Source organism: Pseudarthrobacter sp. NPDC080039 (assembly GCF_040702335.1).
Classification (GTDB): domain Bacteria; phylum Actinomycetota; class Actinomycetes; order Actinomycetales; family Micrococcaceae; genus Arthrobacter; species Arthrobacter enclensis_A.
This window is the reverse complement of the sequence record NZ_JBFBKY010000003.1, coordinates 1-56677: the sequence shown is the minus strand read 5'-3', so window position 1 is coordinate 56677 and position 56677 is coordinate 1. Positions and strand designations below refer to the sequence as shown.

Sequence of the window (56677 nt, the reverse complement as noted above, 5' to 3'; positions counted from 1 at the left end):
CCGTTCCTGAAGCTGGTCCTGCTCGCCCTCGGCGGCGTGGTGCCGTTCCTGTCCTTCATCGTCGAAAAGAAGTTCCATGCCGAGGTGGAGGCGGAACTGGCCGCCAACCCGCAGGCGCCGCAGCGCTACTAAGCCGCTCCAGCCGTCTGCCGGCACCCGCTTAGCTGGCCGCCATCGAACGTTTGCTCCGTCACAGCGAGGCCTCCCAAGATGCGCCGGTGCAAGGGCGCCAAGTAGGCTATTACGGTGACTACTCCCACTGCATCCCAGACTTCCCAGAAGCCGGTGCTGGTTGTTGATTACGGTGCCCAGTACGCGCAGCTGATTGCCCGCCGCGTCAGGGAAGCGAACGTGTATTCGGAAGTAGTTCCGCATACCTGGTCCACCGAGCAGCTCCTGGCCAAGAACCCCTCCGCCATCATCCTCTCCGGCGGACCCTCCAGCGTTTACGCCGACGGCGCCCCGGGCGTGGGTGCCGACCTCTTCGAAGCAGGCGTCCCCGTCTTCGGGATCTGCTACGGCTTCCAGGCGATGGCCAACGCACTGGGCGGCAAAGTGGACAAGACGGGCCTTCGCGAGTACGGCTCCACGGAGACCACCATCCTGGGCGAAGGGCGCTCCGTACTGGAAGGCATGCCCCAGCACCAGAAGACCTGGATGAGCCACGGCGACTCCGTCCACCAGGCGCCGGAGGGCTTTGAAGTCCTGGCGACGACGGCGGGCGCTGAAGTGGCAGCCTTCGCCAACGAAGCAAAGGGCCTCTTCGGGGTGCAGTGGCACCCTGAGGTCAAGCACTCGGCTTACGGCCAGCAGGTGCTCGAGAACTTCCTCTTCAACTGCGCCAAGATCGAACCCAACTGGACCACGGGCAACATCCTGGAAGAGCAGGTGGAGCGCATCCGCCAGCAGATCGGGGATGCGCGCGTCATCTGCGGCCTTTCCGGTGGAGTGGATTCGGCCGTCGCTGCAGCCCTGGTCCAGCGCGCGGTGGGCGACCAGCTCACCTGCGTCTTCGTGGACCACGGACTGCTGCGCGAGGGCGAAGCCGAACAGGTGGAACGCGACTTCGTGGCCGCCACCGGCGTGAAGCTGTACGTGGCCAACGAGCAGGAACGCTTCCTCTCCGCACTGGCCGGCGTCAGCGACCCCGAAACCAAGCGCAAGATCATCGGCCGCGAGTTCATCCGCGCCTTTGAAGAAGCCGAACTGGCCATCATCACCGAGGCCGCGGCCCACGGAGAGAAGATCAAGTTCCTGGTCCAGGGCACCCTGTACCCCGACGTCGTCGAATCCGGCGGCGGCGAAGGTGCCGCGAACATCAAGAGCCACCACAACGTGGGCGGCCTCCCCGAGGACCTGCAGTTCGAACTCGTCGAGCCGCTGCGCGCCCTGTTCAAGGACGAAGTCCGCGCCGTGGGCGCCCAGCTGGGGTTGCCGCAGGAGATCGTCGGCCGCCAGCCGTTCCCCGGCCCCGGCCTGGGCATCCGGATCGTGGGCGAGGTCACCAAGGAGCGGCTGGACCTGCTCCGCAAGGCGGACGCCATCGCGCGCGCCGAGCTGACCGCAGCGGGCCTGGACAACGAAGTATGGCAAATGCCCGTCGTCCTGCTGGCAGACGTCCGCAGCGTCGGTGTCATGGGCGACGGACGCACCTACGGCCACCCCATCGTGCTGCGTCCCGTGTCCTCGGAGGACGCCATGACGGCCGACTGGTCGCGCCTGCCGTACGACCTCCTGGCCAGGATCTCGAACCGGATCACCAACGAAGTGGACGGCGTCAACCGGGTGGTGCTGGACGTCACCAGCAAGCCGCCGGGAACCATCGAGTGGGAATAGCATCCTAAGTGGCCGGCCTCCGAGAGCGGGGGCCGGCCACTGCTTTTCCCGGCGAAATCCTCCGCAATTTCCCTGCCCCAGTGTTGCGGTCTCTCAAGTCCGGCATCGAAGCGGCTACTCTCGAACCTATGCCGGTATGGTCCAGGGCGTCACGTGCAAACGCAGAAAAGAAGGCAGAAGTGTCAGTTGGTCAAGGCCACCCGGAAGGCTCGGAAGAGCTTCGCAAATGGCTGTCCGGGCTCAAACCTGTTACTGGTGCGGACACAATGCTGCGCTTCACCAAGACGCCCGAAGGCTCCATCGACCTCACCTCGGCGCACCCCTCGGGACTGGCCCAGCTCATGGCCGGGCGCCGCACACGACTGTCCACACTGATCCGGGACCGCCAGCAGTATGTGGTGGCCGCCAGGGCCTCACGGAACATCCGCTCCAAGATCTTCGAACTCGCCAACGACCGCGGCATCGATGCCGGCTACCTCTCCGCGGGTACCGTGGTGTGGACGTCCGCCGTTGGGGGTAAACCCCAGCGTGTGTCCGCCCCGGTCATGCTGACCGCGATTTCCCTTACGGTCCGGCCGGGGGAGGATGACTTCGAACTGCAGCTCACCGAGCAGGCGCACATCAATCCTGCACTGGTGCGGCACCTGAAAAACATCCACGGCATTGTCTTCGACGTGAACGCCGTAACACGGCTGGCCTACAGCACCGCCCGGTTCGACCCCCAGCCCGTCCTGGACCGGCTGGCCACCCTGATCAGGCCCATTCACGGCGCGGAAACCCAGCACAACCTGTTGGTCTCCACTTTCGCGGACCTCTCCGGCAACCTCGATGACCCCTGGATCAACGACAACCACCCCATCGTCTCCGCGCTGGCCACCGCTGCCGGCGGGGAAGTGGTGGACGTCGAGGAGCCGGATCCGTCCCGCTTCCCGCACCTGGACAGGAGGCACCCCGAGGACGAACTGCTCCTGCTTGACGCGGACGCGGACCAGCAGTACGTGATCGATGCGGCCCGGGCCGGTGACTCCCTTGTTGTCAGCAGCCCACCGGGCACCGGCCAGACCCAGACCGCAATCAACACGATCGGTGCCTTGGTGGACGCCGGCAAGACCGTGCTGGTGGTGGGCGACCGCCGCGCCAGCCTCAACCAGGTAACCGGACACCTGGAGTCATTGGGCCTGGAGTCCATCCTGTTCCAGCTTTCGGGAAACGTCAGCGCGCAGCAGCTGAAGGGCCAGCTGGTCCGGGCGATTGTCCGAAACGAAAAGTCGCTGGAACCGCAGCTCGGGAACCTCCACACCACGCTCACCGAGCACCGGCATGCCCTCATGGACCATGTGGCATCCCTCCACAACGTCCGGGAGCGGTGGGGCTGCTCGCCCTACCAGGCCATGCAGTCGCTCGCCGAGCTCACCTCCATCCATCCCGCCCCCGCCACCACGGTCAGGCTCAAGCGCAGCGTCCTGGACAACATCCGGGACCGCGAGGAGCTTGCCGGCAGGCTTCGGCGTGCCGCAGAACTGGGCAGCTTCAGCAAGGCGGCCACCACCAGCCCATGGCACGGCGCCCGGCTCCTGACGCGCAAGGAGACCGAGGAAGCCCAGGACCTGGTGGGCTCCATTGCCAAGAGCCTTCCCCTCCTGCGCGACCGGATGGACGCCGTGGCTGAGCATGCCGAAATCCGTTTGGGCGAATCCTTCGCTGAATGGGGCGAGCAGCTTGAACTGCTGGTGGCCGTACGCGGCAGCCTGGACAAGTTCACTCCGGACATCTTCGACCGGCCGGTGACGGACCTGATTTCCGCCACGGCACCGTCCGCCTGGCGGCGCGAACGCGGCATCGAGATGACGTCCATGCAACGCTCCAGGCTTCGCCGGGTGGCCAAAGAGTACGTACGCCCCGGCGTGCACATCGCCGACCTGCACTCATCACTGCTGCTGGTCCAGGAGCAGCGCGCCCTGTGGGCCGGTTACGCCACCACCCAGCGGCACCCCGCGGTTCCGTCCGGCCTGGCCGAGATGAACTCCATGTACCGCTCCCTGGCGCAGGAACTGGCGCAGCTGGGTGAGGCGCTCCGGCATACCGAAGACGGCGGCTCGCTGACCACCGTTCCCTACGCACAGCTGATGCAACGCCTGGAACGCCTGGTGGCAGACACGGAGACCCTGCAGACACTGCCCGAACGCACGCTCCTGATCGAGAACATGCGCGAACACGGCCTCGGCGAGCTCCTGGCCGACCTCGCTGAACGGGAAGTACCGGAATCATCGGTAACCGCCGAGCTGGAACTGGCATGGTGGCAGTCCGCGCTCGAGGCAATGATCAGCGGCGACGACTACCTTGCCATGTCCGACGGCGACGCCCTGCGCCAGCTGGAGGCAGAGTACCGGCTGGCGGACAACGCCCACATCGCCAGCGGTGCCGCACGCCTGCGGTGGGACCTGGCGGAGCGGTGGCGGAGCGCTATCGCGGCCCAGCCCCGGCAGGCGGACCTCCTGCGGAGCCTGCTCAAGGACGGCCGCGTCTCCTTGGCGGCGCTGACGGCACAGGCTCCGGACCTGATCGGGACGCTGGTTCCCGTCTGGTCGGTCAGCCCCTACCTGATGACAGGCCTCCTTCCGGCGGAACAGCACTTCGACGCAGTCGTGATCCTCGATGCCGAGGCCACGTCGCTGCAGGCTGTGCTGCCCTCGATCGCCCGGGCACGGCAGGTGATTGCCTTCGGTGACTCCCGCATTGCCACGCCCAGGACTTTCACCGTCGGTGTGGAGCGGCTGGCACCGGGAGAGTCCGCCCATCATCGTGTGGAGAGCGCCTTCACCGCGCTCTCTGCAGTCCTGCCCGTCTGGCGCCTCAACCAGGTATACCGGGCGGTGGACGAGGACCTGGTTCTGCAGCTGAGCAAGAGCTTCTACGACGGCGGCCTGCGCCGGTTGCCTGAAGGACAGTCAGCAACCGGACTGGACCGCTCCCTTCTCGTGGAGTACCTTCCCGACGGCACCGGCCTTCCCAGTGCCGATCACGAGGGCGTGGAATCTGTGGTCGCCGAGGTCAACCGGGTGGTGGAATTGGTCTTCGAACACGCACGCCTGCGTCCGCGGACTTCCCTCGCCGTCGTAACAGCCAGCCTGCGGCACGCTGCCAGGATCGGCGAATCCATCAGGCTCCAGCTGTCCAACCAGCCCGCACTGTCCGGCTTCTTTGGTGCCGGTCCCGAATCCTTCCGGGTGGTCGACCTGGAACGGGCCCAGGGCCTGGTCCGCGACCACGTGATCTTCTCGCCGGGATTCGGGCGCACCCCCCACGGCCGGGCACTCCACAACTTCGGGCCGCTGTCCGCGGAGGGCGGCCGGGAAAAGTTCGCCCTGGCCATGACCCGGGCCCGGCGTTCCATGCACGTGCTGACGTGCTTCCGTCCCGAGGACCTGGACCACACCCGGCTCACCCACGGAGCGGTGGACCTCTACGCGCTGCTGGACCGGGAGATTTCCGGCAATACGGACCTTGGTACCCCTGCGTCCCGTGCCGCCGCCAGCGAACAGTCCCTGGGAGCGGACCCCCTCGTGGCGGACCTGGGGGACCGGCTGCGTGCCCGGGGCGCCCGGGTCTGGCACCAGTATGACGGTGCCATCGACGTTGTGGCCGCGGCTGACCCACTGAACACCATGGGCCAGGACGACCCGGACCTTCCGCGGCCCGTGGCCATCGAATCGGACGGCACCGCCCAGTACCGCAGCATGAGCGTTCGCGAACGGAGCCGGCTGCGCCCGCAGCTGCTGGAACGCCTGGGGTGGCGCTACATGCCGCTGTGGACCATCGAGGTGTTCACCGACCCCTCTTCCTGCGCAGACCGGATTGCCGGCTACCTGGGCCTTGAGACAATGGTCTTGCCGGCAAGGACAACGCAGCCGGGCGGCTTCCTCGATGACGACTTTGACCAGACGTTCCACGGGCTGGACGCCGGGCGGTCCGCCTCCACCGGGTACCGGGCGCGTGAAGCGGCCGCAACCAGGAACAGGGATGGCGGGGACGGCCGGGGGGACGCCGCCGGCAAGGAGGACGGCCACGTGGCCGAAGAGAGCAGCCCTGAGGAAGACAGGCACGACGAAGCTATGCGCCAGAACGAAAATACGAACGACAGCACTGCGGAGGGAACCGACGGGCCCGAGCCCACGGCACCTGCACCGGCGGCGCGGACCGCAACCGGAGGGACCGAAGAGATCCTCCCGAGCAAAGCCGCGGAAGACGATGCCCGCAGCTGGGGTGACCGGGAAGAGGACCACGATACCTGGCTGAAGGAGCAAAGGCCGCCGCACTGGGGCTGACCGCTTCCGCCCGTTCCGTGCAGGCGCTGCCCCGCTTACTGCGGGCTGACCAGGACGAAGAAAAGCCTGCCCTGGGTGGAGGCTCCGGCCAGGCGGGATGATTGTTCCGTTGTTGCTGCCACCACGATCAGTCCGTCCGTTTCGCCCGTACCAAGCCATTGTCCGCCCTGGCCGCCATTGTTTGACGTCCACAGCACGGGGACCGCGGATGCCAGCACCTCGGAGGGGCCCTGCTGGTCGAACCCGTTGGCGGACGTCAGCACCACGTTAACCAGCTGGCCAGGCGAAACAAGTTGGATGGACGCGGCGTCAGCCATGCGCAGCGGAACGGCGGCTGAACCGGGTGGAGTACCTGCCAGCAGTCCGGGACCAAGGAATTGGGTGTCCGTGAGGAGCTGGCCCTTGCGGACCGGCGCGGCGAGTTGCTTGCCGGCCGCCGCGGCGCCGTCCTGGAGGACGCCATCGGCCACCATTCCCGGCGGAACCTGGACCCGGGCCAGGTCGGCGGCCGTTACCGCGCTTCCGGCGGGAAGATCCCGCGCCGCGGCCAACGCCGGGACAGTGGAAAGCGGGGCAGGAGTGAGCTGCTGGACGGCGACAGCTGCGGCAGCACAGAACAACAAAGCTGCGGCGAGGCGGCGGTTGCGGTTCAGCCAGGCGCCGAGCCGGACGCGCACGGGGCGGCTTTTCGACCGGGCCTGGAGGCTGTGCGGGGGTGTGGAGAGCCGGAAACCGTCGCGGCGACGGCGGGGAAGTCTGGGCATGCGCCCACGCTAGCGCCGAAGGGTGTGGCGGGGGAGCGGGGACTAAGGCTATGTGGACAAAGGCGGCCGGCGCTGGAGCGCACCGGCCGCCGTCGTACTAAAAGTGAAGGCGCTCAGCTGGCCGCTGCTGCGGGCGCCGGAGCGGCGGGGGCTGCAGCGGGTGCAGCCGGAGCGGCGGCCGGTGCGGGGGAGACAGAGCTGCCCTTGGAATCGCGGGAATCGGTGCGGTAGAAACCGGAGCCCTTGAAGACGACGCCGACGCTGTTGAATTTCTTGCGCAGCGTCCCCTGGCATTCAGGGCAGGACGTCAGGCTGCTGTCCGAGAACGACTGGACGATGTCGAAGGCGTGGCCGCAATCCTTGCAGGCGTAAGCATATGTTGGCACTGGTGCTCCTCCTCTTGGGCAAACGAGAGGTCCCGTGCTGCCACCTGGTAAACCATTAGCAGTCGCAGGGCCTGAGTGCTAATTCTATCACTGCGCCCGGTGGGGCCGGGCTCAGGCCCCGCCCGGCAGTTTCCGGTATCCCGACGGCATCAGCACGGCAGGAACCGGCCGGTCGAATTCTTCGGCGGGAATCCGGCCTGCAGGCAGCAATTCATCGTCATAGATAACCGCGGCAAGGGGTATTTCCTTCCCAGCCGTCGCGAGGTGCCCCAGGAATTTGTCGTAGTACCCGCCACCCTGGCCGATCCTGTTGCCTGCGAGATCCACTGCGGTGGCAGGGATGAACAGCATCGCTGCGCCGCCCGCTGTTTCGGGCCCGTGCCTCTCGCCTGCCGGTTCCAGGATGGGTGCGTATTTGCTGCGCTCAAACCTGGTATCCGGGGTCCAGAACACCCAGCCCAATTCCCGCCCGGGTTCACACACCGGAAGCAGGACTTTGTGTCCGCCCCGGTGCAAAGCTGCAATCAGGGGCAACGTTGGGGGTTCCTGCCCAACGCCGAGGTAGACGCACGCCGTTCCTGGGCTGCGGCCTGTCACCGTGCCGGCCCAGGCTTCCCCGTGGACGGCCAGGGCCACGCCTGCAGCTTCGAGTTGCTCCGGCAGCAGGCTTGCCCGCCGCCGCCGGTGGGCGGCCCGGATATCATCCTTGACCGTATTCGTTTCCTGAAGCATTGTGTCCTTCCTGCCTGCCCTGTAAGTACGCGTCGGGTCACCGCTTAACTGCCCCGGCACCCGTCTGACGCGCCGGTAGTTACCGAAAGACGGGACTGACGCTAGATTAGACCGGTGAACACCAGTAACCCCAGAGTCCGCAAAGCCGTCATTCCCGCAGCGGGCCTGGGTACCAGGTTCCTGCCCGCCACCAAGGCGATGCCCAAGGAAATGCTCCCCGTCGTAGACAAGCCTGCCATCCAGTACGTGGTGGAGGAAGCTGTCCACGTGGGCCTTAATGACATCCTGATGATCACCGGCCGCAACAAGCGGGCTCTGGAGGACCACTTCGACAGGGTGCCGTCACTGGAATCAACCCTGAAGGACAAGGGGGACGAGGAGAAACTGGCATCCATCCAGGCCGCCAGCCAGCTGGGCGACATCCATTACGTCCGGCAGGGCGACCCCCACGGCCTGGGTCACGCAGTGCTCCGCGCCAAGCAACACGTCGGCAATGAAGCCTTCGCTGTCCTGCTGGGGGACGACCTGATAGATGCCCGCGATGAACTCCTCAGCACCATGATCGATGTCCAGGCGGAAACGGGAGGGTCCGTGGTGGCCCTCATTGAGGTGGAACCTTCGCAGATCAGCGCCTATGGTTGCGCGGACGTCCAGGAAATCGAGGGCGAGGACTACGTCCGGGTCAACCGGCTGGTGGAAAAGCCTTCCCCGGAGGAAGCGCCCTCCAACCTGGCGCTGATCGGGCGCTATGTCCTCCATCCCGCAGTGTTCGAAGTCCTTGAGCGCACTGAGCCGGGACGCGGCGGCGAAATCCAGTTGACCGATGCCTTGCAGGAGCTCGCGCAGGGCGACGGCGAGGGGCACGGCGTGTACGGCGTCGTGTTCCGCGGGCGCCGCTACGACACCGGCGACAAGCTGAGCTACCTCAAGGCATGCGTCCAGCTGGCCATCGACAGCGAGGACCTGGGGCCCGGCCTGAGGGAATGGCTGCCCGGGTTCACGGCCGGCCTCTCCCGGTAACGCGATGCGCACTGGTCCCATTTGGCCGGTCACCCTCGAATGCGGCGACCTGGTCCTGCGGCCCATCCGGTACCGCGATAAGAAAGAGTGGACCGCCGTACGGTCGCGCAACAGTGAGTGGCTGGCGCCGTGGGAGGCCTCCAACCCGGATCCTGCAGGCGGCCTGCCCGATTACCGGCACATGGTCCGCTCCCTCAATGTCCAGGCCGCCCAGGCCACAGCGCTGCCTTTCCTCATCACCGAGTGGATGCCGGGCCTGAGGAACCCCGCCATCGTGGGCCAGCTGACGGTATCGTCCATCGTCTGGGGTTCGGCCATGATGGCCACCCTGGGGTACTGGGTGGACCGGGAGCGTGCGGGGCGGGGGATTGCGCCCACCTCCGTGGCACTGGTGACGGACCACTGCTTCCGCGCCCTCGGCCTGCACCGGATGGAAATCAACATCCGGCCGGAGAACGGCCCCAGCCTGCGGGTAGTGGAGAAACTGGGTTTCAGGGACGAGGGGTACCGGCCCCGTTTCCTGCACATCAACGGCAAATGGGCCGACCACCGCTCGTTCGCGCTCACTGCGGAGGAAGTCCCGGACGGGCTTCTCGGCCCGTGGCTGGCCTCCCGCCGCTCTTAAATCCAACGGTTTGCCGGTGGGGGCACGACACACCGGTGGTAATGCGCCCTGAGCAGGCATGATGCTCATACGGTTTTGAGTGTGGACTTCCCCCTTAGCAGCTCAGTGATCCTTGTGGTTGCCGTCGCGCTCTGGATTGTATGGGTTGCCCCTTACGTCCTCAGGAACCGCCGGCGCCAGTTCCAGGTCGCCGCCGACTTCCTGGCGGACGCCCACGCCGATGAGAAGCCGGACCAGCTGCCCGGCGTGGTCCTGAACGTTGCCGTCCAGCAGGAGAAAGCCATGGAACCCAGGAAGAGTGCCGCACCCGGTGCCGGCACTGCAAGCACCCCGCAGCCGGCCCGGTTCCGCGTCCGCTACGGTCGGACCGCCCTGGCCGTTGTTGGGCTGCTGTCCCTGGTCACGGCCTTCATTTCGGGTGTACTGCTTCCGTTCGGTATCGGTACACCGGCCCTTCCACTCCTGGGCGCCCTGCTGGCCGCCGGGTCGGTGGCGTTGCTGCGCTCGCTTGCCGTCCGGGACCGCAAGGCCAAGGTCAACGCCGCTTTCCGCTCGGCGATGAGCGCTCCGGCGCGCCGTCCGGACGCCGCCATCGTCAATCCTGAAAAGCCTGCCTCCGCTCCTGCGCGGCCGGACAGCCCTCTCTTTGATGCCGAGGCGGGGCAGGCCAGGATCAAGCCATTGACTGCGGTGGAACTCCGTGAAGCAGCACTCGCCGTGGCTGTGGCGGCCGGTGACACTACTGCAGCCCCCGCTGCTGCAGCCGCGTCCGCCGGTACCCCTTGGGAGCCGGTGGAAGTTCCGAAGCCTGTCTACGTGGAGGCCGCAAAGGCCCAGCGCCCTGAGCCGAAGCCACTCGAACTCCCGGAAGCCCCCAAGGCAGTTGGCAAGCCTTCACTGAAGAAGGGCGCTGCCGCTACGGCGCCCGCCGACGGTGCGGAAGCGCAGCAGCTGTCCAAGGCACAGAGCGCACTCAGCAACCTCGACGACGTCCTTCAGCGCCGCCGCGCTTAGGGTCAGGTGGGGGCGCGCCGGGGTCCTTCCCGCACCCTGCCCGCGCCAATTGGCGTTGGGCCGGGAAAATTTGTAGCCTAGGGACACCGGTTCCGCACCGGCCGCGGTCTCCCGCAGGACGCGGAAAAGATCCGGGGCTATAGCTCAGTTGGTAGAGCGCTTCGTTCGCATCGAAGAGGTCAGGAGTTCGAATCTCCTTAGCTCCACAAATTGCAGGCCCTCGTCCGGGACCATGGACGGGAGGAGCATTTCTGGGCTCCGTACACGGGCGGGAGTGCTATCTTTTGCGGATGGACCTTGCTGTCACGCTTAAAAACGTTGCCGCCCACGCTGGCGTGTCCAGGACGACGGCCTCGAATGTGCTCACGGGCACGGGGCGTGTGTCCTCCGAGACGCGGGATCGAGTCCATCAGGCCATGCGCGAGCTCGGTTATGTTTACAACCGTGGCGCCGCATCGCTTCGAACGCGGCGGACGACCACCGTCGGCGTCGTGGTTACCGACATTGCCAACCCCTTCTTTGGCGAACTCCTCGTGGGTCTTGAGTCCGCCTTGGCTGAAGCAGGGTTCCGCTCCCTTGTTGTCGCGTCGTCAGACAACCCGGTGCGGCAGGACGAGCTCGTTAATGAGCTCCGTGAATACCAGGTAGCTGGGCTTGCCATCATGCCGGCCACCGGCTCCAGCCGTAGCTTTCTGGAGGGTCTCGAAGCCTCTCGGATGCCGCACGTCTTCGTAACGAAGTACCTGGAAGGCATGCCCGCGCCTTACGTGGGACCAGACGACAGGTTAGGTGGCCGCCTGGCGGCGCAACACCTCCTGGCCCACGGTTGCCAAACTTACGCATTCGTTGGGGGCTTTTCCGGCCACCTGTCCCGCCGCGACCGCATCGAGGGCGTGCGTTCAGCACTGAGGGAAGCTGGACTGGAACCTGACCGGTTCACGGAGATTGAAAGCGCGTCGAACGGGGCAGGTGGTCTGGAGGCAGGCAAACGCCTCCTCCAGGCACGCCAGCTTCCGGAAGCGATTATCTGCCAGAGCGACGGGGTTGCCTTTGGGGTTTATCGGGCGTTGCGTGAGGCGGGAAGAGCCAGCGAAGTGCGGGTCATTGGTTACGACGATGTCCGGACAGCGGCGCTCTGGGAACCTCCCCTGACATCCGTCGCTACCCACCCCGAAAGGCTCGGACGGGCGGTTGCTGAACTGCTTTTGGAGGAGATCGCAACCCCTTCGGGAGGCGTAACGGAAAAGATTTTCGCCCCGGAGCTCATGGTGCGGGAATCCTGCGGTTGTCATGGAGTGCCTTCATCCCTGTAACCCTTGACAGTGATCCACATCACCTGACACGATCGGCGAAGTGCTGAATCGATCCCTCAAAGCCTAGGGATCCCCGGCGCTAATCCTTTTCCTTCATGGTGGATCGATTCGGCAAAGTTGCTGAATCGATCCATCAAACCTGAGGTTTCCCGAGCTAGCGACTCCCAAGGAGCGATGTATGGACGCAACCATTTCTTCAAACCCGTCTTCCGGCGCAGGTACCGTCGGACGGCCTGGCCCGCTGCGACGCGGGAGGACCGCTGGCATCCTGGCGGCCGTTGGGGCCATAAGCCTGGTCCTAGGGGGGTGCGGGAGCGCGACCGCGCCGGCAGCAGGTCCCTCAGCTCCAGTCGTGGATCCAGCCTCGGCCAAGGGAGCCTCGGGGAATCTTTCAATTTGCGGCGGCCGCGACTCTGTGGGTCTCTACAAGGGCACCATCGACGCGTTCATGAAAGCGAACCCGGGAATTACTGCGAAATATACGGTCCTGGGCGCCACCACGGATGAGAGCCGCACCCAGGCCGTGCAAAGGCTTCAGGCCAAATCCAGCGAATGCGACATGTACCTCACTGACGTGACGTGGACGCCCGAGTTCGCTTCGCAGGGCTGGCTCCAGGACATGACCCAGGTGACCGACGCCGTCAAAGGCACCCTTATCCCTTCCACGGTCGCGACGACCCAATACAAGGGCAAATCATGGGCGACGCCGTTCTACACCAACGCAGGTCTGATCTACTACGCCAAGGACAAGGTGGGCAAGCCCGAAACGTGGCAGCAGCTCTACACCGAAGCGGCAAAGTCGCCCGGCAGCGGCCTGGTGTACCAGGCCAAGCAGTACGAGGGGCTGACAGTTAACTTCCTCGAACTCCTCTACAGTGCCGGCGGTGACGTCATCGATGAGCAGGGAAACGTCAAAATCGATTCGGCTGAGACCCGCAAAGTGCTCGACTTCATGGCACAGGGCATTAAGAACGGTTCGGCGGACCGTGCGGTGCTCACCTATGACGAGAACGCGACGCGCCTTGCCTACGAATCAGGCAAATTCGGATACGAACGCAATTGGCCGAACGTCTACGGCCAGCTAAACGCCACCCCGCTCAAGGGCACCTTCGGCGTCGCGCCGCTGCCGTCCTTTGACGGCAAGTCCCATGGCAGCGGCGTACTCGGCGGGTGGAACCTCGCAATCTCGGCCTTCGCCTCCAACCCCGGTGCAGCAGCGGCCTTTGTGAACTTCGAGTCCTCACCCGAGTGGCAGAAGCATGTGGCTATGGATTACTCCCAGGCGCCCGCGGGAGAGGCAGCGTACTCCGACCCGGCGGTCCTCGAGAAAATGCCGTTCGCCACGGAGCTCCTGGTCTCCGTCAAAGGCGCTAAGCCCCGGCCCGTTTCCCCGGTCTATTCTCAAATTTCGGCGGCCATCAACAAGAACGTCTACGCCGTGCTCTCGGGCACATCCACCACCGACGACGCGGTGAAGAACATGGCGGACCAGATCAAGACCGCGCAGGCGAGCTTCTGATGACGACAGCGCGGACTCTGCTGCCCGACCGACATCGCAGCACCCGGGATCGTGAGGAGCGGCGCCTGGCGGCCTTCATGACAGCGCCGTCGCTCATCCTTATGGCGCTCGTAGCGGCCGTACCGATCGGGTATGCGATCTGGCTGTCGCTCAACCAGTACAGCCTCATCCAGGCTGGGCTGTCCCGTTTTGTGGGGCTGGGCAACTACGCGGCCGCGCTCTCGGGTCCCGACTGGTGGAAAGCGTTTGGCCAGACCTTTCTTTTCGCCGCCACGTCAGTGACCCTGGAGATGGTTTTGGCGACGGGGATGGCGATGCTGCTCAATCTCACCTTCCGTGGCCGGGCCCTGCTCCGCACCGTCGTCCTGGTGCCCTATGCGATCATCACGGTCGTCAGCGCTATCACTTGGCAGACGATGTTCGATCCGACCACAGGTTTTGTGCCCCAGATCCTCGCAGCCCTTCACCTGCCCGGAGCAGGAGTTGTCTGGCTTGGTGAACAGGGCTACGCGATGTCCGTGATCGTGATGGCCGATGTGTGGAAGACGACCCCGTTCGCGGCGCTCATTATCCTTGCCGGCCTGCAGGCGATCTCGCAGGAGACCTATGAGGCCGCCGAACTTGACGGCGCAAGCCGGTGGAAAACGTTCGCGTACGTGACACTCCCGCTGCTTCGTCCCGCCATTGTCCTGGCAGCGATCTTCCGTACCCTGGACGCACTAAGGATCTTCGACCTGCCGTTCGTGCTCACGCATGGCGCCAACGGCACGCAATCAATGTCGATGCTGGCCTACACCCAGCTGAACGAAAACCGGCTCGTCGGGCAGGGCTCGGCACTCTCCATCCTCACATTCGTCACTGTCATGATCGTCTCCGCCGTGTACATCCGCTTTGGTGGCGGGAACATCCGCGACATTGCCCGGGAGGACCGCCAATGAGCACAATGACCGCTTCACGAGCCGCGGCCGGCAGCACCCGGTCCCTACGCACCACGGCGCCGCGCCGCAGTAGGGCACGGCTCCACCCCCTAGTGTGGGTATTCGCCATCCTTGCCATGGGTTTTTCGCTCGTGCCGTTCTACTGGCTGGTCAGCACTTCCCTGAAGAAAGGCGCGAGCCTGGGCCGGGGCGAGCTGTTCCCGAGCGAGCCGACCCTCGATAATTACGTGGCCGTGTTCGGCAACGGGGACTTCTTGCTGGCGCTGCGCAACTCGGTGATTATCGCCGTCGTAACGACCATAATCTCCCTGGTCTTCGCGTCATTCGCAGCCTATGCGCTCGCCCGTCTTAGGATGCGCCGGAAGGCTCTCCTCCTGACCTTGATCCTGTCGGTCACGACCTTCCCTGCCATCGCAATCGCCGCGCCCATGTTCGCGATTTGGCGCGACATCGGCCTGTACGACACCCTCGTCGGCCTGATCATTCCCAAACTCACCTTTGCGCTGCCCTTGGCGATCTACACGCTGACCTCGTTCTTCAGGGACATTCCCCGCGAGCTCGAAGAGTCGGCCTATGTGGACGGTGCCACGCCGTTTCAAGCGTTCAGGAGGGTCATCCTTCCGCTTGCTGTTCCGGGCTTGGCGACGACGGCAATCCTGGTCTTCATCTCGGTCTGGAACGAGTTTCTCCTGGCCGTCACCCTGACCAGCTCGCCCGCAGCTAGGCCCGTCCCGGTGGCGATCGCGTTCTTCAACGGTATGAGTGAATTCGACCTTCCGCTGGGCCGAATCAGTGCAGCGTCCGTCATCGTCACGATCCCCCTCGTCATCCTGGTGCTGATCTGCCAGAAGCGGATTGTCGCTGGCATGACGGCAGGCGCCGTGAAGGGCTGACCCGCGCCACGGTCAAATCAACACCTTCCAGACCGCATCCGCACAGGTGCGGCAAACCACAGATAAGGAACCAAATTTCGTGAACTCCGAGCAGCCACAAACTCCCACACTGAAGGTCGGTGTCGTCGGCATCGGCTGGGCAGGCCAACAGCATCTGAAGGCCTACAGCACTATTTCTGGTGTCGAGATCCACGCGGTTGCAGGGATGGAAGAGGACCTGCTCCTCTCGCTCCAGACTGAGTACGCCATCCCGAACGCGTTCCGGCGTTGGGAGGACATGCTGGAGCTCCAGGACCTGGACGCCATCAGCGTCGCGGTGCCTACGTTCCTGCACGCGCCGATCGCCGTGGCCGCCCTCGACCGCGGGCTGCACGTCCTGAGCGAAAAACCCCTCGCCCGTTCCGCTGAAGAGGGCCGCACCATGGTCGCCGCGGCTCGAAGAGCCGGCAGAGTTCTGGACGTTGCCTTCAACCACAGGCGACGCGGCGACATCCAAAAACTCAAATCGATCATCGAGCATGGGGAACTTGGGCGCCCCTACTATGCAAAGGCCTCGTGGTTACGCAGGACAGGCATTCCCCGCCTCGGTAGTTGGTTCACAAACCCGGAGCTCTCCGGGGGTGGCCCCATGGCCGACATTGGCGTCCATGTCCTGGACTACGCGCTTCACCTCTTGGGCGAGCCCAAGGTCGTGAGCGTCTCGGCGACCATCCATGCAGAGCTCGGCCCCAGGGGCCGAGGCGGAAGCTCACGCTTCTCACCGATGAGTGCCGAACACGCCTTCGAAGTCGAGGACTTTGCCTCCGCGTTCCTCCGGCTCGAAGGCGGCGCAACGCTTCTCATCGAGGCAGGCTGGGCCAGCTACCGAGAAAAGGACGACCTGCTGGGCTTCATGGTCTACGGCACCGATGGGGGCGCGGAACTGACAGCAAAAGGATCTCCGTCCGCCCCCGTCGGCCAGCTCACGATCTTTACGGACAAAGATGGGGAGAACGCCGACTACATGCCGGAAGCTCAGCCAGGGCTGGGCCATCAGGCCGTCGTCAGAGACTTCATCGAGAGCGTCCGCGGGGGCGAAACGGTATGGGGGCATCATGACGGCTCCCTGGCCTTGAACCGGGCCGAAATCATTGATGCATGCTATCGGTCTGCCCGCGAAAGCAAGGAGGTTCAGCTGTGAACAATGTCGAAAGACTGACCATCCTGGTGTGGAATGAGGGCGTCCACGAGGCCCTCAACGAACCGGCCCACATCGGGGATATGTACCCTGACGGCATCCATGGAGCCATCGCTGCAGGGCTTCGCTCCCACCTTCCGGACGCCGACATTTCGACGGCGGTCCTCGCCACCGATGACGAGCACGGACTGGATGAGGAGGTGCTCGCGGAGACGGATGTCCTGCTCTGGTGGGGCCACAAGGCGCATGCCGAGGTCAGTGACGCGGTTGTCGAGCGCGTCCACCGGCACGTGCTGGGCGGGATGGGGCTGATCGTGCTCCACTCCGGGCACTTTTCGAAGATCTTCACCAAACTGCTGGGCACCAGCTGCTCGCTTGCGTGGCGGAACGACGGCCAGCGGGAGCTGGTGTGGACCGTGAAACCCTCGCACCCCATCGCAGAAGGCGTGGACAGCCCCATCGTCATCCCGGAACAGGAGATGTACGGGGAGCTGTTCGACATTCCTGACCCTGACGACCTGATCTTTATCAGCTCCTTCGCCGGGGGCGAGGTGTTCCGGTCCGGTGTCACGTTCACCCGTGGCAAGGGCCGCATCTTCTACTTCAGCCCCGGCGACCAGGAGTACCCGGTGTACCACCATCCGCAGATCCAGCGGGTCCTGGCGAACGGGGTACGCTGGGCCGCGCAGCCCGGGCTCGACCGCGCAGCCCCGGAAGTCAGCCACCGGCCACGAGGATGGTACGAAACTCCGACCGACCTGCCGGCGCACCGTCAGTCCCCGCCAATCATGGATGAGGCGGTGCTCCGATGAGCCGTCTGGGTATCGCAGCAATTGGGTATGCGTTCATGGGCAAGGCACACTCACAGGCGTGGCGTAACGTGGCGGCCTACTTCGACGTTCCTGCCATTGAGCAGCGGGTCGTGGTTGGCCGGGACGCGGGCCAGGTCGCCGATGCGGCGGCCCGGTACGGGTGGGCGGAGTCGGCCACGGACTGGCGCGAGGTCATCGTGCGCGAGGATGTGGACGTCGTGGACATCTGTGCCCCCGGATGGCTCCACGCCGAGATCGCCATCGCCGCACTGGAGGCTGGTAAACATGTGCTGGTAGAGAAGCCGCTCTCCAACACCATCACCGAATCCGAGGCCATGGTCGCCGCGGCCCAGGCAGCCCGGGCCCACGGGGTGCAATCGATGCTGGGGTTTAACTACCGGCGTGTGCCCGCCCTCGCCTATGCCAAGCACCTCATCAGCACCGGGCGTCTGGGTACGGTCATACAAGCCCGCGTGTCGTACCTGCAGGACTGGCTGGCCGACGAGCACGCACCCATGAGTTGGCGGCTGCGGAAAGAGGCCGCAGGTTCGGGGGCACTGGGAGACATCGCCTCGCACGCCATTGACCAGGTTCAATACCTTCTGGGCGACACCGTCACAGAGGCCTCCGGACGTCTTCACACCTTCGTCAACCACCGCCCGGGCCACAGCGGGACGGAGCAGGTCACAGTCGACGACGCCGCTTGGGCAACGCTGGCCCTCGCCAGTGGAGCGATAGCTTCTGTTGAAGCTTCCCGGGTGGCGCGGGGTCGGAAAAACTCGCTGAGGATCGAGGTATATGGCTCCCTCGGTTCCCTGGCGTTCGACCTCGAGCGGCTGAATGAGCTTGAGTTCCTGGACGCGAAGAACCCCGTTGAGGAGCAGGGCTTTCGGCGGATCGTTGTCACAGAGCCGGAACACCCATACGTTGATGCATGGTGGCCCCAGGGCCACGTAATCGGGTGGGAGCATACGTTTACCCACCAGGTCAGTGATTTTCTTGCCGCTATCCGTGACGGAATCCCCCCGTCCCCATCGTTCGAGGAGGGGCTGCAGGTCCAGCGGGTCTTGGCCGCGATCGAGGAATCGGCAGCTGCGAAGTCGGTTGTCCTGCAGATCTGACAAACAAGCAGATTCGAGTCCCAGTCCGGGTGGGACAGGGGCAGCCGAGTGGATGGGGCCGCACCGGCAGCAAGGAGTGGGTTTGGAGTCGAGGACCGGTCCGCCGGCCGTGCCGGCGGACCGGTGCCGTCCAGGGTTTCATCGGACGACCATTCCGGGTCCCGGGGTGGGGCTGTTCGGCGGGAGATAGTCCTCAAGACGAGGCTGGGTTCCCAGCACGTTCCGCCAGGAAGCGCACCAGGTTGGGTGGCCGGTACGCGGGATCCTGATCATGCCGCTTCATGGCTGACTCCGCCACCGTTTCATGCGCGGGATCAGTCAGACCTATCGGCCGGACATACGCCGGAAGCATCTTCCAGAAACCGGTGCGCGACTCCTGGATCGGCGGAAACACATCTGATGCACCGTCCGCCGGCGTGCCCGGTACCGCAACCGGCACGGCGTCAGGACGGAACGCAAGGCCTGCGCTGCGGGTGCGTTCCATGATCCATCCCAGTGCAATGTCGGACAGGAGGCTGCTCCGGTTCCCGCCGCCAACGTCGCCGTGGGTTCCGGTGAACCAGACCTGTTCCAGACGCTGATTGCCGGCGTCGTCCTGTGGCTGCCAGAGGGCCGGGGCGAACGGTTTGCGTTTCTCGTCAATTGCGAGGGCTTGAAATGCGTTGTCGACCGTTGTGGACAGCCCGGTGTCGTGGAACGCAAACCTGCGGTTGAACCTGTCCACGAGAGGTAACCCCGTGAGGGGAATGCCGAGCGCACCCACGGTGTCCCAGACGGCAATGCAATGGATGCGGGTTTCGTGGGAGAAGGAGCGGCGGAAGAGTGTGGCTTCCACCGACCGGGGATTGGTGGTGGCCGTTCGGTCCCTGTAAAGGCTGTAGGCATCGCGGAGCCTGCCCCGGAAGCGGCGCCGGAGGATGCCCGCGTTCCTGATCAGTCCGGCGGTGCTGCGTGCTGTGTAGGCGCCCCGGCTGAAACCCAGGAGGAACAACTCATCCCCGGGCTGGAAGTTACCCATGATGAAACGGTACGCGGCGAGGATATCGAGGGAGAGACCCGCCCCGAAAGCGCCTCCTCCGAGCCGGTCCTGGCGTCCGGTGCCCACCCCGCGGTGGTAGAAGACCCTTTGCTCGATATCAGCGCCCATGCTGTCCTTGCCGGTGGCGGCGATGCCAAGTGCGAGTTTGGTGACGTTGGTGGGACATGGTTGCCCGTCTTCAGTCTGGTCCGGCGTTGCCCACGTTCCGTCGCAGCACACCACAATTCGCTTGGCCATGTTGTCTTCCCGGCAGATCAGACCCTCGACTCGGCCGCATTCGCGGCTCCGCGGGTTCCATCGGTATACACCCGCCACGCACACAGCGTCCACAGGTTCCGGCGAGACTGCGCGCCAAGGGCTGGGACTGTTGCGGGTGACACCCGGCAAAACGCGGGAGCGATGGGCCCACCGATCCAAACGGCGGGTCCTGGAGTGGGGGCCATGGGAATCATTATTGGACTTCTTGTCATCTGGCTCATCCTGTCGATCCTCGGCTTCGTCGTGAAGGGCCTTCTGTGGCTCGCCATCATCGGGCTGGTCCTGTTCGTCGCCACCGGCGTCTGGGGCTGGCTCAAGCGCAGAACCAACGCCTGACCCCGTCTTCCTGCTGCAGCAGGAAGACCTACTGCCGAAGGACTCTGGCTATCCGTGGGCAGGGGCTGCATGCTGGCGGCATGAGCCGCGTAAGGGAGTCCGCCCTCCCTGCACCATTGGAGCCGCCGGTCCGGCAGCACATGGAGGTGAACTCCGCCCTGCATCCCGACCGGCCATGGATTCGTGCCGTCCGGATCCTGGTGGGCCTGTTCGTGATCGCAGCAGTCATCCAGAAGACCCTTGATGCCACGCTGCCTGGCAACGACGTGGATGTTCCGCAGCTGTACTCGGAATTCACGGTGCAGGGAAACCTGGTGTTCGGGCTTGTCCTGGTTTACTCAGCGGCGCGGCACCGGTCAGGGCTGCCGGCGTGGTGGGACCACCTGTTCGGCGCACTGGTCCTGTACATGGTCATGACGGGGATCATCTACGTGGTGCTGGTAGCACCGCCGGGAGAGCCGTGGTGGACCTGGGACTTGTATTGGCCGCAGCTGGCCCACCACCGCCTGGCCCCGCTGGCGGCGGCTCTTGACTGGCTTCTTGTGACCCGGACAGTGCACGGCCGGTGGTTGCGGCCGCTGGCCTGGCTGGGGTACCCCGTGGCGTTCCTTGCGTTCTCCTGGATCCGGGGCGGGCTGGACGGATGGTATGTCTATGACTTCCTGGACCCCACCCTCGACGGCGGCTGGCCAAGGGTGCTGGTGGCAACCACCCAGGTCCTCTTCGCGTTCCTGGTCATGTCCCTGCTGGTGCACGCAGCGGGCAACGCGAGGGTTTCGCTGTCCCTCGGCCGGAGCCCAAGGCCGAAGACCGGCTAGATCCAGCCCTTCTTTTTGAAGATCCCGTACATAAGCGCGCCTGCCGCAACCATGAGGACCAAGGCATACGGATAACCGAAGGGCCAATGCAGTTCGGGCATGTTGTCAAAGTTCATCCCGTAGATCCCCGCGACAAAGGAGGGCGCGAACAGGATTGCTGCCCAGGAGGAGATCTTCTTGACCTGTTCGTTCTGTTCGGCGCTGGCTTCGTTTTGCCGGTTGGCGGTCAGCGTCCCATCGAGGGTCAAGGCGTTCTGCAGCAGGTCCCGGAAGGAGTCTGCCCGCGAAATCACCCGTTCGACGTGGTCTTCGACATCCCGCAGGCTGTGCCGCAGGTCTGTTTCCACCTGGTACTTCTCGAAGCCGCGCTTCAGCTGGTCCAGGATTTCCGGCAGGGGATGGATGGCACGCTGGAACTGGATCACTTCCCGTGCCAGTTCGTAGATGCGGCGGGACACGGAGGAGTCACCGCTGAACAGTTGGTCCTCGATCTCGTCGATGTCGTTTTCCAGTCCGGCGACCACCGGCGCGTAATCATCCACCACGCGGTCCAGCAGAGCATAGAGAACCGCCTCGGGGCCGTGCTGGAGGAGATCCGGCCTTGCCTCCAGGCGCCGGCGGACGGTGGCTACACCGGCTGTTTCGGCGTGCCGGACGGTCACCACGAAGTTCCTGCCCGTGAAGACGTGCAGTTCGCCAAACTCCACGGTTTCATCAGCGTCCAGGTAACGGGCCGGCCGCAGGACGGTGAAAAGGTTGTCATCGTAACGCTCCAGCTTCGGCCGCTGGTGCGCCGAGACAGCGTCCTCCACCGCAAGGGCGTGGAGGCCGAACTCGGCGGCTACGGCGGCCATCTCTTCCGCAGTGGGCCGGTAAAGCCCAATCCAGGCCATCCCGCCGTGGCGGGCCAGCGTCTCAAAGGTCTGCTCAAGGTTTTCCGGCTCAGCGTGGCGGACGCCGTTGACGTATACGGCGTTATCGATGATGGTCATTCAGGAAATCCTAGCCGCCGGAGCTGAAGCGTTGCTAAGGCCACTGATGAGTGGCTCCGTCCGGTAGGGGATGTGGGTGTGCAGGGCCAGCACTGTTTCTGTCCGTATGACCCCTTTGATCCTCAGGACCTGCCGCAGGGACGCCTGGAGGTTGTGCGTGTCTGTGGCCACCACCCGGCACCAGACATCGCCACGGCCTGAAATCTCGTGGACCTCCAGGACCTGTGGGATGAGCCTCAGCGCCGCCACGACGCCGTCGAGCTCGCGGTGGGAGACCTCGATGGTCACGAAGGCCACCACGTCATAGCCCACCGCTTCAAGATCCACCTCCCGGCCGCCCGGGCGCAAAACGCCGGCGCGGAGCAGGCGGCGCAGCCGCGACTGTGCCGTGTTGCGGGCGATTCCCAGGGACTCGCCCAGCTCGCCGATCTGGATCCGCGGATCCCGGATGAGGGCCAGGAGGATCTTCAGGTCGGTAGGGTCCAGCTTGTTCAAGATCGCCACTCTCCATCATTGCTGATTGGCAAATTTGATAATTCTGCTCAATTATCCTCCGGAAGACGGATGGAATCAGCAGTCGTGCCCCAATCTTGGAGCAACACAGTTATAACCGCGCCAGGCTCCCACAAGGACCCACCTGCCGCGGCGACCCTAAGGCGGCACATTGACGGTCTTCAGCGAACTGCGCATGCGCCCGGCGACGGCAGCGCCCAGCGGGTGGAATGCCTCCACCACGGCGCGGCTGGTCATTTCCGGGGCAGTCATCTTCATGCTCCTGGTGGGCGCCAACCTTGCTACGCCGCTCTACCCGCTGCTCCAGGCGAACCTGGGACTTTCCAGCCTCGAGGTGACCGCAGCATTTGCGAGCTACGTCCTGGCGCTGGTGGGTACCCTGCTGCTCGCCGGACACTGGTCCGACCACATCGGCCGACGGGCTGCCCTCCTGGTCGCTGTCCTGGCGGGGCTCGCCGGCGGCTGGATCTTTGCGGATGCGGCAACACTGGCCGCCCTCTGCGCCGGCCGGGCACTCCAGGGCATGGCTGTGGGGCTTGCAACCGGGGCCAGTGCGGCCGCCCTGCGCGAGCTTCTCCCGTCCCGTCCTGAGTGGGCGTCCCGCTTCACGCTGCTGGCCTCGTCCGGGGGAGTGGCGGCGGGACCGGTGATCGGCGGCCTGCTGTCGCTGCTTCCCGGCGCGACTACGGCCCCCTATGCGGTCCACTCGCTGTTGCTTGCGGCCCTTCTGGTGCCGCTGTACCTGATCCGGGCGCGGCCGGCCATCATGGTCCCCGCAGTGTCCCGCCCCCTGCACGTCCTTGCACCCCGCTGGCCCTCGGTATCCCGCCAGGCAAGGGGTGCCTTCTGGCTGGCGTCCGGCGTCGGCTTCCTGAGCTTCGCCGTGTTCGGATTCTCCCTGTCGCTGGCTCCCGGGTACTTCGCGCAGGTCCTTGGCACGGACTCCCGGCCGCTGATTGGCGTGCTGGCCGGCCTGCCGCTGGGAGCCTCTGCGCTGAGCCAGCTGGTCACCGTGCGCGGCCGCCTGACGGTACCCGCCGGGCTGGCGGTGCTCGGCGCCTCGGTCGTGCTGCTGGGAGCCGCGGGTACCTGGCACTTGCCGCTGTTGCTGGTCGGCGCCGCCGTAACGGCCGGATTGGGTCAGGGACTGGCGTTCAGGACAGTCTTCAACGAAGTGGCGGGGCGAGTGGAGCCTGCCCGGCACGCCCAGATCATCAGCACCGTCTACGTCATCACCTATCTGGGGAGCGCCGTGCCGGTGCTGGGCCTGGGCTGGGCCAGTGCCGCGTTCGGAATGACCACGGCAGTCCAGGGTTTCGTCCTGGTGTGCGGCGCGGCGGCGGTTGTCCTGTCTGCCGTGACACTGGCGGCCGCACTGCGCCGGCGGGCGTAGGTACAGCGGCCTGGACGGGCACTGCCGGGCTACTCCGGAAGCGGGCCGTGGTTGCCCTGGATGTGTTCGAACACGAGCGTTGTTTCGGTGTGGCCCACCACGGGGTCTGTGGCCAGGTTGTCCAGCACCCAGTCCCGCAGGTCTTCGGTGCTTCCGACGGCGATGTGCAGCAGGTAGTCCACCGAACCTGAGGTGTGGAAGGTTGAAAGTACTGCCGGCAGGTGGGGCACGCGAGCGGTGAAGCGGTCGATCTGGTCCCGGTCGTGCGCGCGGAGGCGCACGGCCACCAGGGCCTGCACGGACCGGCCGATGGCCGACAGGTTCAGCTTCGCCTCATAGCCTTGGACGATGCCCCGCTCCGATAACGCACGCGTGCGCATCAAGGCTGTTGAGGGCGCGATCCCCACCATTTCGGCAAGCTGCTTGTTGGAAATCCTGGCATCGGCAACGAGGGCTTCCAGCAGGCGCTCGTCAATGGCATCCAGCGGCTCGGAATGCACCCCTGCCCGGATGTTCCTGGGATTCGTCGTCACTGCGGTTCCTTCCAAACGGTCCTGCATTCATCCTAGACCGCAGAATCATCGCCATCCGCGCAGCCAGCACCGGTGCTGCCGAATATCCTTGGCACCGAGCCGCCGTTGGGCCCCGGTTAATTCGCAGGAGCTCCAGCCGCAGCGTCGGGGCGGGAATGAACGACGGCGACAGTCGCCGCCGTAAGGCAGGCCAGGACCATGACGGCTCCAGCGAGGGCGCTCCAGCCCCAGGACTGGAAGACCAGGCCGCCGGCCCAGCCGAGAAGGCTGGAGCCAAGGTAGTAGGCCAGGTTATAAAGCGACGCTGCCTGCGCCCGGCCGGTACTGGCGATGGCCCCGGTCCATCCGGAGCCGATGCTGTGGGCCGCGAAGAAGCCACCGGTGAACACCACCAGTCCGGACAGGATCAGCACAAGGGATGGGGTGAGGGTCAGGGCGAGGCCGCCCAAGGTGAGTGCCAGCCCGGCGAGAAGGACGTTCCGGCGGCCGAACCTCGTGGTCATTCCTGCGGCCCACCGGGAGGAGAACGTGCCGGACAGGTACGCCAGGAAGATCAGGCTGATCACGGTTGCGGGGAGCCCGAACGGCGCGCCGGCCAGCCGGAACCCCAGGTAGTTGTAGACGGCCACGAAGCCGCCCATCATCAGGAAGGCCTGGGCGTAGAGGGCCAGCAGCCGGACATTGCGCAGGTGGGCGCCCAGCCTCGCGACAGCGCTGCGGAGACCGGCAGCCTGGGCGGGGACAAATCCGCGCGCGCGGGGCACCAGGACCAGAAATGCGACGGCGGCACCCGTCGCCAGGAGGGACACGGCCAGGGCGGCCGCGCGCCAGCCCCAGAGCTCGCCGACCGGTCCGGCCACCAGCCGGCCGGACAGGCCGCCCAGCGTGGTGCCCGCAACATAGCTTCCAGCCGCCACTGCGGCGTGGGCCTTGCTGACCTCCTCGTTGAGGTACGCAATGGCGACGGCGGGGATGCCGCCCAGTGCCATCCCTTCCAGCAGCCGCAGCCCGAGCAGCATGGCGAAGTTGGCCGACAGCGGCACCAGCAGTCCCAGGACGGTGGCAGCGGTGATGCCCCACATCATGGCCTTCACCCTGCCGACCCGGTCCGCCAGGAAGGACCAGGGTATGACGGTCGCAGCAAGGCCCACTGTGGCCAGGGAGATGGTGAGGGCGGCTTCGGGAGCCGTGATGCGCAGATCCGCCGCGAGGATTGGCAGGACTGCCTGGGTGGAGTAGAGCTGGGCAAATGTCGCCACGCCGGCGCAGGAGAGGCCGGCGAGGATCCGGCCGTAGTCCCTGGATCCCTTGGCATGGCCGTTCCAATTGGGGGACGGAGCAGTGCCGGTGGGTGCATTCTGTGGCATCCAGCCAGCCTAGTCCGCGGGCAAAAGATGCTTCCAATGCATAATTCGTGCCAAACTCATAGCAGGAATCGATTGCTTCAAAACGCCTGCGCCGAGGTGGCCATGGAACCGGACCGCAAACAACTGGCTCAACTGCTGCCGCTCCTGCCGGTACTTGCCGAACTGGGCCGCACCGAGCACGTAACGGAAACAGCCGAACTGCTCGGAGTACCCCAGTCAACGGTGAGCCGTGCCCTTGCCAGGGCCAGCGCCGCCGTCGGAACCGAACTCCTGGTCCGGGACGGCCGCGGAGTACGCCTGACTCCCGCCGCGCGCACCCTGCTGCCCTACATCGACCAGGCACTGGCGGAGTTCCAGGCCGGACTGGATCTGGTCAGGAACGAGTCGGAGGTGGTCAGGGGCACTGTGACGGTGTCCTTCCAGCACACCTTCGGTGAAGCCACCCTGCCGTTGCTGATCAGCGCCTTCCGTGCCCGGCACCCCGGTGCAGGCTTCCGGCTGAGCCAAGGCGCCCGCAGCGCCTGCCTGGATGAACTTGCATCCGGGGACGCGGACCTCGCCCTTACCGCCCCCGTCGCTCCGCCCGGCAGGAACCTGGAGTCGGCGCCGCTGTACCGTGAACCACTCCGGCTGGTGGTACATCACCGCCACCCGCTGGCCCGCCAGCCGATGGCGCGGATGGCCGACATCCGCACCGAGCCGTTTGTGGCCCTGGGATCCGGATACGGGCTGCGGTCGATGACGGACGCGCTGTTCCGGGAAGTGGGGTACCGGCCGCGTATTGCCTTTGAGAGCCAGGATTCGCATACCGTCCGCGGGCTGGTTTCGGCAGGCCTTGGCGTCAGCATCCTGCCGCCCGGGGGTGATTCTCCGGGCCGGATCGTCCGCCCGGAGAGAGGGGACCTGGGCTGGGTGGAGGTACCACTTGACTCTGCGCTCGCCTTCCGGGAAGTCGGCGTCAGCTGGCGGCGCCGGAAGCCCGAAAGCGAACCTGTTCCGGCCCGGCTCTTCCGCGAGCTGGTGGTGGCACAGGGCCCCGCGCTGTTGGCGGGTCTGGCGGCAAAGGCAGGCCACTGACGGCACCCGGCTGTCCGCGCCAGTACCCTTGTGACGTGACCAACACCCAAAACTCCTCCACCAGCCCGGCCGGGTACATGCAGGGCTCCCCGGCAAGTCCCCTCCACGGCGTCACCATCGGCCTGGACATCGGCGGAACCAAAACGCACGGGGTCCGTTTTGAGGACGGACTTCCCGTCGCTGACGATTCGGCCGGGAGCTCCAATGTGCAGAACGTTACCCGCGGGCAGGCGGCACAAAACCTCGCGGATCTTTTCGCCAGGATCGGGGGAGGCCGGGTGGACAGGGTTTACGCAGGGTCCGGGGGAATCGACACCGACGAGGACGCAGCCGCCCTGGCTGCCCTGATCCAGCCGCTGGCCCCGGAGGCCCGCATCACCGTCGTCCACGACTCCCGCCTGCTGCTGGCCGCGGGCCGTGCCGCCACCGGAGTGGCGGTCATCGCCGGCACCGGGTCGGCCGCCTGGGGACGCAATGCCGACGGCGGCGAGGCCAGGGCCGGCGGCTGGGGATACCTGCTCGGGGACGAAGGCAGCGGTTACTGGCTAGGCAGGGAAGCCGTGCGGCACAGCCTCCGCCGGATGAACCAGGGCTTGCCCATCGACCACCTCACCGCGGACCTCCTGGCGTCCTGTGGGCTGGACCATCCCAACAAACTCATTGCCTTGTTCCACTCCCCGGAGACGGGGCGGCGGTTCTGGGCACAGCAGGCCAGGCACGTTGTGGAAGCGGCAGCCGCTGGGCACCAGGACAGCATTGCGCTGCTCGACCAGGCCGGAACGGACCTCGCCGCCCTGGCAGGGCAGGTGCTGGGACAGTTGAAGATCAACGGCCCCGTCATCCTGGGCGGCGGGCTCGGCACGAACGTAGCGTCCCTCCAGGAGTCGTTCCGGCGGAACCTTGAGGCCGCCGGGATCACCGATGTACGGGTCCTGGACCAGGAACCGGTGTTCGGGGTCCTGCAGCTCCTGGCAGAGCCGAACTGAGCTCCAGCGGAGGGTCTTAACTGTCGGAGCGCTTGCGAGGTGTCAGCCGGACGCCGGGCAGCGGGGGAGCCGGTATGCGGCCTGCTTCCGCCCCGGCATCCGGTCCATGGCCCGGCACCAGGCCATAGCGGGCAGTGGCCGTTTCGGCATCCGGGAGTCCGGCCTGCGCTTCCCAATCGTCCCGTGCCTGTTCCACCTCTTCGTGGGTGCGGCCCACGAAGTTCCACCACATGAGCAGTTCCTCGCCGAACGGCTCGCCGCCGATCAGCAGGAAGCGGGTGCCCGGGCCGGCCTGCATCCGAAGCTCACTGCGGCCGGTGCCCAGGTAGCCCAGCGGGCCCGCCGGCATCTCCTGCCCGTCCACCGCCAGGCCGCCGTCGAGCACCAAAATCCCGTGCTCGAAGGCCGGGTTCAGCGGCAGCACAGTTTCCCCTTCGCAGGAAACGTCCGCGCCGACAATTGGTGTGTACATCGTTGCGGGGGACACCACCCCGGCGAGTTCCCCCACCATCACGGTTGCCGTAAAGCCGTGCCCCTCGGCGCGTGGCAGTTCGCGGTGCTGTTCGAATGCAGGTTCACGGTGCCGGTCCCCGTCGGGCAGGGCAACCCAGAGCTGCAGGCCCCGCTGCAGCGGCAACTCGCCGCCGCCGGACGGAAGAACCGCGAACTCGGAGTGCGACACCCCGTGTCCGGCGGTCATGATGTTCAGCTCCCCGGGGCGCACCACCACATCGCTTCCCACGCTGTCCCGGTGGCGGATGTTCCCCGCGAGCGGCCAGGTCACTGTCTGCAGCCCGATGTGCGGGTGCGGGAGGACGGACATGGCGGTCCGGTCCGGGCCGAAGCTGTCCAGGAAGCACCAGGCACCGATGGTGGGCAGTCCGCGCTGGGGCAACGTGCGTTTGACGTTCATGGCGCGGACCCCGCCCAGCGGCACTTCGCGCTCGGGCCATAACTGCAGGCAGGGGCCCGACGTGCCTTCCTGGGCCGGCGGGCAGAGCTCTTCCTGGGGCGAGACTTCCAAGTTGGTCACGGCTTTACTTTAGGCGCGGCCGGCGTGCCCCGACAGCAGCGGGTGTGTGCCGGCGTCGAAACCCATCCGCCCCGGCCCGGGTGCCGAATGGTCACAGTAGGGATTCCTTTGCGTGGATTAGGGCTTCAGCTGCTGAAGGCCGCCCCCGTTTGGGCTACCGTAACTATCAGCGTGCTGATGGCAATGTCGCGGTGCTGGGAGCAGCCCGTCCAAGAGAACAGGTAAGTCCGCACCATGGACCAGGCGATGATCGAGTTCCAGAGCGTTACCAAGCAGTACCCTGGCGGCCAGCCGGCCGTGGACGGGTTGTCCATGTCCATCGCCAAGGGCTCTGTCACCGTCTTTGTGGGTCCTTCCGGGTGCGGCAAAACGACATCGCTCAGGATGATCAACCGGATGGTGGAACCCACGTCCGGAACCATCACAGTGGACGGCCGGGACGTCACCTCGGTGCCGGCCGCGGAACTGCGCCGTTCCATGGGTTACGTGATGCAGTCGGCAGGGCTGCTGCCGCACCGCTCCGTGCTGGACAACATCGCCACGGTTCCCAGGCTGAACGGCGTCTCCAAAGCGGATGCGCGCAAAAGGGCCGGCGAGCTCCTGGACGTGGTGGGCCTGGCCCAATCGCTGGGCAAGCGCTACCCGTCGCAGCTCTCCGGCGGCCAGCAGCAGCGCGTCGGTGTGGCCCGCGCCCTGGCCGCAGATCCGCCCATCCTGCTCATGGATGAGCCGTTCAGTGCAGTGGACCCGGTGGTCCGTGACGAACTCCAGCAGGAACTGCTGCGGCTACAGAAGGACCTGGCCAAGACAATAGTGTTCGTCACCCACGATATTGACGAAGCCACCATCCTCGGGGACAAGGTGGCCGTTTTTGCCACCGGCGGGAAGCTGGCCCAGTACGCCACTCCCGAGGAAATCCTGCGGGCGCCGGCCAACAACTTCGTAGCCTCCTTTGTGGGACGGGACCGCGGCTTCCGGCATCTGGGGTTCACCCCGGCCGATGCCGTGGCGGTCCACCCCGTGCCAACCATTGTCCGCGCGCCGGAGGGTTACCAGTCCGATTCCAGCGCTGCCGGCGGCTGGCAGCTGGTGGTGGACGCGGACAAGCGTCCGCTGGGCTGGTCGGCGCCCGGCACCGAAACGGAACTGGTTCCCGGTGGTTCGCTGTTCCGTCCTGGGGAAAGCCTTCGGCGCGCCCTCGACGCAGCCCTGTCCTCGCCGTCGGGCCTGGGCGTTGCCGTGGACTCCGACGGCAGGGTCCGGGGAGTGGTCCGCGGCGGCGAAGTGCTGGCTCTGATCGAAGAAGCCCGCCAGATGCGGCAGGCTGCCCTCTGATGGAGTGGTTCCTGGCGAATACCGGCATGGTTATGCAGCGCGGCGGCCAGCACCTGGTGCTGGCCATCGTTCCCATGGTCCTTGGCCTGCTGGTTTCCATCCCGCTGGCGCAGCTGGCGCGGCGAAACAACGTACTGCGTTCAGTGGTGCTGACGGCCTCCTCCCTCCTCTACACCATCCCATCCCTGGCGCTGTTCATCATCCTGCCCACCATCCTGGGCACCCGCATCCTGGATCCCCTCAATGTCGTGGTGGCGCTTACCATCTACGCCGTCGCCCTGCTGGTCCGCGCAGCCCTGGATGCCTTCGATTCCGTCGACGCCGACGTCAGCCAGGCCGCCCAGGCCATGGGGTTTAAACCATTGGCACGGTTCCTGCAGGTGGACCTGCCGCTGTCCCTGCCGGTCATGTTCGCCGGGCTGCGGGTGGTGTCCGTCAGCAACATTTCGCTGGTCAGTGTGGCGGCCCTCCTTGGCGTCGGCAACCTGGGCATGCTCTTCACCGACGGCCTCCAGCGCGACTTCGTCACCGAAGTGGTGGTGGGCATCGTGGCCATCCTGCTCCTGGCGCTGGTGATGGACGCCGTCCTGGTCCTGCTCGAACGCATCCTCACTCCCTGGGAGCGCGCCGGCACTCGACGTGGCCGCGGGGCACCCGGCAACTCGTTGGCAGCGTCCGCAACCGACCGGGCCGCGCACGCCGCAGGGGGAGCGCCATGAGCAACGTTTTCGCCGATACCTTCTCCTGGCTTGCCGACCCCCTGAACTGGTCCGGGAGCATGGGAATCCCCACCCGGCTGGGGGAGCACCTCCAGTACACCGGGCTCGTCATGCTGATCGCCACCGCCATTGCCGTTCCGGTCGGACTGTTCGTGGGCCACACCGGGCGGGGACGCGTGGCCGTCGTCGCACTGGCAGGCGCCCTGCGTGCCCTGCCCACCCTCGGCCTGCTGATCCTGTTCGTGCTGCTGGCCGGCATTGGGCTGATGCCCCCAATCTGGGCCCTCGTGATCCTCACGGTACCCCCGCTGCTGGCAGGAACTTACGCCGGGATCTCCAGCGTTGACCGGAACGTGGTGGACGCCGCCCGCGCCATGGGGATGACCGAACTGCAGGTCCTGTTCCGGGCCGAACTGCCAAACGCCCTCACGGTCATGTTCGGCGGATTCCGGACCGGGGTGCTGCAGGTAATCGCCACGGTCTCCGTGGTTGCCTACATCAACCTTGGCGGCCTTGGCCGCTACCTGTTCGACGGACTCGTCCTCAGTGACTTCCCCCAGATGCTGGGAGGTTCCCTTCTCATTGCCGTGCTGGCGATCGCCGTGGACCTCGTCCTGACCCTGTTCCAGAGGCTGTTCCTCACTCAGGGCGCCTCAAAACTGTCCCACCGCAGCCAGGAGGCTGCGGTTGAACTCACAGACCCCGTAGTTGCGGAGACTGTTGTACAAGGAGGTAAGTCATGAAAGATAGCCGTTCCCAGCGCCTCGGCAGGCGGGCGTTCAGCGGCCTGGCTGCCGGGCTTGGCCTCGCCGTGGCCCTGTCCGCCTGCGGCGGTTCGTCCGATCCGTTAAAGAACGCCCCGGCCTCCAGCGGCGGGGCTTCGGGTGAAGCGACATCCCTGGTTGTGGGCTCCGCGGACTTCCCCGAAAGCCAGATCATCGCCGAACTTTACGCCGGCGCCCTGAACGCCAACGGCATCACCGCCACCACCAAGCCGAACATCGGCTCCCGTGAGGTGTACTTCAAGGCTGTGCAGGACGGCTCCGTGGACGTGGTGCCGGACTACAGCGGCAACCTGCTGCTCTACGTCAACAAGGAAGCCACCGAAGTCTCCGCCGGCGATATCGCCAAGGCACTGCCGGGCAAGCTCCCGGACGGGCTGGGCGTCCTGGACGCGTCCAAGGCCGAGGACAAGGACGCCATGGTGGTGACCAAGGCGACCGCTGAGAAGTACCAGCTGAAGTCCATCGAGGACCTGGCCAAGGTCTGCAGCGACATCGTGGTGGGCGCCCCCGCCACCTTCGCCGAGCGTGCCTACGGCCTGCCCGGCCTGAAGAAGAACTACAACTGCGTGCCCAAGAAGCTGGAGCCGTTCAGCGATGGCGGCGGCCCGGTGACGCTCAAGGCGCTCCTGCAGGACCAGGTACAGGTGGCGGACATCTACACCACCACGCCTTCCATCGCCGACAACGACCTGGTGGTCCTGGACGATCCCAAGAACAACTTCATCGCCCAGCAGGTCCTGCCGCTGTACAACAAGTCCAAGATGACGGACAAGGCCAAGCAGGCGCTGAACTCGGTATCCAGCATTCTCACCACGGATGACCTGATCAACCTCAACCGGGCGGTCAGCGGCAACCAGAAGCAGGACGCCAAGACGGCAGCAACCTCGTGGCTCAAGGAAAAGGGCATCGTCAAGTAAATCCGTTCGCTGCCCCGCGGACGGCAATTACCTGATGATGACGACGGCGGCTGCCGGACCTTCGAAGGTCCGGCAGCCGCCGTCGGCCGTGTGGCGGACGTCTCAACGGCCATTCATCCTTCCTGTGGCATATTTGAGGAATGGCAGAATTCAGGCAGTCCACGAAGCTCAACAACGTTCTCTATGACATTCGTGGACCGATCCTCCAGGCTGCCCAGCAGATGGAGGCGGAGGGCCACCGGATCCTCAAGCTGAACATTGGAAACCCTGCGCCGTTTGGTTTCGAAGCCCCGGACGCCATCCTGGTGGACATGATCCGCCACCTGCCGCACGCCCAGGGGTACAGCGATTCCCGCGGTATCTTTTCCGCACGCACTGCCGTTTCTCAGTACTACCAGACCCGCGGCATCCAGAACATCCATGTGGACGACATCTACCTGGGCAACGGCGTCAGCGAGCTCATCACCATGTCACTGATGGCGCTGCTGGATGCCGGCGACGAGGTGCTCATTCCCACCCCCGACTACCCGTTGTGGACGGCATCCGTTGCACTCGCCGGCGGCAAGCCGGTCCACTACCTCTGTGACGAGGACTCCGGCTGGCAGCCCGACCTCGAGGACATGGAAGCCAAGATCACTCCGCGCACCAAGGGGATCGTGGTCATCAACCCGAACAACCCCACGGGCGCCGTCTATCCGGAAGAGACGCTCAAGCGGATTGTGGCCCTTGCGGAAAAGCACGGCCTGGTGATCTTCGCCGACGAGATCTACGAGAAGATCCTCTACGAGGACGCCGTCCACGTGAACCTGGCCGGCCTCACCGGCGACGATGTCCTCTGCCTGACCTTCAGCGGCCTCTCCAAGGCCTACAGGGTGTGCGGCTACCGGGCCGGCTGGATGGCCATCTCCGGGCCAAAGAAGGATGCTGCCGACTACCTCGAAGGCATCAACCTCCTGGCCAACATGCGCCTCTGCGCCAACGTCCCGGCCCAGCACGCCATCCAGACAGCCCTCGGTGGCTACCAGAGCATCACCGACCTCATCCTTCCCGGCGGCCGGCTCCTGGAACAGCGCAACAAGGCGTATGACATGCTGAACGCCATTCCCGGAGTGAGCACCCAGCAGGCGAGGGGTGCCCTCTACCTCTTCCCGCGGCTCGACCCCGAGGTCTACCACATCCGGGACGACGAAAAGTTTGTCCTCGACCTGCTGAAGGAACAGAAGATCCTGCTCTCCCATGGCCGCGCCTTCAACTGGGTGCGGCCGGACCACTTCCGCATGGTGACGCTGCCCAACGTCAAGGACATCGAGGAAGCCATCGGACGCATGGGGGACTTCCTAAGCCGGTACCAGGGGAACTAGCCTGTGCACACGGGCCTGCCGGGCCCGTGTACCCCTGTGGAGAGGAATCCCATGGCCCGCGTCGTCAGTTTCGACCAGCAACCATCTGACACGCTGCGCGTTGGAAAGGGATTTTCCCTGGCCTCGGTGGACCCGGACGCCACCCCGGGCTACAACGGCAACAAGGCCGACGGCGAGGCGTTGCTGGCTGAGATGGACGGGAAGCTCTCGGAACTGCAGGAACAGCTGTTCGCCGAATCACGGGCCGGGGGAAAGAAACGGATCCTCCTGGTCCTGCAGGCCATGGATACGGCCGGCAAGGGCGGAATCGTTAACCACGTCATGGCCACCATGGACCCGCAGGGCGTCCAATTCAAGGCGTTTAAGGCCCCAACCGAGCAGGAGAAGTCCTACGACTTCCTGTGGCGTATCGAGAAGGAGGTCCCCGCAGCCGGAATGGTGGGGATCTTCGACCGCTCCCACTACGAGGACGTCCTCATCCACCGGGTGCACAACTGGGCTACCCCCGAAGAAATCGGCCGACGCTACCGGGCCATCAATGAATTCGAGGCCCGCCAAACCGATGCCGGCACCAGGATCATCAAGGTGATGCTCAACATCAGCAAGGATGAGCAGAGGTCCAGGCTGTTGGCGCGCCTGGACAATCCTGCCAAGCACTGGAAATACAGCAGTGGCGATTTGAAGGAACGGGCATTCTGGGATGACTACATGGCCGCCTACCAGGCCGCGTTGGACGAGACCAGCTCCGCCGTGGCCCCCTGGTACGTGGTGCCGGCCAACAAGAAATGGTTCGCCCGCATCGCCGTGCAGCAACTGGTGATGTCGGCGCTGTCCGATCTTCGACTGGAGTGGCCCAAGGCCGAGTTCGACGTCGACATCGAACGGGAACTCGTCGCCCGTTCGTGACACCGGCCCGGGCCCAGCGAACAGTGGCCGGGTTACAGCGGCTGGTCGCGGGCAGCGGCCAACCGCTTCCGTGCTCCCTCCAGCCACTCCTCGCAGCGCGCCGCCAGCGCCTCGCCGCGCTCCCACAGGGCGAGCGATTCCTCCAGGCTGGCGCCTCCCGCCTCCAACCTGCCCACCACGGCGATGAGCTGTTCCCGGGCCTCCTCATAGCTCAGGGCGGCGACGTCGGCTTCTGGTTTCTGTTCGGTCATGCCTTCTCTTCCAATTCCTCGTGGTGGTCTGGTGCTCCGGGCTGCGGTGACCCGGTGGACGTGGCCCCGAATTGCCCCTCCGCCACTCGGATGGACAGGGCCGCGCCCGCGGGCGCCTCGGCAGGGGCGCGGACAACAGCGTGGCCGGCTTTGGCGATCCGGGCGGCCTGGTCTCCCGAAAGTTCGACGACGGCGTACCCCCGGTCCAGCGTCTTCTGCGGGGACAGCGCACGCACTTGGGCCTTGAGGTGCTCCAGCTGGTCCGCTGCCCGCGCCACGGTCGAACTCACGGCCGCTGAGGAACGCCGCAGCAGCCGCTCGATTTCCTCGGCCCGGACAGAAACCATCCCCTCGGGTGCCGCCATGACGGGCCGGGAGTGCAGCGCCGACAGGCGGTCCGACTCCCGGTCCAACAGCCGTTCCACGCAGCGCCGCAGCTGTTCCCGTGCCTGCCGAACCCCGGCCAGCTCTTCGGAGACTTCGGGGACGATCCTTTTGGCGGCGTCCGTGGGGGTGGAAGCCCGCAGGTCTGCGACATAGTCCAGCAGCGGCCGGTCTGCCTCGTGGCCGATGGCACTCACCACCGGCGTGGCGGCGGCGGCAACCGCACGGATAAGGTCTTCGCTGTTGAACGGCAGCAGGTCTTCAAGGGCACCCCCGCCGCGGGCGATGACGATGACGTCCACCGCGGGGAGGGCGTCCAGCTCGCGCAGCGCGCGGACCACCTGGGCCACCGCGGTGTTTCCCTGCACGGCAACTTCCCGGATCTCAAACTCCACCGCAGGCCACCGCAGGGCTGCATTGCGCAGGATGTCCTTCTTGGCGTCCGAATCACGCCCCGTGATCAGCCCAATCCGGTGCGGCAGAAGGGGCAGCGGCTTCTTCCGGGAGTCGGCGAACAGACCCTCGGCCGCCAGGGCCTGCCGCAGTCGCTCGATCCTGGCCAGCAGGTCGCCCAGGCCCACAGGCCGGATATCCCGGACCAACATGTTGAGCCTGCCCGTCTTCAGCCAGAACTCGGGCTTCAGGAGGGCCACCACCCGTGAACCGCGCTCAAGCGGAAGGTTCTGCCGTTCCAGCACCTTGGTCCAGACGGACGCCGGAAGGGATACCTCGGCGTCCACATCGCGGAGCGTGAGATACGCGTTGCTGCCGCGGCGGTTCAGCTCGATGACCTGGCCTTCCACCCACGCCGACGGAGTGCGGTCGATATGGGCCTTCAGCTTCTGTGAGAGCAGCTGCAGCGGCCACGGATTGTCCGGACTGGTTTCCGCAGCCGTGGCCGGCAGGGTAGTTGGTCCGGTACCCGGAAGGGATGCCTGGTCAGACATGCGGACGCCATGGAGAGGCTGGTGCTGCGGGCATGCGGTCCTTCATCTGTTGTGGGCGGACAATCAACCTTATCCATAAGGTTGTAGCACCGGGGGCTGACAGGAACCGCCCATCCGCCCTGCCTAGGATGGTAGGAGGCCCCCAACCCCGAAGGACCTGCTGTGCGAACTTTTGTCTCTGCCATCGCCACCGTGCTGGGCATCCTCCTGGCCGCTGTAGCCGTTCCGGCCATATGGGTGGACCGGAACGTTGTCCAGGAGGACGGTTTTGTCCGCCTTGCAGCTCCGCTCGGGAAGGACTCGGAGTTCCAGCGGAAGCTTGCTGCGGCGGCGGTTGGAACGATTGACACCGGATCAGTTCCGGGCTTTCTTTCTGGCCTGGTCCAGCCAATGCTTGAAAAGGCGGCAGAGTCCATGACCGGACTGCCGGGCTATCCCGCGGCCTGGGAGGAGACGCTGCGCAGAAGCCACCGCCTCAGTTTCGCTGATCCCGCAAAGGACTCGCAGCCGGGCGCTTCCGCGTCTTCACTGACCCTGGATGTTGCCCCTTTGGTTACCCTCGGCTCCGAGGAGATTTCCCGTGCAACCAGGCTGCCCCTCGACCCACCCAAGCAGACCCTCATCAATATTGGCCGTCCGGCGCAGCGGGAGTGGACGGAGCGGCTGGCGACCTATGCCCCCATGGGCTACGTCCTGGCCATCGGTTCGGTGGTGGCATTCCTGCTGGCGTTCGTAGCGGCGCGCCGCCGCTGGACCGTGCTCCTGGCCGCCGGCTTTGGCGGACTGGCGCTCGCCGGGCTGTGGGGGATCGGACTGCAACTGGGCTCGGCCCGGGCGCAGGCCACGGACACTGGCAACGCAGTGGCCAATATGTTTCGCGACGAATTCCTGGCCGCGGCAGGCGCAGACTTCCAGACGTGGATCACCACTACTGCCGCGGCCGGCGCCGCCCTGGCGGCAGCGGGCATTGTGACCTTGTTCGCATCCCGGAAACGGGCGCGGACCAGCCGGTAACATGGAGGGATGACCACCCCGGCTGTATCCCTTTCGATGCCCACCATTCCGCGCAGGCGCCGCTCACCCGAGGAAGTGGCAGGTGCAGCCCCCGTAAACGGCACCAAGAAGGTACTGCTGGCTGCCCCCCGCGGCTACTGTGCCGGCGTCGACCGGGCCGTGATCGCCGTCGAGAAGGCGCTGGAACACTACGGTCCGCCCGTCTACGTCCGCAAGCAGATTGTCCACAACGTGCACGTGGTCAGCTCCCTGGAGGAAAAGGGCGCCATTTTCGTTGATGAAACAGACGAAGTGCCCGAAGGCGCCTTGGTCATCTTCTCGGCCCACGGCGTCTCGCCCGCAGTGGTTGAATCAGCCGAGAACCGCGGGCTGCGAACCATCGATGCCACCTGTCCGCTGGTGACCAAGGTGCACAAGGAAGCCGTCCGCTTCGCCAAGGACGACTTCGACATCCTCCTGATCGGCCACGACGGACATGAGGAAGTGGAAGGTACCTCCGGTGAAGCACCGGAGCACATCCAGATCATCAACGGTCCGCACGAAGTGGACAAGGTGACAGTCCGCGACCCCGAAAAGGTCATCTGGCTGTCCCAGACCACGCTGAGCGTGGACGAGACCATGGAAACCGTCAGGCTGCTCAAGGAGCGGTTCCCGACCCTGCAGGACCCGCCCAGCGATGACATTTGCTACGCCACCACCAACCGCCAGGTAGCCATCAAGAAGATTGCACCGAAAGCAGACCTGGTGATCGTGGTTGGCTCGGCGAATTCGTCCAACTCGGTCCGGCTGGTGGAGGTGGCGCTCGAGTATGGCGCCAAGGCCTCCTACCGCGTGGATTTCGCCAACGAGGTCGACGAAACCTGGTTCGAAGGCGTTGCCACGGTTGGCGTGACGTCCGGGGCTTCGGTTCCCGAGGTTCTGGTGCAGGACGTGCTCAGGCTGCTGTCCGACTACGGCTACGGCACAGTGGAGGAAGTGGTCACTGCCGAGGAAGACCTGTTGTTCTCGCTGCCGAAGGAGCTCCGCGCAACCCTGAAGCAGGCCGGTGACGTCAGCCGCGCCCTGGGCGGCCGCCGGCCCCGGAGCTAGGGCCAGGCCAGCACATACCAAACCGGAAGGGCCGGGCAGTTTCGAACTGCCCGGCCCTTCCGGTCTGATGTTCGGGCGGCTTTTGGCTAGGCCGCTTCGTCGTCCCCCTGGAGCTCCGGTGCCACGACTGCCCGGGGCGTCACCTCCACAAGCGCGGGCGTGGCCAGACCTGACTCCTCCAGCGTATTAAGCTTCCGCGCTGTGGGCAGGACCCGGGCCTCAAGTGTGCCCACCATGGCGTTGTAGCGGTCCACGGACGTTTTCAGGGAAGATCCCAGCTTGCTGACGTTCTCGCCCAGCGTTCCCATGCGGTCGTACAGTTGCCGTGCGAGTTCGAACAGTTCGCGCGCGTTGTCGGTCAGGACATCCTGGCGCCAAGTGAACGCCACGGACTTCAGCACCGCAAGCAGGGTACTTGGCGAGGCAAGGACCACGTTCCGGGACAAGGCGTAGTCCAGGAGGCCGGCGTCAGCAGTCAGGGCCGCTGCCAGGATGGACTCTGCCGGAATAAAGCAGACCACCAACTCCGGGGAGTTCCCCGGGATGTCCCAGTACTTCTTGGTGCCCAGGGCGTCGACGTGGGCCCGCAGGGCCTTGGCATGCGCGGCCAGGAGGGCTTGACGGTTCCGGCCGTCGGCCGCCGACTCTGATCCGGACGGCTGTCCCGCGCGAGGATCCACCGCGCCCAGTTCCTGCGCTTCGAGGTAGGACGAGAGCGGTACCTTGGCATCCACCACCAGCTGCTTTTCGCCCGGCAACTGCACCACGAGGTCCGGGCGTACTGCCGAGTCATGGCCGGCGCTGTGCACCTGTTCCACGAAGTCCACGTGGCGCAGCATGCCGGCAGCTTCCACTACCCGGCGAAGCTGCACCTCGCCCCACTGGCCCCTGGCGCTGTTGGAACGCAGCGCCGATTCCAGGGCATGCGTGGACCGGATGAGCTGTTCATCGGAAAGCCTGGCCTCCTGCAGTTGCTGGGCCAGTTGGCCGTACTGCTCAACCCGGTCCCGCTCCAGCAGTGCCACCTGCTGCTGGACCGCGGACAGCTTCTCGGCCACTGGAGCAAGGGCGCGCAGCACGCTGCCGTCCTGCGTCCGTGCCTCGCCCAGTTCCCGGTTCTGTGCCGCCAAAAGCCGCCGCTCGGCGTCGGCCGCCGCAAACTGTGCCGTGACCTCTGACAGGCGGGACGATACCTGGTCAAAGTCTGCCTCCAACGCATGGGAGTTCCGTCGCAGGGAGAAATAAGTGGCAGCGGCGCCGGCAAAGGCGCCGAGCAGCAGCATCAAGAGGGCCAGAATCAAGGCAAAAGCATCCATGGCTTCACTGTTGCACGGGCCTCTGACATTCACTGGCAGTGACATTCCCCGGTACGGTCTCCGGCGCCCCGGCGGGTAGAATCAATGCTCGTGGCTCTTACTATTGGCATCGTCGGACTGCCCAACGTCGGCAAATCAACCCTCTTCAACGCGCTCACCCGCAACCAGGTCCTGGCAGCGAACTACCCGTTCGCCACCATCGAACCCAACGTAGGCGTGGTGAACCTGCCGGACCCCAGGCTGCAGAAGCTGGCCGGAATCTTCGGCTCCCAGCGCGTCCTGCCTGCCGCCGTGTCCTTCGTCGACATCGCCGGCATCGTCAAGGGCGCCTCCGAGGGGGAGGGGCTGGGCAACCAGTTCCTGGCCAACATCCGCGAGGCAGAAGCCATCGCCGAGGTTGTGCGGGTTTTCGACGACCCGGACGTGGTGCATGTGGACGGCAAGGTGGACCCGCGCTCGGACATGGAAACGATCAATACCGAGCTGATCCTCGCTGACCTACAGACGATCGAAAAAGCCATCCCGCGCATCGAAAAAGAAGTGAAGATCAAGAAGCGGGAGGCCGCTGAGCTCGCCGCCATCAAGGCCGCGCAGGCGGTACTGGAGCGGGGCGACACCATCTATTCCTCCATCAAGAGCGACAAGCTGGAGATGGAGCACCTCAAGGAACTGGGCCTGCTGACCGCCAAGCCGTTCATTTACGTGTTCAACGCCGACGAGGGGATTCTCGGCAGCCCGGAGAAGCAGGAGGAACTCCGGGCCATGGTGGCACCGGCCGACTGCATCTTCCTTGACGCCAAGCTGGAAGCCGACCTCGTGGAGCTGGACGAGGAAGAAGCCCGCGAAATGCTCGAGATGAACGGCCAGGACGAGTCCGGGCTGGACCAGCTGGCCCGCGTCGGCTTCCATACGCTGGGGCTGCAGACCTACCTGACGGCGGGTCCGAAAGAAGCACGCGCCTGGACCATCCGGCAGGGTGACACCGCACCGCAGGCGGCCGGCGTCATCCATTCGGATTTCCAGCGGGGGTTCATCAAGGCCGAGGTGGTCTCCTTCGACGACCTGGTTGAGGCCGGTTCCATGGCTGAGGCCAAGTCCCGCGGCAAGGTCCGGATCGAAGGCAAGGAATACGTTATGGCCGACGGCGACGTTGTGGAGTTCCGCTTCAACGTCTAATGCCAGAAGGCTGCTTCAGACGATGCAGGGAGGCAGGACGAACCTCCTGCACGCCGGCCGTGAAGCCTCCCGCGACGGGCTGCGGCAATGTTTGAGGCACCCGGCCGGGACCGGCTGGTGGGGACAACACCCCTTCCGTCCGGAGGGGGATCGGATTCGCCTACGCAATACCGGCACCAAGTATCCTGAGTCAATAGGGCCCGACCACGGCGACCCGACTGCCCTCCGCAGAGGGAAAACACAAGGAGGCGGCATGCCGGTCCGGCGTCTGATGCAATTGCTCACCGCGGCGGTGGCGGCTGCCCTGGTTCTCTCCGGTTGCTCGGGCGGAAGCGCACCGTCCGTGGTGGTGGGAGAAGCCAAACGCGGCGGCAGCGTGACGGTGGCTGAGGTCAACGCCTTTTCCTCGTTCAACCCGTGGAGCGCGAAGGGCAACACTGACATCAATTCGAAGATCGGCGCCATCACCCACTCGGGCTTCTTCTACCTTGACGACAGCTCCAAGGTAGTCCGCAATGACAAGTTCGGGCACTTCGAAAAGGTCTCCGACCAGCCGCTCAAGGTGAAGTACACGGTCAACGATGGCGTCAAGTGGTCCGACGGTGCCCCCATCGGTGCTGCCGACCTCCTGTTGAGTTGGGCTGCCGGGTCAGGCTACTTCGACGACGTCAATCCCGCCACCGGCAAGGGCACCAATTACTTCTCTGTCGCCTCTGACACCACTGGCCTGGCCGGTACCCTGTTTCCCGAACTTGGCTCGGACGGCCGTTCCATCACCATCGAGTACGCAGCGCCGTACGCAGACTGGGAGGTGGCCTTCGACGTCGGGCTGCCGGCCCACGTTGTCGCCGCCAAGAGCGGACTCAGTGACGAGCAGGACCTGGTCAAGCTGCTCAAGGACACGCCCCGGGGCAACCCCGACAAACCGGCATCCAACCCCGCGCTCAAAAAGGTCAGTGACTTCTGGAACACCGGGTTCGATACCAAGTCGGTCCCCGACGATCCTGCCCTTTACCTCTCCAGCGGTCCCTACATCGTGCGCGACATCGTCCCGGAAGTCTCCATGAAACTGGTGCGGAACCGCGACTACGTCTGGGGCGCAGAACCATGGCTGGACGAGATCAACGTCAGGTTCACCGGCGCGGTTCCCGCCGCGGTCGATGCCCTGCGCAGTGGCCAAGCGGACATTATCTCTCCGCAGCCCTCGGCTGCCACCGACAGTCTCCTCGCAGGGCTATCCGGCCAGGGCATCACCGTTCAACGGTACAAACAGTCCGGCTACGACCACTTGGACCTCAACTTCTCCGGACCCTTCAGCGACAAGGACGTCCGCGTTGCCTTCCTCAAGACGGTTCCGCGGCAGGCAATCGTGGACGCAGTCGTGGGAACCCAGTCGCCCGACAACAAGCCGCTGGACTCCCACGTGTTTCTGCCCGGACAGCCAAAGTACGACGACACGGTAAAGAACAACGGCTCATCGGACTACGACAAGGTGGACATTGATGGCGCCAAAAGCCTCCTGAAGGGCAAAGCCACCCCCACCATCCGGATCCTCTACAACCGCGACAACCCCAACCGTGCCAAGGCTTTCTCCCTGATCCGCGACTCGGCCGCACTGGCAGGAATCCGTGTCGTCGACGGTGGACAGGGAAGCGCTGACTGGGCTGGCGCGATGAGCCGGGGCGGCTTTGACGCCGCACTGTCAGGATGGATCGGCACAGAGACCGGCGTCAGCAGGGTGCCGCAGATTTTCCGTACTGGCGCGGGGAGCAACTTCACGGGATATTCCGATGGTGATGCGGACAAACTCATGGAACAGCTTGCTGTGACCACGGACCTGGGCAAGCAGGACGAACTCCTGGCTGAAGTCGACAAGCACATCTGGGACGACGCCTACGGCCTCCCGCTCTACCAAACCCTGGGAACAACTGCCTTCAATTCGCGGGTAGCCGGCATCAAAACCAGCCCTGGCCCCCTGGGTGTGTGGTGGAACGTCTGGGAGTGGCGGCTGTCCTAGCGGTCGCCCCGGGGCCGCCACCTTTAGGGCCCTTTGACCCTTGCGGAGCCTCCCGCCCTCCGATTCGCCGTCCGGCTTACTGACGAGTAGCATGTGACGTGCCTAACTACCCACCGCATGCCAGGGCATTTGACTGCGCCGGTCACGGTTTGGCAACGGAGTACCAATATCTGGACTTTGTGCGGTTAGGCTAACTCGTATTGTGTAGGTTTCGTCACAGTTTCGCGCTGTGCCCAACCTGCGGGGAAGCACAAGATTCCCCTACATCTCTCCCACAACTCATAGGAGGCGGAATGCGTTTTACGCGCACTTCCAAAGCACTGGGCATCGTGGCAATCGCTGCGCTTGCCCTGACCGGGTGCGGCGCCGGCGGCGGCGGCAGCACCGACGGATCGAGCAATGCTGCCGGCGATCCGAATAAGGTCATCACCGCCTACAGCAACGAGCCACAAAACCCGCTGCTGCCGGCAAACACCAACGAGGTCTACGGCGGCCGCGTCGTGAACCTGCTTTTCGAAGGTCTTCGCAGCTACGACGCCAACGGCAAGGCAGTGAATGCACTGGCCGATTCCATCGAGTCTTCCGACGCCCAGAACTGGACCATCAAGGTCAAGCAGGGCCAGAAGTTCACCAACGGGGAAGCCATCACGGCCAAGACTTTTGTTGACTCCTGGAATTTCGCCGCGAACTCCAAAAACCTCCAGAACAATGGGTTCTTCTTCGAATCGATCGCCGGTTACGACGACGTATCGGCTGTGAACTCGGTCAAGGGTGCTGACGGCAAGACCACCACCACTCCTGCCCCCAAGGCAGACACCATGTCCGGGCTGAAGGCAACCGATGACTCCACCATCACGGTGAAGCTCGCCCAGCCTGAGGCCGACTGGTCCCTGCGCCTTGGCTACTCCGCCTTCTACCCGCTGCCTTCCGCTGCGCTGGCAGACCCCAAGACCTACGGTGAAAACCCCGTGGGCAATGGTCCCTACAAGTTCGAAAAGCAGGGTTCCTGGGTCCACGACCAGTCCATCACCCTGGTAAAGAACGCTGACTACAAGGGCACTCGCGAGGCCAAGAACGGCGGCGTGACCTTCAAGTTCTACACTGATCCGGGCCCCGCATACACCGACCTGCAGTCGGACAACCTGGACGTCTCGGATGTCCTGCCGTCCAACGCGTTGAAGACCTACGTCAACGACTTCCCGGGCCGGAACGCCACCAAGCCTGTCGCCACCGATTCCACCCTGAACATCCCGGGCTACAACCCGAACTTCCAGGGTGAAGCCGGCAAACTGCGCCGCCAGGCCCTGTCCTACGCCATCAACCGCGAGGAAATCGCAAAGGTGGTCTTCAACGGTACCCGCACCCCGGCCAAGGCCTTTGCCCCGCCGGTCATCGACGGCTTCAAGGAAGGCATCAAGGGCAGCGAAGTGCTGAACTTCGATCCCGCGAAGGCCAAGGACCTTTGGGCCCAGGCCAACAAGATCCAGCCGTACGACGATTCCAAGCCGCTCCAGATTGCTTCCAACACCGACGGTGGCAACAAGGAATGGATCGACGCCGTAGCCAACGGCTTCAAGAACAACCTCGGGATCCAGGCTGAGATCCAGCCCTTCGCCAAGTTTGCCGAAGTCCTGAACCTGCGCAAGTCCCAGCAGCTTCCCGGTCTGACCCGCGCCGGCTGGCAGGGTGACTACCCGTCGCTCTATAACTTCCTTGGACCGGTATGGGCCACCGGAGCTTCCTCCAACTACGAGAAGTACTCGAACCCGGAGTTCGACAAGCTGCTCAAGGAGGGCCTGGCCGCCAAGAGCACCGACGAGGCCAACGCCAAGTTCAACCAGGCACAGGAAATCCTGTTCCAGGACCTGCCCGGGCTGCCGCTTTGGGACCAGGCACGCGCGATCGTGTGGAGCAACAACGTCGTGAAGGCCGAGACCGGCTGGAACGGTGAAATCCTCTACTACGGCATCACCGCAAAGTAGTCACAGATCTAACTTGCCGTATGGCTGATGGGGGTTCCGGTTGCGTCCGGGCCCCCATTGGCTTGCACATGGCAGGAAGGCATTCATGAACCCGTTTTTCCCTTTACCGGAAGGCAGGTGATCCTGTGATCCGGTTCATCCTGCGCCGACTCCTCCAGGTGATCCCTGTATTCCTCGGCACAACCCTTTTGGTCTACTACATGGTGTTCGCCCTGCCGGGCGACCCCATCGCTGCACTCTTCGGTGACCGCCAGCCCCCGCAGGCAGTTATCGACACCCTCCGCAGCCAGTACCACCTGGACCAGCCCTTCTGGGTCCAGTACGGACTGTTCCTCAAGAACCTCTTCACCTTCAACCTCGGCAACGACTTCACCGGCCAGCCCATTGCCGCCAGCCTTGCACGGGTCTTCCCCGTGACAGCGATGCTCGCCATCGAGGCCCTTGCCATCCAGGCCATCTTCGGCGTTGCCTTCGGAGTCTTCGCCGGCCTGCGCAGGGGCGGATGGTTCGATTCCACGGTCCTGGTGGCCTCACTGGTGGTCATCGCAATTCCCACCTTCGTCCTGGGCTTCGTTTTCCAGCTCGTCTTCGGCGTGCAGCTGGGCTGGGCCAAACCCACCGTTGGCGCAAACGCCAACTGGGTCACGCTGCTGCTGCCGGCTGTAGTCCTCGGACTCGTCTCCTTCGCCTATGTTCTCCGCCTGACCCGCGCGTCAGTCAGTGAAAACATGAACGCCGACTACGTTCGGACCGCCACCGCAAAAGGCCTGTCCCGGCCCCGCGTCGTCATGGCCCACATCCTGCGCAACTCGCTGATCCCCGTTGTCACCTACCTGGGCGCCAACTTGGGCGGCCTGATGGGCGGCGCCATTGTCACCGAAGGCATCTTCAACGTTCCCGGCGTCGGCAACAAGCTCTACCAGGCAGTCCTCCGCAGTGAAGGCCCCACCATCGTTTCCATCGTCAGCGTCCTGGTACTGGTGTTCGTGGTGGCCAACCTTCTTGTCGATCTCCTGTACGCCTGGCTTGACCCGAGGATCCGCTATGACCAGTAACAACAGCCACTTCGTGGCCCCCATTGAAGAGACACCGCTGCAGGCAACGGACGCCGTCAAGACTGACCAGGCCCCGCTCAGCCTGTGGGCAGACGCGTGGCGCAAGCTCCGCCGTCGTCCGCTGTTCATCATCTCGGCACTGTTGATCCTGGCCCTGATCGTGATTGCGCTGTTCCCGGGCCTGTTCACGTCCACCCCGCCAAACGAAGGATGCGAGCTTTCCAACTCGGAAGGCGCGCCCACTGCCGGGCACCCGTTCGGATTTACCTTCCAGGGCTGCGACGTTTACTCCCGGGTCATCCACGGCACACAGGCCTCGCTTTCCGTGGGCCTGCTCTCCGTCCTCTGCGTCCTGGTTATCGGTGTGACCCTCGGCGCCCTCGCCGGGTACTACGGTGGCTGGATCGACGCCGTGCTCGCACGCCTGGGTGACATCTTCTTCGCACTGCCGCTCGTCCTTGGCGCGCTGGTGATCACCCAGCTGCCGCTGTTCCGGGAAAACAAAAGCGTCTGGACCGTGGTGTTCGTCATCTCGCTCCTGGCATGGCCGCAAATGGCCCGCATCACCCGCGGCGCAGTCATCGAAGTACGCAACGCGGACTTTGTCACGGCAGCCCGCGCGCTGGGTGTCTCCAAGTTCGGCGCACTGGTCCGCCACGTGCTGCCCAACGCCCTGGCACCCATCATCGTTCTGGCAACACTGGAACTTGGCGTGTTCATCGTGGCCGAAGCCACCCTGTCCTTCCTGGGCATCGGCCTGCCGCAGAGCATCATGTCCTGGGGCAACGACATCGCGGGCGCCCAGGCATCGATCAGGACCCGCCCGGAAATCATGCTCTACCCGGCCGCGGCACTGTCCATCACGGTGCTGAGCTTCATCATGCTGGGCGACGCAGTACGCGACGCCCTTGACCCGAAGAGCCGTCAGCGATGAGAGATAAAGAGATGACAACTCCAGACGTCCGCATCGATGAGGCCGACACCACCGGCGTCAGGCCGCTGCTCGAAATCCGAGACCTCGCCATCACCTTCAAGACCGGCGGCGGTGAGGTCCAGGCCGTAAGGAATGCGCACCTGACCATCATGCCGGGTGAGACGGTGGCCATCGTGGGGGAGTCGGGCTCCGGCAAATCCACCACGGCCCTGGCCGCAATCGGCCTCCTGCCCAACAACGGAAGGGTGTCCGGCGGCCAGATACTGCTCGACGGCGAGGACATCGCCCACGCCACCGAGCAGCGCATGATCGAACTGCGCGGAAACACGATTGGAATGGTTCCGCAGGACCCCATGTCCAACCTGAACCCCGTGTGGAAGATCGGCTACCAGGTACGGGAAACACTGCGTGCCAACGGCCGGCCCAGCGGTCCGGACGACATCGCCAAGGTGCTTTCCCAGGCGGGACTCCCGGACGCCAAGCGCCGGGCCAACCAGTACCCGCATGAGTTCTCCGGCGGCATGCGCCAGCGCGCCCTGATCGCCATCGGCCTCTCCTGCCAGCCGCGCCTGCTGATTGCGGACGAGCCGACGTCGGCCCTCGACGTCACGGTCCAGCGGCAGATCCTGGACCACCTGGAGACCATGACCAACGAGTTGGGCACCTCGGTCCTGCTGATCACCCATGACCTGGGCCTGGCAGCCGAGCGTGCAGACAAAGTGGTGGTCATGTACCAGGGCCGCGTGGTGGAGGCGGGACCGTCCCTGGAACTGCTCCGGAATCCGCAGCACCCGTACACCAAGCGGCTCGTGGAGTCCGCACCGTCCCTGGCCAGCCGCCGCATCCAGGTGGCCAAGGAGCAGGGCGTGGAGACCACGGACCTGCTGGCACCGGCTGCCGAGACGGCCAAGTCGGACGCCTTCCTGCAGATCCAGGACCTTCGCAAGGTGTACAAGCTCCGCCAGGGGCTGGGCAAGGCCACCGACTTCGCGGCGGTCGACGGCGTCAGTTTCGACGTGCGGCGGGGAACCACGACGGCGATCGTGGGGGAGTCGGGGTCCGGCAAGTCCACGGTGGCCAAGATGGTGCTCCAGCTGGAGAAGCCGACAGAAGGCAGGATCCTGTTCGACGGCGTCGACACCTCTGCCCTGAAGCCTGCCGAGTTGTTCAAGTTCCGCAGGCGCGTCCAGCCGATCTTCCAGGACCCGTACGGTTCCCTCGATCCGATGTACAACATCTTCCGCACGATCGAAGAACCTCTGCGCGTCCACAAGATCGGGGACCAGGCCAGCCGGGAGAAGAAGGTACGCACACTGCTGGACCAGGTGGCCCTGCCCCAGTCGGCCATGCAGCGGTACCCGAACGAGCTCTCCGGCGGACAGCGGCAGCGTGTGGCCATTGCCCGTGCGCTGGCGCTCGATCCCGAGGTCATCATCTGCGACGAGGCTGTTTCCGCGCTGGATGTCCTGGTTCAGGCGCAGGTGCTGAACCTGCTCGCCGACCTGCAGGCCAACCTCGGCCTGACGTACCTGTTCATCACCCACGACCTTGCCGTGGTGCGGCAGATCGCCGACCACGTGTGCGTGATGGAGAAGGGCCGCCTGGTGGAGACGGGATCCACGGATGAGGTCTTTGAGTCGCCCCAGCAGGAATACACCAACGCCTTGCTCAACGCGATCCCCGGCGCGAAGCTGATGCTTCCGCCGGAAGTCGCATAGCGGGAACTTCCTGTGCGCGGGTGGGGCCGGGACCTTCGGGTCCCGGCTCCAGCCGTTTAAGCCGGCTGGAAGTGCAAGCCGACCGTGGCCTCAGTCCTGGAACGCGCTGCTGCCGCCCGGCACCGCTGCGAGCGGCGCCTGTTCAGCGGCCGCAGGCTTCCGGTCCAGCCCGAGTTCCCGAAGCCTGCGTTCCAGGATGCCGCCGAGCGCTCTCCGGCCTTCAGTATTCATGTGGACGGCATCTGCAAGGTCCTTTGCCAGTCCGTATCTGGTGAGCCAGTCGCCCACGGAGACAAAGGCCAGTCCATTCGCAGACGCCACGGTACCCAACAGGGCGTCCACCTCGCTGCGCCGCGCGCCGCCGTCGGGCTCGCCACGCGCCAGGGTGCCGATCATCGCTATCCGCGTACCGGGATAGCGTGCACGCAGCTCGGCGATCAGGCGCCCGGCGTTGCCGGCTATCTGGGCGTTGCTTGCGCCGGAACCGGCATCGTTCCCGCCGCCCTCGATGACGACCAGTGCCGGGGTGCCGGACGGAAGCTGCCAGTCCCCGCGCTGCAGGGCATCAATGTAGTTGCCGGTGGCACCGTTGGCCGCCACATAGCCTGTACCGCCCCGTCCGCAGAAGTACACGTTGTAGCCTGCCGCAGCGAGGCCCAGGCGCGGCCACCCGTCCACAGGTTCCGCCTGGGAATCCCCGATGAGCAGCACCGTCCTGCTGATGTCCGGCACTACCGCCTCAAGCCGTCCGTTCCCGGGATTGCGCATGTGGGACGTCGCAGCCACAGCCGTCTGTGCCCCCAGGCCTGCTTGGCCCGCTGCCCCCACCCCGGCCCCTGCCTGCCCGGTAACGGCAAAGGGTGCCGCGTTTCCTGAAGGGGCGCCTGAATCTGCATAGCCGGCGAGCCCAAGGACGCCCGTGAACGCCAGTACACCGGACACCACAAGCATGGTGGCATGGGTGGCGCCCCGCGGGGTGCTGACCTTGGCAGGGGGCATCGTTGTCTCCGGCATGCTCAAAGGTGTGCGCCTGTCAGGGCCATCATGCCACGGCAGGGGAAGTAAGAGTGAACTTAGTCACACCTCGGACCGGTGATGAGCGAATGCGAAGGCTCCGGCAGTCTCCGGGGTCGCCGGAATTTAGGCCAATAAATGGCTCAGCGGCTAGAATAGAGGTAGGCGCCCTGTGCCAAGGGCCTTGTCCGTCGTGCGTTCCAGTTGGAAATGTCGCGATACAACAGCTGACTCCACTGAATCGAGCCATTACGCATGTCTGAAACCACCACCAACACCGCGGTAGCCACTGCATCGCGCAGTGACCTGCGCAACGTCGCGATTGTGGCCCACGTTGACCACGGCAAGACCACCCTGGTCGACGCCATGCTCAAGCAGACCAACTCCTTTGCCGAGCACAACCACGTCGAGGACCGGGTAATGGACTCCGGCGACCTGGAGCGCGAAAAGGGCATCACCATCCTGGCCAAGAACACCACCGTGGCCTACAATGGTCCGTCCTCAAACGGCGAGACCATCACCATCAACGTCATCGACACCCCCGGCCACGCCGACTTCGGTGGCGAGGTGGAACGCGGCCTCTCCATGGTGGACGGCGTTGTGCTTCTCGTCGACTCCTCCGAGGGCCCGCTGCCCCAGACCCGCTTCGTCCTGCGCAAGGCCCTTGCCGCGCACCTTCCCGTGATCCTGCTGGTCAACAAGACGGACCGCCCCGACGCCCGCATCGACGAAGTGGTGCACGAGTCAATGGACCTGCTCCTGGGCCTGGCCTCCGACCTTGCCGACGAGGTTCCGGACCTGGACCTGGACAAGGTGCTGGAAGTTCCCGTTGTCTACGCCGCCGCCAAGGTTGGCCGCGCATCCCTGGAGCAGCCGGCCAACGGCTCCGCTCCGGACAACGAGGACCTTGAGCCCCTGTTCAAGACCATCATTGAGCACATCCCGGCTCCCACGTACAACCCCGAGGGTGTCCTGCAGGCACACGTCACCAACCTGGACGCTTCCCCGTTCCTGGGCCGCCTCGCCCTGCTGCGCATCTACAACGGCACCCTCCGCAAGGGCCAGCAGGTTGCCTGGGCCCGCCACAACGGTGAGCTGAAGACCGTTAAGATCACCGAGCTCCTCGCCACCAAGGCACTGGAGCGCGTTCCGGCTGATTCCGCCGGCCCCGGCGAGATCGTCGCCGTCGCCGGTATCGAGGACATCACCATCGGTGAGACCCTGACCGATGTCGAGAACCCGCAGCCGCTGCCGCTGATCACCGTGGACGACCCCGCAATCTCGATGACCATCGGTATCAACACCTCCCCGCTGGCCGGCAAGGTCAAGGGCGCCAAGGTCACCGCCCGCCAGGTGAAGGACCGTCTGGACAAGGAACTGATCGGTAACGTCTCCATCAAGGTGCTTCCCACCGAGCGTCCCGACGCCTGGGAAGTCCAGGGGCGTGGCGAGCTGGCGCTTGCCATCCTCGTGGAGCAGATGCGCCGCGAAGGCTTCGAACTGACCGTGGGCAAGCCGCAGGTTGTTACCAAGACCATCGATGGCAAGATCCACGAGCCGATGGAGCACATGACCATCGACGTGCCCGAGGAATACCTGGGCGCCGTCACGCAGCTCATGGCCGCCCGCAAGGGCCGGATGACCAACATGGCCAACCACGGCACCGGCTGGTGCCGCATGGAGTTCATCGTCCCTGCCCGTGGCCTGATCGGCTTCCGCACCCGGTTCCTCACCGACACCCGCGGCGCAGGCATCGCAGCGTCCATCTCCGAAGGCTACGAGCCGTGGGCAGGACCCATCGAGTACCGCACCAACGGCTCCATGGTTGCCGACCGCGCCGGCGTGGTCACCCCCTTCGCCATGATCAACCTGCAGGAACGTGGCTCCTTCTTCGTGAAGCCCACCTCTGAGGTCTACGAAGGCATGATCGTGGGCGAGAACTCCCGCGCCGACGACATGGACGTCAACATCACCAAGGAAAAGAAGCTCACCAACATGCGTGCCGCTTCCTCCGACAGCTTCGAGAACCTGACCCCGCCGCGGGAGCTCACCCTCGAAGAGTCGCTGGAATTCGCCCGCGAGGACGAGTGCGTTGAGGTGACCCCGGAAGCAATCCGCATCCGCAAGGTCATCCTGGACACCAATGAGCGCGCCAAGGCCAGCCGCGCCCGCGCCAAGGCGTAACCAGGGTTCTAGCTGTAACCAAGAATGCCACCGGTCCTGTACCGGTGGCATTCTGTTTTAAGTTCCGCGCGGCGCAGCCACCTTTCGCCTCGTTGCGCAGGGGCGGCACGTGCGCACTGAGGAGCCGCTCCGGTGTCCGGCGCCGTTCTCCACATAGCCGTTTCGAACACCTGCGCATACCTCCCGCAACGGGAAGCATGCAGACATGCGAACTGTTTCTGAAGCACTGGTGGCCCTGGGTGGCGTTGCCGGCACCCGCACACTGTTATTGGCAGGTGTCTCGCGCCGAAGGCTGGAATCCGGACTGTCGGAGGGGTCCGTCCAAAGGGTTGCGCGGGGCGTCTATGCGTTGCCGGACGCTGATCCCGTGCTTATCCACGCGGCCCGCCATCACGCCGCGCCCGGTTGCGTCACGGCCGCTCTGGCCTCCGGACTGTGGGTGGTGAAGGCTCCGGAGAGGCCGCATCTGGCCGCCCGCCATGGCAGGCAGATCCCCGGCTGTGTGGTACATCGGAGCAACCTTCCAATGACTCCTGTGGACATCGTCTGTCAGTCCCTCCGCTGTCTGTCCCCTCTTGAAGGGCTGACTATCGCGGAGTCCGCCGTTAAAAAGGGCCAAGTCCAACTCGCGGCGTTGCGGGCACGGTTTCCGGCGGCCCGTGAGAAGGCGATGCTGAACCTGATTGGCAGAATTCGGCCCCAATCCGGTTCCATAATCGAAACCATCGCCCGGTATCTCCTGGAGGAAGCGGGGCTTACGGTCGAGCTGCAGGTTAACATTCCTGGAATGGGCCATCTGGATCTTTTTGTCGACGGTGTGCTGGGCATTGAGGCTGACGGCTATGCCCACCACAGCAGCCGGGAGGCCTATCGGGAAGACAGGCGGCGTTGGAACGTCACCGTCATGAGGGGTGTCCCAACTCTCCGGGTGACGTTCGAGATGCTTGTTCGTGAACCTGCGGAGTTCGTTGGCATGGTTCGTAGGGCGCTTGCCGTGTACGGGGCGGCGCGGTGAAGCTGTGGGTCATTGCGCCCGGGCAGTCGCGGCGCGCCGAGACGGGCCCTCAGCGCGCGGGGCGCCGCGGGGGAGCGGGCGGGACTTCCTTTGCCGCCACCACGCGTTCCAGTGGAATGACGACGTCGGCCTGCCGGGTGCGGACGGTACAGGAACCGGCGTCACAGGCCAGCAGGTGGCCCAGCGCGTCCGTGAAGCCCCCCTCGATGCGGTAGCGAACCACAACACGCGTGCCGGACTCGGCCGCGGCAAGGAAGCGGGCAGGGGCAGGTACTTGCTGACTCACCAGTTCATACTAGGGGCCCCGGCTAGGTTCGCGGGAACGGCCTGGGGGATAATAAGCTCAGATGTCAGACTCCGGCCGTGCTGCCGGACGCAAGAGCCGGCGGGATGCCGGAACCCCAACGTGGAGAGGCCAGGGACGTGACGTACGTAATCGCGCAGCCGTGTGTGGATGTCAAGGACAAGGCATGCATTGAAGAATGCCCGGTCGACTGCATCTATGAAGGCGAGCGTTCGCTGTACATCCATCCGGACGAGTGCGTGGACTGTGGCGCATGCGAGCCGGTGTGCCCGGTGGAGGCCATCTACTACGAGGATGACACCCCCGAGGAATGGGCCGACTACTACAAAGCCAACGTCGAGTTCTTCGATGACCTGGGTTCCCCGGGCGGCGCGGCCAAGATCGGCAACACGGGCAAGGACCACCCGATGATCGCCGCCCTGCCGCCGCAGAACCAAGACCACTGACGCGGTCGGACACAATGACCGCAGCCGTGAACTCGTTTGGCCTCAACCTGCCCGACTACCCGTGGGAGGCCATGGCACCATACGTGGCCAAGGCCTCGGAGCATCCCGGGGGAGCCGTCAATCTTTCCATCGGCACGCCCGTGGATCCCACCCCGCAGCTGGTCCAGGATGCCTTGAAGGCGGCTGCGAACGCGCCCGGCTATCCGACGGTCCATGGCACCCCTGCGCTTCGTGAGGCCATCGCCGGCTGGTTTGAGCGCCGTCGTGGAGTGTCCGGGCTGGACCCCCGCAACATCATGCCCACGGTGGGTTCAAAGGAGCTCGTCGCCTGGCTGCCGCTGCTGCTGGGCCTCAAGCCCGGAGACGTCGTCGTCCGCCCCAGGGTGGCCTACCCCACCTACGACATTGGCGCGACCTTCGCCGGGGTCACCTCCGTGGCCACTGACAACCTGGACGAGCTGGACGATGCCACCCGTTCACGCGTACGGCTTATTTGGGTGAACTCGCCGGGCAACCCCACCGGCAGCGTCCGGGACGTTGACTCCCTGAAGGCCCTGGTCGACCAGGCGCGCGAACTCGGTGCCGTCGTTGCCTCCGACGAATGCTATGCGGAACTCGGCTGGGGCAGCTGGGACGTCCAGCGCGGCGGCCAGCGCGTCCCCAGCATCCTCGATCCCCGGGTGGCCGGCGGATCCCACCACGGCCTGCTGTCCGTATACTCGCTGAGCAAACAGTCCAACCTGGCCGGCTACCGCGCAGCGTTCGTGGCAGGTGATCCGGACCTGATGCCCAACCTGGTCAACAGCCGCAAACATGCGGGCATGATTGTTCCGTACCCGATCCAGGAGGCCATGCGGGTGGCGCTGGGCGATGACACGCACGTTGAGGCGCAGAAGGACCTGTACCGGGGGCGGCGTGAACGGCTGGTACCCGCGCTGCTGGACTTCGGCCTGGAGATCAAGGAATCCGACGCCGGGCTGTACCTGTGGTCGACGGCAGGGGAAGGCACCTGGGACACCGTGGCGCGCCTGGCGGACCGCGGCATCGTGGTGGGACCGGGCGTCTTTTACGGCGAGGCGGGCAACGGCTATATCCGCGTGGCCTTGACCGGATCCGACGAGCGGATCGATGCAGCCGTGCAGCGGTTGGGCGCATCCGGCTCCTAGGGGTACGTAACATTCGTGTGACTCGCCCCACATCCGGCGCATTTTAGGCCGTCGGGGAAGGCTGCGGATTAGTGACACCCGCCAAGGAGCGGTACTTTTTAAGTGACGATCAATGGTGGCTTTCTACAAGAAGGCAGCCCGGGTGTTGGAACCTGTCTTCTCAGGCACAGTGCACGGCTCACCTGATATTGGATCAAGCTTTCGACAGAGGCCAAAGACGCCTCATGAAGGGGACTCCATGACTGAGACCAACAATGCTGCGACCCTGCTCCACGCAGGTGGCGAGCTGAAGCTCCCGCGCATCCAGGTTGTTGAAGGGAACGAAGGTTACGACGTCTCCAAGCTGCTGAAGCAGACCGGCGCCGTCACGTTCGACCCCGGCTTCATGAACACCGCAGCAACCACCTCCGCCATCACCTACATCGACGGCGATGCCGGCATCCTGCGTTACCGCGGATACCCCATCGAGCAGCTGGCGCAGCACTCGAGCTTCCTCGAGGTGTCCTACCTGCTGATCTACGGGAACCTGCCCACTCCCACGGAACTGGACGAGTTCGACCAGAAGATCCGGCGCCACACCCTGCTGCACGAGGAGCTCAAGGGCTTCTTTGGCGGCTTCCCGCGCGACGCGCACCCCATGCCGGTGCTGTCCTCCGCAGTGTCCGCGCTGTCCACGTTCTACCAGGACTCGCTGGACCCGTTCAACGCCGAGCAGGTGGAGGTTTCCACCATCCGCCTCATGGCAAAGCTGCCTGTCATCGCCGCCTACGCGCACAAGAAGTCCATCGGCCAGCCCATGCTGTACCCGGACAACTCCATGAACCTGGTGGAGAACTTCCTGCGCCTAAGCTTCGGCCTGCCCGCCGAGCAGTATGAGCTGGACCCTGTGATCGTCAAGGCACTGGACCTGCTCCTGATCCTGCACGCCGACCACGAGCAGAACTGCTCCACGTCCACGGTTCGCCTGGTGGGCTCCTCCAACGCCAACCTGTTCGCCTCCGTCTCCGCGGGAATCAACGCCCTCTTCGGTCCCGCCCACGGTGGCGCCAACGAGGCTGTCCTGAAGATGCTCCGCCAGATCCAGGCCGAGGGCCTCAAGCCCGAGGACTACATGGAGAAGGTCAAGAACAAGGAAGACGGCGTCCGCCTCATGGGCTTCGGGCACCGCGTCTACAAGAACTACGACCCGCGTGCCAAGATCGTCAAGGCAACGGCCCACGAGATCCTCAGCAAGCTCGGCGGCAACGACGAACTGCTTGACATCGCCATGCGCCTGGAAGAGAAAGCGCTCAGCGACGACTACTTCATCCAGCGCAAGCTCTACCCGAACGTGGACTTCTACACCGGCCTGATCTACAAGGCCATGGGCTTCCCCGAGAAGATGTTCACGGTGCTGTTCGCCATCGGCCGCCTGCCCGGCTGGATCGCCCAGTGGCGCGAAATGATCAGCGACCCGAACACCAAGATCGGCCGCCCGCGCCAGCTGTACATCGGCGAGCCGGAGCGCGACTACCCCGCTCGCTGATTCCCTGCCCGCCAGAGGCAGCAACGGCAATTACGACGACGGCCGCCCACCTTCCACAGGTGGGCGGCCGTCTTGCGTCTCTACATCATCGATTGCAATCGATGGGGAGCAAAGTCAGGAGGCGTAGCCCTGGGGATTGTTCTTCTGCCAGCGCCAGTGGTCCTCGCACATCTGGTCCACGGTCTTGGTAGTGGACCAGCTCAGGTCCGCGAGGGCGGACGTGGCGTCGGCCCAGAAGGCTGGAAGGTCGCCCGCGCGGCGGCCGGTGATCTCGTAGGGGATGGGCTTGCTTGCGGC

At 65.2% G+C, this 56677-nt stretch carries 51 protein-coding genes, 1 tRNA gene and 2 pseudogenes (1 of these 54 cut by a window edge); 39 read left to right on the top strand and 15 right to left on the bottom strand.

From position 1 onward, the window contains the following. From AB0313_RS04180 to AB0313_RS04170, 3 genes are all read left to right on the top strand, one after another. On the top strand, window positions 1–132 hold the 3' portion of the coding sequence (locus tag AB0313_RS04180; RefSeq protein ID WP_307306500.1) for a DUF3817 domain-containing protein. 378 nt of this gene lie to the left of the window's left edge; only the last 132 of its 510 coding nucleotides appear in the window; its start codon lies beyond the left edge, outside the window; it ends in the stop codon at window positions 130–132. A 114-nt stretch (window positions 133–246) separates the two neighbouring features. Beyond that, window positions 247–1836 (top strand): glutamine-hydrolyzing GMP synthase, encoded by a 1590-nt coding sequence (guaA, locus tag AB0313_RS04175; RefSeq protein WP_366303818.1) that lies wholly within the window; start codon window positions 247–249, stop codon window positions 1834–1836. Window positions 1837–1964: 128 nt separating this feature from the next. Beyond that, window positions 1965–6161: a DUF4011 domain-containing protein gene (locus AB0313_RS04170; RefSeq protein WP_366303816.1), complete on the top strand. Its 4197-nt coding sequence runs from the start codon at window positions 1965–1967 to the stop codon at window positions 6159–6161. A 35-nt stretch (window positions 6162–6196) separates the two neighbouring features. On the opposite strand, the gene AB0313_RS04165 is transcribed toward AB0313_RS04170, so the two are convergent. From AB0313_RS04165 to AB0313_RS04155, 3 genes are all read right to left on the bottom strand, one after another. Beyond that, window positions 6197–6925 carry an RcpC/CpaB family pilus assembly protein gene (locus tag AB0313_RS04165; protein WP_307306508.1) on the bottom strand — a complete coding sequence of 243 codons (729 nt, stop codon included), beginning with the start codon at window positions 6923–6925 and terminating at the stop codon, window positions 6197–6199. Between the two features lie 113 nt (window positions 6926–7038). Continuing rightward, window positions 7039–7311, bottom strand: a complete 273-nt coding sequence (locus tag AB0313_RS04160; RefSeq protein ID WP_141942502.1) for an FmdB family zinc ribbon protein — start codon at window positions 7309–7311, stop codon at window positions 7039–7041. Between the two features lie 111 nt (window positions 7312–7422). Next, window positions 7423–8043: a 5-formyltetrahydrofolate cyclo-ligase gene (locus AB0313_RS04155; protein WP_307306513.1), complete on the bottom strand. Its 621-nt coding sequence runs from the start codon at window positions 8041–8043 to the stop codon at window positions 7423–7425. Between the two features lie 114 nt (window positions 8044–8157). On the opposite strand from AB0313_RS04155, the gene galU reads away from it, so the two are divergent. The 11 genes from galU to AB0313_RS04100 all read left to right on the top strand — a co-directional run bounded on the left by galU (window position 8158) and on the right by AB0313_RS04100 (window position 18475). Further along, window positions 8158–9063 (top strand): UTP--glucose-1-phosphate uridylyltransferase GalU, encoded by a 906-nt coding sequence (gene galU, locus AB0313_RS04150; protein WP_141942498.1) that lies wholly within the window; start codon window positions 8158–8160, stop codon window positions 9061–9063. Between the two features lie 4 nt (window positions 9064–9067). Then, the gene (locus tag AB0313_RS04145) at window positions 9068–9688 is read left to right on the top strand and encodes a GNAT family protein (RefSeq protein WP_141942496.1); all 621 of its coding nucleotides are present in this window, start codon (window positions 9068–9070) and stop codon (window positions 9686–9688) included. A gap of 105 nt (window positions 9689–9793) precedes the next feature. Continuing rightward, complete coding sequence (locus AB0313_RS04140; RefSeq protein ID WP_307306844.1) at window positions 9794–10702, top strand: hypothetical protein; 909 nt, start codon at window positions 9794–9796, stop codon at window positions 10700–10702. 133 nt (window positions 10703–10835) lie between these two features. Continuing rightward, window positions 10836–10908 (top strand) — tRNA-Ala (locus AB0313_RS04135). Window positions 10909–10992: 84 nt separating this feature from the next. Continuing rightward, window positions 10993–12015 (top strand): LacI family DNA-binding transcriptional regulator, encoded by a 1023-nt coding sequence (locus AB0313_RS04130; protein WP_307306519.1) that lies wholly within the window; start codon window positions 10993–10995, stop codon window positions 12013–12015. A 352-nt stretch (window positions 12016–12367) separates the two neighbouring features. Beyond that, on the top strand, window positions 12368–13534 hold the full coding sequence (locus AB0313_RS04125) for an ABC transporter substrate-binding protein (protein ID WP_307306523.1): 1167 nt from the start codon (window positions 12368–12370) through the stop codon (window positions 13532–13534). Beyond that, window positions 13534–14472 (top strand): sugar ABC transporter permease, encoded by a 939-nt coding sequence (locus AB0313_RS04120; protein WP_366303812.1) that lies wholly within the window; start codon window positions 13534–13536, stop codon window positions 14470–14472. The genes AB0313_RS04125 and AB0313_RS04120 overlap by 1 nt, the downstream gene beginning before the upstream one ends. After that, the gene (locus AB0313_RS04115; RefSeq protein WP_141942489.1) at window positions 14469–15365 is read left to right on the top strand and encodes a carbohydrate ABC transporter permease; all 897 of its coding nucleotides are present in this window, start codon (window positions 14469–14471) and stop codon (window positions 15363–15365) included. The genes AB0313_RS04120 and AB0313_RS04115 overlap by 4 nt, the downstream gene beginning before the upstream one ends. A 79-nt stretch (window positions 15366–15444) precedes the next feature. Beyond that, the gene (locus AB0313_RS04110; RefSeq protein WP_366303809.1) at window positions 15445–16545 is read left to right on the top strand and encodes a Gfo/Idh/MocA family oxidoreductase; all 1101 of its coding nucleotides are present in this window, start codon (window positions 15445–15447) and stop codon (window positions 16543–16545) included. Further along, window positions 16542–17354 (top strand): ThuA domain-containing protein, encoded by an 813-nt coding sequence (locus AB0313_RS04105; RefSeq protein ID WP_366303807.1) that lies wholly within the window; start codon window positions 16542–16544, stop codon window positions 17352–17354. Before AB0313_RS04110 ends, AB0313_RS04105 begins: the two co-directional genes overlap by 4 nt. Next, window positions 17351–18475 carry a Gfo/Idh/MocA family oxidoreductase gene (locus AB0313_RS04100; protein ID WP_141942484.1) on the top strand — a complete coding sequence of 375 codons (1125 nt, stop codon included), beginning with the start codon at window positions 17351–17353 and terminating at the stop codon, window positions 18473–18475. The genes AB0313_RS04105 and AB0313_RS04100 overlap by 4 nt, the downstream gene beginning before the upstream one ends. A 193-nt stretch (window positions 18476–18668) precedes the next feature. Here AB0313_RS04100 and AB0313_RS04095 read toward each other — a convergent pair whose 3' ends face one another. Beyond that, complete coding sequence (locus tag AB0313_RS04095) at window positions 18669–19751, bottom strand: DUF2235 domain-containing protein (protein WP_307306542.1); 1083 nt, start codon at window positions 19749–19751, stop codon at window positions 18669–18671. 204 nt (window positions 19752–19955) lie between these two features. Between AB0313_RS04095 and AB0313_RS04090 the strand changes: the two genes are divergently transcribed. Then, window positions 19956–20108 carry a hypothetical protein gene (locus AB0313_RS04090; protein WP_285244256.1) on the top strand — a complete coding sequence of 51 codons (153 nt, stop codon included), beginning with the start codon at window positions 19956–19958 and terminating at the stop codon, window positions 20106–20108. Between the two features lie 80 nt (window positions 20109–20188). Further along, window positions 20189–20926: a Pr6Pr family membrane protein gene (locus AB0313_RS04085; protein ID WP_366303804.1), complete on the top strand. Its 738-nt coding sequence runs from the start codon at window positions 20189–20191 to the stop codon at window positions 20924–20926. On the opposite strand, the gene corA is transcribed toward AB0313_RS04085, so the two are convergent. Next, entirely contained in the window at window positions 20923–21918 is a 996-nt protein-coding gene (gene corA / locus AB0313_RS04080; protein ID WP_141942478.1) for a magnesium/cobalt transporter CorA, read from the bottom strand. The genes AB0313_RS04085 and corA overlap by 4 nt on opposite strands. Beyond that, window positions 21919–22413 carry an Lrp/AsnC family transcriptional regulator gene (locus tag AB0313_RS04075; RefSeq protein ID WP_174237601.1) on the bottom strand — a complete coding sequence of 165 codons (495 nt, stop codon included), beginning with the start codon at window positions 22411–22413 and terminating at the stop codon, window positions 21919–21921. It lies immediately after the preceding gene. Between the two features lie 169 nt (window positions 22414–22582). Here AB0313_RS04075 and AB0313_RS04070 point away from each other — a divergent pair, with 169 nt between their 5' ends. Next, window positions 22583–23824, top strand: coding sequence for an MFS transporter (locus AB0313_RS04070; protein WP_366303802.1), 1242 nt, complete (start codon window positions 22583–22585; stop codon window positions 23822–23824). Between the two features lie 29 nt (window positions 23825–23853). Here the strand turns inward: AB0313_RS04070 and AB0313_RS04065 are convergent, their stop codons facing one another. Next, the gene (locus tag AB0313_RS04065) at window positions 23854–24357 is read right to left on the bottom strand and encodes an Lrp/AsnC family transcriptional regulator (protein WP_174237525.1); all 504 of its coding nucleotides are present in this window, start codon (window positions 24355–24357) and stop codon (window positions 23854–23856) included. A gap of 116 nt (window positions 24358–24473) precedes the next feature. Further along, window positions 24474–25724, bottom strand: a complete 1251-nt coding sequence (locus AB0313_RS04060) for an MFS transporter (protein ID WP_366303799.1) — start codon at window positions 25722–25724, stop codon at window positions 24474–24476. A gap of 102 nt (window positions 25725–25826) precedes the next feature. Between AB0313_RS04060 and AB0313_RS04055 the strand changes: the two genes are divergently transcribed. Together AB0313_RS04055 and AB0313_RS04050 are read left to right on the top strand one after the other, a co-directional pair. Continuing rightward, window positions 25827–26801 carry a LysR substrate-binding domain-containing protein gene (locus AB0313_RS04055; RefSeq protein ID WP_366304238.1) on the top strand — a complete coding sequence of 325 codons (975 nt, stop codon included), beginning with the start codon at window positions 25827–25829 and terminating at the stop codon, window positions 26799–26801. A 77-nt stretch (window positions 26802–26878) separates the two neighbouring features. Next, the gene (locus tag AB0313_RS04050; RefSeq protein WP_366304236.1) at window positions 26879–27787 is read left to right on the top strand and encodes a BadF/BadG/BcrA/BcrD ATPase family protein; all 909 of its coding nucleotides are present in this window, start codon (window positions 26879–26881) and stop codon (window positions 27785–27787) included. A 16-nt stretch (window positions 27788–27803) separates the two neighbouring features. Here the strand turns inward: AB0313_RS04050 and AB0313_RS04045 are convergent, their stop codons facing one another. Then, a complete protein-coding gene (locus AB0313_RS04045; RefSeq protein WP_366303797.1) occupies window positions 27804–28820 on the bottom strand; it encodes a pirin family protein in 1017 nt (338 codons plus the stop codon). Window positions 28821–29054: 234 nt separating this feature from the next. Between AB0313_RS04045 and AB0313_RS04040 the strand changes: the two genes are divergently transcribed. From AB0313_RS04040 to AB0313_RS04015, 6 genes are all read left to right on the top strand, one after another. Beyond that, window positions 29055–30155, top strand: coding sequence for an ATP-binding cassette domain-containing protein (locus tag AB0313_RS04040; protein WP_307306560.1), 1101 nt, complete (start codon window positions 29055–29057; stop codon window positions 30153–30155). Next, entirely contained in the window at window positions 30155–30874 is a 720-nt protein-coding gene (locus tag AB0313_RS04035; protein ID WP_366303795.1) for an ABC transporter permease, read from the top strand. The genes AB0313_RS04040 and AB0313_RS04035 overlap by 1 nt, the downstream gene beginning before the upstream one ends. Further along, complete coding sequence (locus tag AB0313_RS04030) at window positions 30871–31617, top strand: ABC transporter permease (protein ID WP_366303793.1); 747 nt, start codon at window positions 30871–30873, stop codon at window positions 31615–31617. The genes AB0313_RS04035 and AB0313_RS04030 overlap by 4 nt, the downstream gene beginning before the upstream one ends. Beyond that, entirely contained in the window at window positions 31614–32576 is a 963-nt protein-coding gene (locus AB0313_RS04025; protein WP_366303791.1) for an ABC transporter substrate-binding protein, read from the top strand. The genes AB0313_RS04030 and AB0313_RS04025 overlap by 4 nt, the downstream gene beginning before the upstream one ends. A 140-nt stretch (window positions 32577–32716) precedes the next feature. Then, on the top strand, window positions 32717–33937 hold the full coding sequence (locus AB0313_RS04020) for a pyridoxal phosphate-dependent aminotransferase (protein ID WP_141942460.1): 1221 nt from the start codon (window positions 32717–32719) through the stop codon (window positions 33935–33937). A 51-nt stretch (window positions 33938–33988) separates the two neighbouring features. Beyond that, a complete protein-coding gene (locus AB0313_RS04015; RefSeq protein WP_366303789.1) occupies window positions 33989–34843 on the top strand; it encodes a polyphosphate kinase 2 family protein in 855 nt (284 codons plus the stop codon). 32 nt (window positions 34844–34875) lie between these two features. Here the strand turns inward: AB0313_RS04015 and AB0313_RS04010 are convergent, their stop codons facing one another. Then, window positions 34876–35094, bottom strand: coding sequence for an exodeoxyribonuclease VII small subunit (locus AB0313_RS04010; protein ID WP_141942457.1), 219 nt, complete (start codon window positions 35092–35094; stop codon window positions 34876–34878). Then, window positions 35091–36425 carry an exodeoxyribonuclease VII large subunit gene (xseA, locus tag AB0313_RS04005; RefSeq protein ID WP_366303787.1) on the bottom strand — a complete coding sequence of 445 codons (1335 nt, stop codon included), beginning with the start codon at window positions 36423–36425 and terminating at the stop codon, window positions 35091–35093. Before xseA ends, AB0313_RS04010 begins: the two co-directional genes overlap by 4 nt. Before the next feature lie 162 nt (window positions 36426–36587). Here xseA and AB0313_RS04000 point away from each other — a divergent pair, with 162 nt between their 5' ends. Next, the gene (locus tag AB0313_RS04000; RefSeq protein WP_366303785.1) at window positions 36588–37439 is read left to right on the top strand and encodes a hypothetical protein; all 852 of its coding nucleotides are present in this window, start codon (window positions 36588–36590) and stop codon (window positions 37437–37439) included. 9 nt (window positions 37440–37448) lie between these two features. Then, on the top strand, window positions 37449–38528 hold the full coding sequence (locus tag AB0313_RS03995; protein ID WP_141942452.1) for a 4-hydroxy-3-methylbut-2-enyl diphosphate reductase: 1080 nt from the start codon (window positions 37449–37451) through the stop codon (window positions 38526–38528). Window positions 38529–38614: 86 nt separating this feature from the next. Here the strand turns inward: AB0313_RS03995 and AB0313_RS03990 are convergent, their stop codons facing one another. Beyond that, on the bottom strand, window positions 38615–39844 hold the full coding sequence (locus tag AB0313_RS03990; RefSeq protein ID WP_141942450.1) for a DNA recombination protein RmuC: 1230 nt from the start codon (window positions 39842–39844) through the stop codon (window positions 38615–38617). A gap of 90 nt (window positions 39845–39934) precedes the next feature. Between AB0313_RS03990 and ychF the strand changes: the two genes are divergently transcribed. The 6 genes from ychF (at window position 39935) to AB0313_RS03960 (ending at window position 48726) form a co-directional block, all read left to right on the top strand. Further along, window positions 39935–41020: a redox-regulated ATPase YchF gene (ychF, locus tag AB0313_RS03985; RefSeq protein ID WP_366303782.1), complete on the top strand. Its 1086-nt coding sequence runs from the start codon at window positions 39935–39937 to the stop codon at window positions 41018–41020. 253 nt (window positions 41021–41273) lie between these two features. Next, entirely contained in the window at window positions 41274–43037 is a 1764-nt protein-coding gene (locus AB0313_RS03980; RefSeq protein ID WP_366303780.1) for an ABC transporter family substrate-binding protein, read from the top strand. A gap of 293 nt (window positions 43038–43330) precedes the next feature. Next, window positions 43331–45019: an ABC transporter substrate-binding protein gene (locus tag AB0313_RS03975; protein ID WP_141942445.1), complete on the top strand. Its 1689-nt coding sequence runs from the start codon at window positions 43331–43333 to the stop codon at window positions 45017–45019. A 125-nt stretch (window positions 45020–45144) separates the two neighbouring features. Beyond that, entirely contained in the window at window positions 45145–46074 is a 930-nt protein-coding gene (locus tag AB0313_RS03970) for an ABC transporter permease (protein ID WP_141942443.1), read from the top strand. Further along, window positions 46064–47008 (top strand): ABC transporter permease, encoded by a 945-nt coding sequence (locus AB0313_RS03965; protein ID WP_141942441.1) that lies wholly within the window; start codon window positions 46064–46066, stop codon window positions 47006–47008. The genes AB0313_RS03970 and AB0313_RS03965 overlap by 11 nt, the downstream gene beginning before the upstream one ends. An 11-nt stretch (window positions 47009–47019) precedes the next feature. Next, the gene (locus AB0313_RS03960; RefSeq protein ID WP_141942439.1) at window positions 47020–48726 is read left to right on the top strand and encodes an ABC transporter ATP-binding protein; all 1707 of its coding nucleotides are present in this window, start codon (window positions 47020–47022) and stop codon (window positions 48724–48726) included. Window positions 48727–48816: 90 nt separating this feature from the next. Here the strand turns inward: AB0313_RS03960 and AB0313_RS03955 are convergent, their stop codons facing one another. After that, a complete protein-coding gene (locus AB0313_RS03955) occupies window positions 48817–49725 on the bottom strand; it encodes an SGNH/GDSL hydrolase family protein (protein ID WP_366303777.1) in 909 nt (302 codons plus the stop codon). A 270-nt stretch (window positions 49726–49995) separates the two neighbouring features. Here AB0313_RS03955 and typA point away from each other — a divergent pair, with 270 nt between their 5' ends. The 3 genes and pseudogenes from typA (at window position 49996) to AB0313_RS03940 (ending at window position 52939) form a co-directional block, all read left to right on the top strand. Next, entirely contained in the window at window positions 49996–51924 is a 1929-nt protein-coding gene (gene typA / locus AB0313_RS03950) for a translational GTPase TypA (RefSeq protein ID WP_141942438.1), read from the top strand. Between the two features lie 205 nt (window positions 51925–52129). Further along, window positions 52130–52267: pseudogene (locus AB0313_RS03945) on the top strand (hypothetical protein); the annotation flags it as partial. A gap of 183 nt (window positions 52268–52450) precedes the next feature. Beyond that, window positions 52451–52939 carry a hypothetical protein gene (locus AB0313_RS03940; RefSeq protein ID WP_366304271.1) on the top strand — a complete coding sequence of 163 codons (489 nt, stop codon included), beginning with the start codon at window positions 52451–52453 and terminating at the stop codon, window positions 52937–52939. A 49-nt stretch (window positions 52940–52988) separates the two neighbouring features. Here AB0313_RS03940 and AB0313_RS03935 read toward each other — a convergent pair whose 3' ends face one another. Then, window positions 52989–53225, bottom strand: coding sequence for a hypothetical protein (locus AB0313_RS03935; RefSeq protein ID WP_141942435.1), 237 nt, complete (start codon window positions 53223–53225; stop codon window positions 52989–52991). Window positions 53226–53362: 137 nt separating this feature from the next. Between AB0313_RS03935 and fdxA the strand changes: the two genes are divergently transcribed. From fdxA to AB0313_RS03920, 3 genes are all read left to right on the top strand, one after another. After that, window positions 53363–53689, top strand: a complete 327-nt coding sequence (gene fdxA / locus AB0313_RS03930) for a ferredoxin (RefSeq protein ID WP_013601705.1) — start codon at window positions 53363–53365, stop codon at window positions 53687–53689. 14 nt (window positions 53690–53703) lie between these two features. Beyond that, complete coding sequence (gene dapC, locus AB0313_RS03925) at window positions 53704–54855, top strand: succinyldiaminopimelate transaminase (RefSeq protein ID WP_307306608.1); 1152 nt, start codon at window positions 53704–53706, stop codon at window positions 54853–54855. 238 nt (window positions 54856–55093) lie between these two features. Beyond that, window positions 55094–56380 (top strand): citrate synthase, encoded by a 1287-nt coding sequence (locus AB0313_RS03920; protein ID WP_056334606.1) that lies wholly within the window; start codon window positions 55094–55096, stop codon window positions 56378–56380. Window positions 56381–56494: 114 nt separating this feature from the next. Here AB0313_RS03920 and AB0313_RS03915 read toward each other — a convergent pair. Then, window positions 56495–56677 (bottom strand): annotated as a pseudogene (locus AB0313_RS03915) (UDP-glucose 4-epimerase GalE); the annotation flags it as partial.

Excerpts from the sequence above, each read along its gene's own strand:
- AB0313_RS04120 (WP_366303812.1), top strand. The coding sequence starts at position 13,534 with ATGACGACAGCGCGGACTCTGCTGCCCGACCGACATCGCAGCACCCGG.
- AB0313_RS04050 (WP_366304236.1), top strand. The coding sequence starts at position 26,879 with ATGCAGGGCTCCCCGGCAAGTCCCCTCCACGGCGTCACCATCGGCCTG.
- AB0313_RS04015 (WP_366303789.1), top strand. The coding sequence starts at position 33,989 with ATGGCCCGCGTCGTCAGTTTCGACCAGCAACCATCTGACACGCTGCGC.
- AB0313_RS03980 (WP_366303780.1), top strand. The coding sequence starts at position 41,274 with ATGCCGGTCCGGCGTCTGATGCAATTGCTCACCGCGGCGGTGGCGGCT.
- typA (WP_141942438.1), top strand. The coding sequence starts at position 49,996 with ATGTCTGAAACCACCACCAACACCGCGGTAGCCACTGCATCGCGCAGT.
- AB0313_RS03995 (WP_141942452.1), top strand. The coding sequence starts at position 37,449 with ATGACCACCCCGGCTGTATCCCTTTCGATGCCCACCATTCCGCGCAGG.
- AB0313_RS04030 (WP_366303793.1), top strand. The coding sequence starts at position 30,871 with ATGAGCAACGTTTTCGCCGATACCTTCTCCTGGCTTGCCGACCCCCTG.
- AB0313_RS03975 (WP_141942445.1), top strand. The coding sequence starts at position 43,331 with ATGCGTTTTACGCGCACTTCCAAAGCACTGGGCATCGTGGCAATCGCT.
- AB0313_RS04155 (WP_307306513.1), bottom strand. The coding sequence starts at position 8,043 with ATGCTTCAGGAAACGAATACGGTCAAGGATGATATCCGGGCCGCCCAC.
- AB0313_RS04095 (WP_307306542.1), bottom strand. The coding sequence starts at position 19,751 with ATGGCCAAGCGAATTGTGGTGTGCTGCGACGGAACGTGGGCAACGCCG.
- dapC (WP_307306608.1), top strand. The coding sequence starts at position 53,704 with ATGACCGCAGCCGTGAACTCGTTTGGCCTCAACCTGCCCGACTACCCG.
- AB0313_RS04165 (WP_307306508.1), bottom strand. The coding sequence starts at position 6,925 with ATGCCCAGACTTCCCCGCCGTCGCCGCGACGGTTTCCGGCTCTCCACA.
- AB0313_RS04090 (WP_285244256.1), top strand. The coding sequence starts at position 19,956 with ATGGGAATCATTATTGGACTTCTTGTCATCTGGCTCATCCTGTCGATC.
- AB0313_RS04025 (WP_366303791.1), top strand. The coding sequence starts at position 31,614 with ATGAAAGATAGCCGTTCCCAGCGCCTCGGCAGGCGGGCGTTCAGCGGC.
- AB0313_RS04060 (WP_366303799.1), bottom strand. The coding sequence starts at position 25,724 with ATGCCACAGAATGCACCCACCGGCACTGCTCCGTCCCCCAATTGGAAC.
- AB0313_RS03940 (WP_366304271.1), top strand. The coding sequence starts at position 52,451 with ATGACTCCTGTGGACATCGTCTGTCAGTCCCTCCGCTGTCTGTCCCCT.
- AB0313_RS03960 (WP_141942439.1), top strand. The coding sequence starts at position 47,020 with ATGACAACTCCAGACGTCCGCATCGATGAGGCCGACACCACCGGCGTC.
- AB0313_RS04100 (WP_141942484.1), top strand. The coding sequence starts at position 17,351 with ATGAGCCGTCTGGGTATCGCAGCAATTGGGTATGCGTTCATGGGCAAG.
- AB0313_RS04035 (WP_366303795.1), top strand. The coding sequence starts at position 30,155 with ATGGAGTGGTTCCTGGCGAATACCGGCATGGTTATGCAGCGCGGCGGC.
- AB0313_RS04170 (WP_366303816.1), top strand. The coding sequence starts at position 1,965 with ATGCCGGTATGGTCCAGGGCGTCACGTGCAAACGCAGAAAAGAAGGCA.
- AB0313_RS03920 (WP_056334606.1), top strand. The coding sequence starts at position 55,094 with ATGACTGAGACCAACAATGCTGCGACCCTGCTCCACGCAGGTGGCGAG.
- AB0313_RS03955 (WP_366303777.1), bottom strand. The coding sequence starts at position 49,725 with ATGCCCCCTGCCAAGGTCAGCACCCCGCGGGGCGCCACCCATGCCACC.
- AB0313_RS04055 (WP_366304238.1), top strand. The coding sequence starts at position 25,827 with ATGGAACCGGACCGCAAACAACTGGCTCAACTGCTGCCGCTCCTGCCG.
- corA (WP_141942478.1), bottom strand. The coding sequence starts at position 21,918 with ATGACCATCATCGATAACGCCGTATACGTCAACGGCGTCCGCCACGCT.
- AB0313_RS04115 (WP_141942489.1), top strand. The coding sequence starts at position 14,469 with ATGAGCACAATGACCGCTTCACGAGCCGCGGCCGGCAGCACCCGGTCC.
- AB0313_RS04010 (WP_141942457.1), bottom strand. The coding sequence starts at position 35,094 with ATGACCGAACAGAAACCAGAAGCCGACGTCGCCGCCCTGAGCTATGAG.
- AB0313_RS04040 (WP_307306560.1), top strand. The coding sequence starts at position 29,055 with ATGGACCAGGCGATGATCGAGTTCCAGAGCGTTACCAAGCAGTACCCT.
- AB0313_RS03965 (WP_141942441.1), top strand. The coding sequence starts at position 46,064 with ATGACCAGTAACAACAGCCACTTCGTGGCCCCCATTGAAGAGACACCG.
- xseA (WP_366303787.1), bottom strand. The coding sequence starts at position 36,425 with ATGTCTGACCAGGCATCCCTTCCGGGTACCGGACCAACTACCCTGCCG.
- AB0313_RS04130 (WP_307306519.1), top strand. The coding sequence starts at position 10,993 with ATGGACCTTGCTGTCACGCTTAAAAACGTTGCCGCCCACGCTGGCGTG.
- AB0313_RS04085 (WP_366303804.1), top strand. The coding sequence starts at position 20,189 with ATGAGCCGCGTAAGGGAGTCCGCCCTCCCTGCACCATTGGAGCCGCCG.
- AB0313_RS04020 (WP_141942460.1), top strand. The coding sequence starts at position 32,717 with ATGGCAGAATTCAGGCAGTCCACGAAGCTCAACAACGTTCTCTATGAC.
- AB0313_RS04145 (WP_141942496.1), top strand. The coding sequence starts at position 9,068 with ATGCGCACTGGTCCCATTTGGCCGGTCACCCTCGAATGCGGCGACCTG.
- AB0313_RS03990 (WP_141942450.1), bottom strand. The coding sequence starts at position 39,844 with ATGGATGCTTTTGCCTTGATTCTGGCCCTCTTGATGCTGCTGCTCGGC.